Below are 56,527 nucleotides of genomic sequence, written 5' to 3'. Positions count from 1 at the left end.
GATCACCGGCCGGTTAGGCTCACTGGGCAACGGAGTCCGATCGAAAGGGTGGGGGAGCCAGTCGGATGCGTGCACTGCGAATACTGCTGATCGTCGCCGTGGTCCTGGGGGGCCTGTTCGTGGCGGCCGACCGACTCGCGGTCGGCATGGCCGAGTCCGAGGCGGCGGACAAGATCAAGAGCAGCGAGGGCCTCGCGGAGACCCCGGACGTCTCCATCAAGGGCTTCCCGTTCCTCACCCAGGCGCTGAGCAGGGAGCTCGACGAGGTCGACGTGACCATGAACGGCGTCACGGCCAGCTCGGCGGGCCGGTCGCTGCGGATCAGCCGCCTCACCGCCGAGCTGCGCGACGTGAAGCTGAACGACTCCTTCTCCTCCGCGGTGGCCGACTCGGCGACCGGGTCCGCACACCTCGGCTACGACGACCTGTCCCAGGCCTCCAGCGAGGGAGTCGCCGTCAGCTACGGCGGCCGGGACCAGGTGGGGAAGAGCCAGGTCAAGGTCACCGCCGGGGTCTCGATCCTGGGCCGGACCGTCAAGCGCAGCGTCCTCAGCACGGTCAGCGTCACCGGCGACGACACGATCCGGCTGCATGCCGACGACATCCCCGGCGCCGGCATCCCCGGATTGGAGAATCTGGTCCGCGGGAAGATCGACTTCGACCGGAAGATCGACGGCCTGCCCGAGGGCATGAAACTGGACAAGGTCGTCACGACCCAGGACGGTGTCGATGTATCCGTGGTCGGCCGTCAGGTCGAACTGGCGGGCTGACCGGCGTCAGCCGCATCCGCCGGAGCCCCTGACCGACGAGCCCACCACCGGCGGGCCCACCGACGGTGGGCGAACCGACGGTGGGCGAACCGACGGTGGGCGAACCAACGGGCTCCGGCCCCCAGCCGTCTCACCGGTACCGAACAGCCCCGCACCCCGCCGCGGCCGACGCGCCACCGGGGCCCCCGGACGGCCGCCCCGGCCCCGAGGTGTCCACAGAGCGAGACAGCTCCGTCCGCACCTCAGATGGCGGACGGACGGCCGTGACCCCGCTCACCCCCGACTGCCTGGCAGGACGGCATCTGCCGATGTTGCGTCCCACATGGCGGGCATTTGCGTCTCAGCATCCGACACGCCGGTGACATGCGTGCCCGCGGCTCCTTACGATCGGACGCATGAAGCGACAGGCGGATCTCACGAAGCGGCGGGCAGTCGACCTGTGCCGTGTCGCCGCCATGCTCTGTCGCTCGTTCTGAGCGGAGCCCCGACTCCCGTTTCTCCCAGGCCCTTTGGGGCCTCCCCGCTCCACAGAAGCGGCCGCGCACCGACGCGCACCCCTGCACCACCGCGCGCCGCGCGCAGCCGCAGCCCGCGCATCCGAAACTGCCCCGGAGGAGAAAAACATGAGCCGCAGCGACGTCCTGGTCGACGCCGACTGGGTCGAGGCCCACATCGACGACCCCAAGGTGGTCATCGTCGAGGTCGACGAGGACACCTCGGCCTACGACAAGAACCACATCCGGAACGCCGTACGCATCGACTGGAAGAAGGACCTCCAGGACCCGGTGCGCCGTGACTTCGTCGACCAGGCGGGCTTCGAGAAGCTGCTGTCCGGGAAGGGCATCGCCAACGACGACACGGTCGTCCTCTACGGCGGCAACAACAACTGGTTCGCCTCCTACGCCTACTGGTACTTCAAGCTGTACGGCCACGACAGCGTGAAGCTCCTCGACGGCGGCCGCAAGAAGTGGGAGCTCGACTCCCGCGACCTGGTGGCCGAGGTGCCCGAGCGCCCCGCGACCGACTACAAGGCCAAGGAGCAGGACACCTCGATCCGCGCCTTCCGCGACGACGTCGCGCAGGCCATCGGCAAGCTGAACCTGGTCGACGTCCGGTCCCCCGACGAGTTCAGCGGCAAGCTGCTCGCCCCGGCGCACCTTCCGCAGGAGCAGTCGCAGCGCCCCGGCCACGTGCCGAGCGCCCGCAACATCCCGTGGTCGAAGAACGCCAACGACGACGGCACCTTCAAGTCCGACGACGAGCTCAAGAAGCTCTACGAGACGGAGCAGGTCGACCTGTCGAAGGACACGATCGCCTACTGCCGCATCGGTGAGCGCTCCGCGCTCACCTGGTTCGTCCTGCACGAGCTGCTCGACCAGGCGAACGTCAAGAACTACGACGGTTCCTGGACCGAGTACGGCTCCCTCGTCGGCGTGCCGATCGAGCTCGGCGCCAACAGCTGATCCCCGACCCCCGACCCGAAGGACACCCTCATGTGTGGAGCAACAGCCGGCGGCCCGGACCTGGCAGGAGTTGACGTGGCCAAGGAGACGATCATCCAGGGTTCGGTGACCCGCGACGGCGAGCCCGTATCGGGCTACGTCCGCCTCCTCGACGGCGGCGGCGAGTTCACCGCCGAGGTCCCGACCTCGGCGACCGGGCAGTTCCGCTTCTTCGCGGCCCCGGGCACCTGGACGCTGCGCGCCCTGGTTCCGGGCGCCACCGCGGACCGTACGGTCGTCGCCCAGCAGGGCGCGGCGGCCGACGTCGCCATCGCCGTCTGACGACGGCGCACAGCGGCCGGAGGGCCGTACCCCGGGGTTGGACTCTCAGGGGTGCGGCCCTCCGTGCTGTCCGGGCGCACCGCCTGTTCCAGGTCCGGTCGCCCCGCGGTGGCCCGCCGGAGCCCTGCTCCTCGACGCCCCGCCGCCGTACGCTGGAGGCATGTACGCACGGCGACGCCGCCGGTACTTCGTCCTCATGGGGCTGTGCCTGGGGCTCTTCGTTCTGGCCTGGGGAGTCGTCCGCCTGTGGTCGGTCCCGGCCGCCGTCGGCATGTGCTGCGTCGCCATGGCGATCCCGCCGGTCGCCGCGATCGTCGCCAACCGCCGGGAGCCGGACGATCACTGGTGGGACGTGCCGGACGACAGCTGGCTGGACGACGAGCCGCTGGACGACAGCTGGCGCCGCTTCGAGCACTACGGGCGGCAGACCGGCGACGAGGGCCGGAGCGACGACGACCGCCCCTAGGGCGGACCGCCCGGCCCCGGCGGGACTCAGTGCCCCGGCCGGGACTCAGTACACGAGCGCCTGGGTGTCGTCGGCCAGGGACTCGCTGACGAAGACCTGCGCGCCGGCGATCCGCACCCCCTCCAGGGTGTCCTTCTCGGTGATCTCCCGGCGGGCCGCGCACTGCGTGCACACGGTGATCCGGCCGCCGGCGAGGACGGAGTCCAGCAGGTCGGGCAGCGGGGCGGCGTGCGGCAGCTCGAACTCGGCCGCCTTCCCCGGCAGCGCGAACCACGCGGACTCACCGGTCAGCCAGAGCGAGACCTCCACCCCGCTGGCGACGGCGACCGCCGCCACCGTGAACGCCTGCGAGCACCGTTCCGGTGCGTCGGCCCCGGCCGTCACCTTGATCACGAGCTTCTTCGCCATGTGCTCACTCTAGAGCGGCCGCCGCCGGGACCGGCCGGACCCGCAACGGCCGGGAGCGCGGCCCGCCGGGACAGCGGCGCACCTCACAGCACCGGGGCGGCCCTCACAGCACCGGCCCCGACGCCGCGGACTAGACTCGACCGCGGTCCGTACCACCACACTCCCCCGAGGAGCGCGCTCGTGCTTGAGGCATTCTTCATCACCCTGCTGGTCCTGGTCTGCGTGGGCGTCGTCGCGTTCGCCGGCCTCACCATGAAGAAGCTGTACCAGGGCCAGCGCTGACCAGCGCCTCCTCCCGCTCCCTAGAGATCGCCTGAGCTCATGATCGAGATTCCGTCCGACCTCCACCCGGACCTCGTCCCCCTCGCCTTCCTCCTCGGCAACTGGGAAGGCGCGGGTGTCTTCGACTTCCCCGGTGACGAGAAGTGCAACTTCGGCCAGGAGGTGACCTTCACCCACGACGGCCGTGACTTCCTCGAGTACACCTCGCACACCTGGGTGCTCGACAGCGAGGGCAAGAAGGTCCGTCCGCTGGAGTCCGAGTCCGGCTTCTGGCGCATCGACAAGGACCGCAAGGTCGAGATCGTGATGATCCGCGACCAGGGTGTGGCCGAGGTCTGGTACGGCGAGCTGGCCGACCAGAAGCCGCAGATCGACCTGGCCACCGACGCCGTCGCCCGCACCGCCGGTTCCGGACCGTACACCGGCGGCAAGCGGCTCTACGGCTACGTCAAGAGCGACCTGATGTGGGTCGGCGAGAAGGCCACCCCCGAGGTCGAGCTGCGCCCGTACATGTCGGCGCACCTGAAGAAGGTCGTCGACCCGAGCGAGTGGGCCAAGGACCTCAAGGACCTGCCGGACGACGGCATCGCCTTCTTCAAGTAGACGCGCGGCACACAGACGCACAGACGTAGACACGCAGCACGCGGACACGCAGCAGCGCGTTCCCGCGGACTCCGTTTCCCCGGGGCCCCGGGGCGCGCCGCTCCGCCGCCGCACACGGCTCCACCGGCCGCGGGACGTCCGTCCCCGGGGGTGGAGCCGTTGTCGTGGGCGCGCGGCACCCGGCCCGCCGCCTCCTACACTGGCCCTGTGGTGACCACCGACTGGCAGAGCGACCTCCGGAAGCGCGGGTACCGGCTGACCCCGCAGCGTCAGCTCGTGCTGGAGGCCGTGGACCGGCTGGAGCACGCGACGCCCGACGACATCCTCACCGAGGTGCGGCGCACCGCGGGCGGGGTGAACATCTCCACCGTCTACCGCACCCTGGAGCTGCTGGAGGAGCTGGGGCTGGTCAGCCACGCCCACCTCGGGCACGGGGCGCCGACCTACCACCTGGCGGACCGGCACCACCATCTCCATCTGGTGTGCCGGGACTGCGGTGACGTCATCGAGGCCGATGTGTCGGTGGCCTCCGGGTTCACCGCCCAACTGCGCGACACCTTCGGCTTCGACACGGACCTGAAGCACTTCGCGATCTTCGGGCGGTGCGCCGGCTGCTCCTCCGCCGCCACCCCGGACGCATCCGGCGGCGCCGCCACGGAAGCCGGTCCCACGGATGCCGACCGCGCAGCCGGAGCGTCGAACGACGGACCGTAGGCTGGTACACATGCAGGCACACTCTCCCGCCAGCCCCCTGCTCTCCCTGCCCGGCGCCGTTGCCGCCGAGGCACCGGACGACGGTGTCGCCGCGCACTACGGCGACCTGTTCCGGGAGCAGCGCGCGCTCGCCGACGGCACCGGCTTCGTGGACCTCTCGCACCGCGGCGTGATCACCGTGACCGGCGAGGAACGCCTGAGCTGGCTGCATCTGCTGCTCACCCAGCACGTCAGCGAGCTCCCCCCGGGCCGGGCCACCGAGGCACTGATCCTCTCCCCGCACGGCCACATCGAGCACGCGCTGTACCTGGTGGACGACGGCGCGACGACCTGGGCGCACGTCGAGCCGGGCACCCAGGGCGAGTTGATCGCCTACCTGGAGAGCATGAAGTTCTTCTACCGGGTCGAGGTGCAGGACGCGACGGACGACTACGCGGTCGTCCACCTCCCCGCGGGCTCCATCACGGAGTCGCCGGAGGGCGTCGCCGTCCGGGAGACCCCGCACGGCCGGGACCTCTTCCTGCCCCGTGCGGACCTGGAGTCCTTCGCCGCCGCGAACGGTCCGGCGGCCGGGGTGCTGGCGCTGGAGGCGCTGCGCGTCGAGGCGCACCGGCCCCGCTTCGGCCTGGAGACCGACCACCGGACGATCCCGCACGAGCTCGGCTGGCTGGGCTCCGCCGTCCACCTGGAGAAGGGCTGCTACCGCGGGCAGGAGACCGTGGCGCGGGTCCACAACCTGGGGAAGCCGCCGCGCCGGCTGGTCTTCCTGCACCTGGACGGCAGTGAGGTGAAGCTGCCGGGGCACGGCGCTCCGGTCCGGCTGGCGGCCGACGGCGAGGAGGGGCGGCAGCTGGGCTTCGTCACCACCTCGGCACGCCACCACGAGCTGGGGCCGATCGCGCTGGCCCTGGTGAAGCGGAACGTTCCGGTCGACGCCGAGCTGATCGTGGACGCGACGGCGGCGGCCCAGGAGGTCGTCGTCGAGCCCTGACGGCCCCGCGGGGGACGGCCCCGGCCCTCCCCCGTCTCAGACCGCGTCGCTCTGGGTGTCCACCAGTCGGCGCCGCACCACCCGCACCGCGGGCAGCACCGACACCGCGACCGCCCCGGCCACCGCGGCCAGCCCGACCAGGAGCAGCAGCGCCGGCGGGGGCGGTACCGCGATGCCCGCGCCGATGCCGCTGGCCCGCCCCTGGAGGTCGATCAGCCAGTCCGCGGCGAGGACTCCGGCGGGCGTGCCGATCACCGCGGCGGCCAGGGCGGTGAACCCGGTACCGGAGACGATCACCGCCATGATCTGACGCGGCGTCAGCCCGATGGCCCGGAGGGCGAGCAGATCCCGCCGCCGGTCCCGCACCCCCGCGCCGATGGTGGTCGACAGCTCGGCCAGACCGATCAGGGCCAGCACCGCGACCAGCCCGACGATCACGCCCCGGACGGCGGAGAGCCCGTCCGCGGGGTTGGTGATCCGCCGGACGTCCAGCCGGCCGTGCGCGGAGTCCGCGAGCGCGGTGCTCACCGCGGCCGGGTCGGCGCCGGGGGTCAGCTCCAGATGGAAGAAGTCCGGCCGCAGCGCGGCGTCCCGCTCCCGCAGGGTGTCCATCGACGTGGAGATCACCCGGCCGCCGTCCTCGGGCTCGATACTGCGCCCCACGATGTGCAGGACCTGCGGCTTGCCCTCGACCGTCATCCGCACCCAGTCGCCGACCCGGGCGTTCAGCAGATCCAGCAGCCCCTGCCCGGCCACCGCCTCGTCGGGCCCGTGGGCGGCGCGCCCCTCGGCGACGGTGAACGGGTACGGGACCCGGGCCGTGCCCAGGCCGCGCAGCGTGATCGTCCCGGTCTGGCCGGGCACCAGGGCCTCCACCTCGGCGCCGGGGTGGGCGGCGGTCACCTCCGGGCGGGCGGTGAGCAGCCGGCGGACCGCGGCGTCCCCGAGGCCGTCGCCCCGCGCGGTGAGCTCGGCGGCGAGCCCGACCTTCTCCGGGTGGCTCTCGAACCGGTCCAGCGTGGTCCACGCCCCCAGCGCCACGGTGATCAGCAGCAGCGGTACGGCCAGCCGGCCGACGGCCGCCGCGGAGCGGGCCGGGCGGTGGAAGGCGCCGCGCCAGCCGAGCACCAGCGCGGGCGGGATCCGCAGGCCCAGTGCCCGGATCGCGGTCCCCGGCAGCCGGCGGCCGGCCGGCTGCGCGGCCCGCGCCATGGGCACCGGCGGGACCCGCCCGGCCCGCCAGGCGGCCAGTGCGGTGGTCGCGGCGATGAGCAGCACCGCCCCCGCCGAGATCGCGAACGGTGCCCAGGTGTGCTCCGGCAGGTCCTGCCAGAGCGCCATCGCCTCGCCGGTCCGGCCCGGCAGCCGGGCGCCCAGGGTCTCGGTGAGCACGGCGCCGCAGCCCACCCCCAGCAGCGCCAGCGCCAGATGCTCGACCAGGAACATCCTCACGACCTGGGCGGGGGTGAAGCCGACCGCCTTGAGCACCGCGATGTCCCGCAGCTGACCGCGGATCCGGGTGCCGATCGCCCCGGCCACGGCGAGCGCGGCGGCGAGCAGTGCGCCGAGCCCGAACAGGGCCAGCAGCAGGCCGAGCACCCGGTCCCCGCCCTCGGCATCGGCGCGCGCCTGCTGCCAGGTCGAGATCCGGGCGATCCGGTCGCTGCCCAGTGTGGTGACGGCCCGCTGGACGGCGTAGTCGGTGTCCTCCGGATCCGCCAGGCGCAGCCCGATGGTCCGGCCGTGCCGGTGCGCGTCGGGCTCGACCCGGTTCAGGGCGGCGGGAAGCACCCAGCCGATGCCGGAGGTCTCCCCGGGCCGGAACGCCGGTTCGGCGCTGTCGGCGACGCCCACCACCCGCAGCCGTACCGTGCCGCCGGGGCCGCGTACGCCGAGCGCGTCGCCCGGTTCGGCCCACAGCGCGCGGGCCAGCGAGCTCTCCAGCACGATGCCGTTCTCGGAGCGCTGACCGAGCCAGTGGCCGTCGGTGAGCAGCGGGCGCGCCACCGCGGGCGGCTCCTGGCCGGTGGCCCGCAGTTGCAGGCTCGCCCGGGTACCACCGAGCTCGGCGGTGGCCTGCGCGGTGGAGTACGGGCCGGCCGCCCGCTCGACGCCGTCGAGCCCGGCCAGCCGTCCGGCGTCGGGTCCGGCCTTGGCGTGGATCCAGACGTGGGCGCCCTCGGACCGGGTGAAGACCCGCTGCCAGGGGTTGGCCGCGTACGCCAGGAACGCGCCCGCCAGCAGCAGGGAGACGATGATGCCCGCGGTGGCGAGCACCAGGAAGAGGGCCTCGCCACGGTGCTGCCGGAGGTCGGCGCGCACCCAGCGCACCGTGGCCCGCATCCCGGTCAGCCCTTGAGTTCGAGCACATCGGCGACGCCGCCGCCGCGCCGGGCCCCGGCGCCCAGCGGTGCGTCGTCGGCGATCCGGCCGTCGAAGAAGCTGATCACCCGGTCCGCGGTGCTCGCCACCCGGGCGTCATGGGTGACCAGCAGGATCGTCTGACCGCGCTGGTGGTAGCGGGTGAGCAGGCGCAGCACCTCGCGGGTGCCCTTGCTGTCCAGGCTGCCGGTGGGCTCGTCCGCGAGCAGCAGGCTCGGCCGGTTGACCAGCGCGCGGGCCAGGGCGACGCGCTGCTGCTCGCCGCCGGACAGCTCGCCGGGGGTGCTGCGCTCCTTGCCCTCCAGACCCAGCTCGGCGAGGAGTTCCGCCCGGCTCTCCCTGGCCTGCCGGGGTGAGCTCCCGGCCAGCAGCGCGGGCAGCTCGACGTTGTCGGCCACGGTCAGGTCGGAGACCAGGTTGAAGAACTGGAAGACGACGCCGATGCTGCGGCGGCGCAGGACGGCCCAGCGGGCCTCGCTGTAGGAGTCGACGCGCTCGCCGTCCAGCCACAGCCTGCCGCTGTCCGGCCGGTCGAGCCCGCCGAGCAGATGGAGGAGGGTGGACTTCCCGGCGCCGGACGGGCCGGTCACGGCGACGAACTCGCCGCGCTCCACCACCAGGTCGGCGCCGCGTACGGCCAGGGCCGGGGCGCCGTCCGTACGGTGCGTCTTGTGCAGGCCCTCGGCCCGCAGGAGGGGCGCTGTGCCGGCGGGGGAGGCGGCCTCCGGGGCCGTGCCCGCCTCCGGGGCCGTGCCCGAATCCGGGTCCATAGCCGTCCCCGTGGCCGCAGCCGTCCCCGTGGTCGCAGCCGTGTCCGCGGCCGTAGCCGTACCGGGCTCCGCCGCCCCGGTGGCGGCCTCGGCCCGCCCCACGGCGGGGCGCCGGCGGTCGCGGCTCATTCCAGCTCCTCCTGACAGCGCTCCAACCAGTCGAGATCCGCCTGCAGATGCAGCATCGCGCCCTCGATCAGCAGCTGCGCGACCCGGTTGTCCCGGTCCTCGGCCGCGGCCAGCTTCGACAGGTCGCGCATGGTGTTGAGGTAGTGCCGGCGCTGCTTGTTGATCAGGGCGATCTGGTCGGCCGCCCCCGAGTGCGGGGCGAGGGCGAGCTTCATGAAGAACTCGTCCCGGACCCGCGGCTCGTCGGCCGGCTCGTCGAACCAGGCCTCCACCGCCTCCCGCCCCGCGGCGGTGAGCTGGTAGATCCGCTTGTTCGGTCTGCTGGACTGGGCGACGTCCTCGCCCTCGATGAGACCGGCCTTCTCCAGCCTGCCGAGGGTGACGTAGATCTGCCCGACGTTCGGCTGAGGGTACGCCGCGCCCAGAAGCTTCTCAAGAGCCTGCTTGAGCTCGTATCCGTGCGCGGGGCCCTTCGCCAGAAGTGCCAGGAGGGGCAGACGCACGCTCGCCCTCCTCCCTCCCCGCCGTACCTACTCGTCAGTGACCCGTTCGATGGCCGCCGCAGGCCGCCCCGCCTGTGAGCCGGATCGCTCCCCGGACCTTGCTGCGACGTCTAGTATCGCGCATGCCTAACGGGTATACAGGTGCCCGACGCCGGGCACGCCTGACCGGTGCCGGCGCACAAGGAGGAACCCATGCGGTGGGCGCGAGCCGCGGGCAGGGGGCTCCTGGCGGCGGCACTGATTGCCGCCGGCTACGCCGGTACCGGCGGGCCGGCCACCGCGTCCGCGGGCGGCACCGGCGGACGCGGGCCGATGACCCTCGTGACGGGCGGCGACCTCACCGGTTATCTGCGCGGGGTGCTGGCGGACTGGAACCGCGGCCACCCGGCGGAGAAGGTGACCCTGGTCGAGCTCCCGGAGGCCGCGGACGAGGTCCGCGCCCAGATGTCCACCAGCCTGCGGTCCGGCAGCGACCGGTTCGACGTCCTCAACATCGATGTCGCCTGGACCTCCGAGTTCGCCGCCGCGGGCTGGATCGCCCCGCTCGACGGCCGCCGCTTCCCGCTGAAGCGCTTCCTGCCGCCCGTGGTGGACACCGCGACCTTCGGCGGCCGGCTGCACGCCGTCCCCTACGTGACCAACGCGGGCCTGCTCTACTACCGCAAGGACGTGCTCGACAAGGCGGGCGAGAAGCCGCCCCGCACCTGGCCCGAACTGCGGCGGCTGGCCCGGACGGTCGCTCCCCGGTACGGGCTGGACGGCTACGCCGGGCAGTTCCTCCCCTACGAGGGCCTCACCGTGAACGCGGCCGAGGCCCTGCAGTCCGCCGGCGGCTCGATCCTCGCCGACGAGGGCAGCCGGGTCACGGTCGACTCCCCCGCCGCCCGCACCGGGCTGGAGTTCCTCACCGGCGGTGTGCGGGAGGGCTGGATCCCCCGGAAGGCGCTCGGCTACAAGGAGGAGGAGTCCCGGCGGGCGTTCCAGAACGGCCGGCTGCTCTTCCTGCGCAACTGGCCGTACGCCTACCCGCTGGCGGGCGCCGAGGGCTCCAAGGTCGCGGGGAAGTTCGGGGTGGTGCCGCTGCCGGGGCCGGACGGGCCCGGGGCCGGCATCCTCGGCGGCTCCGACCTCGCGGTCAACACCAACTCCCGGCACCCGGAGTCGGCGGCCGCGCTCATCCGCTACCTGACGAGCGAACGCGTCCAGCGCCGCGTCCTCACCGAGGGCTCGCTGCCGCCCGCCCGGGCGGATCTGTACCGGGACCCGGCCCTGGTGCGCAGGTTCCCGTACCTGCCCACCCTGTACAAGAGCCTGCTCACCGCGAAGCCGCGGCCCAAGAGCCCCCGGTACGAGCAGGTGAACCTGGCCGTCCAGGCGGTCGTCCACGACGCGATGGCCCAGCGGCAGAGCCCGGCCGGCGCCCTGCGGCGGCTGAGGGCCGAGCTCGACGCGATCGCCCGCCGCGGCTGACGCTTCGTCCCCTCTCACCGAAGCTTCTACTTACTCGTTAAGTAGAAGCCTCTCCCTTTTCCTTGATCCACAACCCCGCACCCTCCCCATTTACGGGACATATCGGGCCAGTTATGCATCCGTTGCCTGCAGACTCGTTGACACCCGTTCGACACGCCTACTTAACATGCATGCACAACGGCGGCCGACTGGATCGAGGCCGCAAATCGAGTCAGACAGCCGCATTTCGAGTCAGACAGGGCAACGGGACATGCTCATAGCCACGGCCGCCGCAACACAGCACTGGTGGCGGGATGCGGTGATCTACCAGGTCTACGTCCGCAGCTTCCTCGACAGCACCGGCGACGGCATCGGCGATCTCGCCGGGGTCCGGGTGGGCCTGCCGTACCTCAAGAAGCTCGGGGTGGACGGCATCTGGCTCAGCCCGTTCTACCCCTCGCCGCAGCACGACCACGGCTACGACGTCGCGGACTACACCGGCGTGGACCCGGTCTACGGGGACCTCGCCGAGTTCGACCTGCTGGTCGCCGACGCGCACCGGCTCGGGCTGAAGGTCCTCATCGACATCGTCCCCAACCACTGCTCCAGCGCCCACCCCTGGTTCCGCGAGGCCCTGGCGGGTGGCCCGGACAGCCCGGCCCGCTCCCGCTTCCACTTCGCCCCCGGGCGGGGCCCGGACGGCGCACTCCCGCCGAACAACTGGCGGGCCATGTTCGGCGGCCCCGCCTGGTCCCGGATCACCGAGCCGGACGGCGAGCCCGGCCCCTGGTACCTGCACCTGTTCACCCCCGAGCAGCCCGACCTCAACTGGCGCGACCCGGCCGTGGGCGAGCACTTCGACGACGTGCTGCGGTTCTGGCTGGACCGCGGGGTGGACGGCTTCCGCATCGACGTCGCCGCCGGCCTCCACAAGCACCCGGAGCTGCCCGACTCCCCCGACCCGGAGGCGGACGAGCGGTCCCGGGACTCGGTCAACCCGCTCGCCTGGAACCAGCCCGAGGTGCACCAGGTGTGGCGGGACTGGCGCGCGGTCTGCGAGGAGTACACCGCCCGCGACGGCCTGGACCGGCTGCTCGTCGGCGAGGTCTCGGTGCCCACCGCCCGCGAACACGCCGAGTACGTCCGCCCCGACGAGCTCCACCAGGCGTTCTTCTTCCACCTGCTCAGCGCCCGGTGGGACGTCGACGCGTTCCGCACGACCATCTCCGAGGCGATGCGGGACATCGCGGGCACCGGCTCCACCGTCACCTGGGTGCTCAACAACCACGACCAGGTCCGGACCGTCACCCGCTACGCCGGCGAGCCCAGCGGGGAGGCGAGCGGCCTGGGCCCGGCCCGCGCCCGCGCCGCCGCGTTGCTGATGCTGGCCCTGCCCGGCGCCGCCTACGTCTACCAGGGCGAGGAACTCGGGCTGCCCGAGGTCGTCGACCTGCCCGACGAGGTCCTCACCGACCCGATCTTCCACCGGACCGGCAGCCGCCGGTTCGTCCGCGACGGCTGCCGGGTGCCGCTGCCCTGGACCGGGCACGCCTCCCCGTTCGGCTTCACCTCCGGCGCCGGAGCCGCCCGGCCGTGGCTGCCGCAGCCGGAGTGGTTCGCCGAGCACGCCACCGACCGCGCCCTGGCCGACACCCGCTCGTTCTGGCACCTCTACCGCGACGGGCTGCAACTGCGGCGCAGCCTGCCCCAGCTGGGCGAAGGCACCCTGCGCTGGCTGGAGACACCGCCGCAGGTCCTCGCGTTCGTCCGCGGCGACGGGCTGGTGTGCGCCGTCAACTTCGGCACGGAGGCCGCCCCGGCCCCCGTCACCGGCACCCCCCTGCTGGCCAGCGGCGACTGCCCGCCCGGGACCCTCCCCGGCTCCACCGCCGCCTGGTGGATCAGCGACCCGACCACCACCGCACCGCTCTTCCCACCCGCCTCATCCCCGAAGGGACCCACACCATGAGCCGTACCTCGAGACGACGCACCGCCGCGGCCTCCGGCGCGCTGGCCCTCGGCCTCGCGCTGACCGCCACCGCCTGCGGCGGCACCACCGGCCCGGCGAGCTCCGGCAAGCAGGAGCTCAAGGGGCAGAAGATCACCGTCGCCGGTGTCTGGACCGGTGTGGAGCAGAAGAACTTCAAGAAGGTGCTGGACGCCTTCGGCGAGAAGACCGGCGCCACCGTCAACTTCGTCTCCACCGGCGACAACGTCTCCACCGTCGTCGGCAGCAAGATCGAGGGCGGCAACGCCCCCGACGTGGTGATGGTGCCGCAGGTCGGCGTGCTCAAGCAGTTCGCCGAGAAGGGCTGGCTGCAGCCGCTCTCCGCGAACGTCCACGACAAGGCCGGGATCAACTTCGCGCCGGTGTGGCGGGATTACGGCAGCGTGGGCGGCAAGTTCTACGGCCTCTACTTCAAGGCGTCGCACAAGTCCACGGTCTGGTACAGCCCGGAGGCCTTCGACACGGCCGGGGTGACGCCCCCGAAGAGCTGGCCGGCACTGCTGAAGACCGGGCGCACCGTCGCCGACTCGGGCCTGCCCGCGTTCTCCGTCGCCGGCGAGGCCGGCTGGCCGCTCACCGACTGGTTCGAGAACGTCTACCTCTCCCAGGCCGGCCCGGAGAACTACGACAAGCTGGCCGCCCACAAGATCCCGTGGACCCACCCCACGGTGAAGAAGGCCCTCGCGACCCTGGGCGAGCTCTTCCGGGACAAGAACCTGGTCTCCGGCGGCGGTTCGGGCGCCCTGCGCACCGATTTCCCCGAGTCCGTCGAGGAGGTCTTCGGCAACAGCCCCAAGGCGGGCATGGTCTACGAGGGCGACTTCGTCGGCGGCCTGATCTCCGGCCAGTTCAAGAAGAAGGTCGGCCAGGACGCCAAGTTCTTCCCGTTCCCGGCCGTCGACCAGGGCAAGGCCCCGGTGGTCGGCGGCGGTGACGCGGCGGCCGTGCTCAAGGACGGCAAGAACCCGAAGGCCGCGATGAAGCTCGTCGAGTACCTGGCGACGCCCGAGGCCGCGGAGATCTGGGCGAAGGCGGGCGGCTTCATCTCCCCCAACGAGAAGCTGGACCCCAGCAGTTACGCCGACGCCACCAGCCGCCGCACCGCGCAGTCGCTGGTGAAGGCGGGCGACTCGGTCCGCTTCGACATGTCCGACCAGGCCCCGGCCGCCTTCGGCGGAACCCAGGGCGCCGGCGAGTGGAAGGCCCTCCAGGACTTCCTGCGCGACCCCTCCGACCCCGCGGCCACCGCGAAGAAGCTCGAGGCCGCCGCGGCCAAGGCCTACAAGGACTGAGACCTCCCGATGCCAGCCACCGCTCCGCCCGACACCGCCGTGCCCGGCACGGCGGCCCCGGTGCCGCCCCCGAAGACGGGCGGCACCGGGGCCGACCCCCGCCGGCGGGCCACCCGGCGACGCCGGCTCATCGCCGGACTGTTCCTGCTGCCCGCGCTGCTGCTGCTCGGCGCGCTGGTCGCCTACCCGATCCTGTTCACCGTCGGCCGCAGCTTCTTCGACGCCGGCGGCACCCGGTTCGTCGGCGGCGAGAACTACGCCGAGATGTTCCGCGACCCGGCCACCCTCACCGCCATCCGCAACAGCACCATCTGGGTCGTCGTCGCCCCGGTGCTGCTCACCGGCCTCGGCCTGGTCCTCGCCGTCCTCACCGAGAAGATCCGCTGGGCCACCGCGTTCAAGCTGCTGATGTTCATGCCGATGGCGATCTCCTTCCTCGCCGCGGGCATCATCTTCCGCGTCGTCTACGAGCAGGACCCCGAGCGGGGCGTGCTCAACGCCGCGGCCGTCGGCGTGCACGACTCCTTCGACCAGGGGGCGTCGTTCCCCACTGCCCGGCCCCGCCCCGGCCAGGGTCTGACGAAGCAGCAGGACGGCTCGTACCGGACGGCTCCGGACCTCGGCCCGGGCAGCACGGCCGCCCTCGGCCTGGTCGGCGTCCCGCCGAAGGACCTCCCCCGGCAGGCGAAGCCGGCGCAGGCCGCCGCGTCCGCGAAAGCGTCCGGCGGCGAACTCCGGGGCGTCGTCTACGTCGACTTCACCCCCGGCGGCGGCGGAAAGCCGGGCCGGGTCGACCCGGCCGAGCGCGGACTGCCGGGGATGACGGTCGAAGCGGTGCGCGGCGGCACCGTGGCCGCCAAGGCCACCACGGCCGCGGACGGCTCGTACCGGCTCACCGGACTGAAGCCGGGCAGCTACGCCCTCCGGCTGCCGGCGGCGGACTTCGCCGAGCCCTACCAGGGCGTCGCCTGGCTCGGCCCCGCCCTCGTCACCCCCGCGATCATCGGCGCCTACCTGTGGATCTGGACCGGATTCGCCATGGTCCTCATCGGCGCCGGCCTGGCCGCCCTGCCCCGCGAGGTGCTGGAGGCCGCCCGGATGGACGGCGCGAGCGAGGGCCAGATCTTCCGGCGGATCACCGTCCCGCTGCTCGCCCCGGTACTGACCGTGGTCTTCGTGACCATGGTGATCAATGTGATGAAGGTCTTCGACCTCGTCTACATCATCGCCCCCGGCCCGGTGCAGCAGGAGGCCAACGTCCTGGCCATGCAGATGTGGCTGGTGTCCTTCGGCGGCGGCAACAACCAGGGACTCGGCAGCGCCCTCGGCGTCCTGCTGCTGCTCCTGGTGGTCCCGGCCATGGTCTTCAACATCCGACGTTTCCGCAGGAGCCAGTCATGACCACCCTCCACGCCCCTGACCGGAAGCGGCCGGCGGCCCGGCTGGCGCAGTGGGCCGGCGGCGGGCTGGTGCAGGCCGTCCTGGCGATCATCGGACTGCTGTGGCTGACCCCCGCGCTCGGGCTCTTCCTCGCCTCGCTGCGCTCCGAGGAGGACAACGCCACCACCGGCTGGTGGCACGCCTTCACCGACCCCGGCGGGCTCTCCTTCGACAGCTACACCGCACTGCTGAAGGACGCGGGCATCGTCCAGGCGTTCTGGAACACCGTGCTGATCTCGGTGCCCACGACCGTCGTCGTGGTCGTCGTCGCGGCCCTGGCCGGCTACGCCTTCGCCTGGCTGGAGTTCCCCGGCCGGGACTGGATCTTCCTGATCGTGGTGGGCCTCCTCGTCGTGCCCGTCCAGGTCGGGCTGCTGCCGGTCGCCAAGCTGCTCGGCGGGCTCGGGCTCTTCGGCTCCATCCCGGGCGTCGTCCTCTTCCACGTCGCCTACGGGCTGCCGTTCGCGATCTTCCTGCTCCGCAACTACTTCGCGGAACTCCCCCAGGAGATGCTGGAGGCCGCCCGGATGGACGGCGGCGGCGAATGGCGGATCTTCGTCCAACTGGTCCTGCCGCTGGGCCGGCCGGCCATCGCCAGCCTGGCCATCTTCCAGTTCCTCTGGGTGTGGAACGACATGCTCGTCGCACTGATCTTCGCTGACAGCGACTCCCAGCCGCTGACGGTGGCCCTGCAGTCGCAGATGCGGCAGTTCGGCAGCAACATCGGCGTGCTGGCGCCCGGGGCGTTCCTGTCCCTGATCGTGCCGGTGGCCGTGTTCTTCGCCTTCCAGCGGCACTTCGTCCAGGGGGTCATGGCCGGCTCGGTCAAGTGACCTTCCCGCCGCCGCGCCGGCCCGGTCACGCGACCGGGCCCCCGCGCCTCACACCTCCAGCAGCACCGTGAACGGGCCGTCGTTCGTGAGCGAGACCTTCATGTCCGCTCCGAACCGGCCCGTTTCCACCTGCGCGCCCAGCGCCCGCAGCTGCGCGACGACCTCGTCGACGAGCGGCTCGGCGACCTCACCGGGCGCGGCCGCGTTCCAGGTCGGCCGGCGGCCCTTGCGGGCATCACCGTAGAGAGTGAACTGCGAAATCACCAGGAGGGGTGCATCGAGGTCCGAACACGACTTCTCCCCCTCCAGGATCCGCACGGACCAGAGCTTGCGCGCCAGTTGGGCTGCGGTGGCCGCGGTGTCCTCATGGGTGACCCCGACCAGCACACACAGGCCCGGACCCACGATCTCGCCGACCGTCTCGCCGTCCACGACGACCGCGGCCCCGTTCACTCTCTGCACCACTGCACGCATACGGACCATCATGCCCTGCACCCGTCCGGGTCCCATCAGGTGCGGTGCCGATGCACGTGCAGCGCGCACAGTGGCACGATGCTCACAGGCGGTGCGCACGTCGGTGACCTGGCGCCGCACCGGACGAGGGGACGGATACGCATGAGCACACCTGGAGCCGGGAAGACACCCGGTCCCGTACCTACAGCCCGTACGACCACCACCACGCGACCGCCGACGCAGAGGACCACCTCCTTGTCCGACACACCGCGGCACGAGCTCCGGGAGCTGCGGCTCCCGGAACTCCGGGCGCTCCGCCGCGAGTCGCAGCAGGAGGAGGCCGATCTCAGCTACGTGCGGCGGCTGCTGCAGGGGCGGATCGACATCCTCGGCGCCGAGCAGGGCCGGCGGGCCGCCCCGGAGTCGCCGGTCGTCGACCGGCTGCCGGAGATCCTGGCCGACGGCCCCGCCCGCAACCGCTCGGCCCGGCACGTCTCGCTGCGCACCCCGCACGGCGAGGAGGCCCAGCGGCTGGCCGAGGACATGCTCGCCGAGGTCGAACTGTCGGACCTGGAGTCCCGGACGGACGAGGAGCTCCACGGCGCGATGGGCCGGCTCGCCCGCTGCGAACAGCAGCTGTCACGACGACGGCAGCAGCTCCAGCGCACGGCGGACGACTGCAGCGCGGAGATCGCCCGCCGGTACCGGGCGGGCGAGGCCCAGGTCGACGACCTGCTCGCCTGATCACGGGCTCGCCTGATCGGGGACGTGCCTGATCGGGGACGTGCCTGATCGGGGTCCGGGAGCCGGGCGGCCGACGCCCGGACCGGTCACCGTTACCGGCATCGGCCATCGGTTGCCGGCCGCCGGCCGCCTGCCCCGGCAGAAGCGTCCGGCCCGGCACCGTACGACGGACCGTACGCACCGCCCGACGGCCCGCCGCAGGCTCCACGCCGACCGGGCCGGACGGGTCGCGTACACCCGGAATGCGGTGCCGGGCGGCTCCCAGAAAATCATGTGCTCGGGCGTGACGGGCTCGCCTAGCGTGGAGACATGAGCCTCGACATCCGGACCATCGCCGATTCCGAGCTGACCGACTGGATACGCGCCATGTTCACCGGGTTCCTCCGGCCGCAGCAGGGTGTGGAGGAGGAGGCCGAGGTCCGGCGGGCGGGCATCGACCCGGACCGCACCCAGGGCGCCTTCGACGCGGGCCGGTGCGTCGGCACGTTCCGCAGCTTCTCCCAGGAGCTCACCGTGGTGGGCGGCGCGGCCGTGCCGGCCAACGCGGTCACCAATGTGACCGTCTCCCCCACCCACCGCCGGCGCGGGCTGCTCAGCCGGATGATGGCCGACGACCAGGCCCGCGCCAAGGAGCGCGGCGATGTGGTCTCGACCCTGATCGCCGCCGAGTACCCGATCTACGGCCGGTACGGCTTCGGCCCGGCCACCTGGGCCTCCCGGTGGCGGATCGACGTCGGGCGGACGGGGCTGGACCCGCGCTGGTCGGGCCCGGACGACGGCGGCCGGGTGGACCTGGTGGACGGCACGGACGTCCGCAAGCTCGGCCCGGATCTGCACGAACGGCTGCGCGCCGGCCAGCACGGCGCGGTCGACCGCGACGAACGCTGGTGGCGGATCAACACCGGCGACATCCGCCTCCCCTCCGCGTCGTGGAAGGAGCCGTTCCATGTGCTGTACCGCTCGGCGGACGGCCGGGTCGACGGGCTCCTCACCTACACCGCCGACGACCACTGGACGGACAAGCAGCCGCACTGCCGCGCCACGGTGCGCGACCTCGTCGCGACCACCCCGGCCGCGGAACGGGCGCTGTGGCACTTCCTGCTGTCGATCGACTGGATCACCGAGGTCAACACGAACTTCCGCGCCCCGGACGACCTCCTCCCGCTGCTGCTGCCGGACCCCCGCGCCGTCCGGACCGTCGAAGCCGCGGACTGGCTCTGGATCCGGCTGCTGGACGTGCCGCGCGCCCTGGAGGCCCGTACCTACCCGGCCACCGGCTCGCTGGTGCTGGACGTCCACGACCCGACGGGCCTGGCCGCCGGACGCTTCCGGCTGGGCGCCTCCCCGGAGGGCGCGACCTGCACCCCGACCACCGCCTCGGCCGATCTGACGCTGGGCATGACCGAGCTGGGCAGCCTCTACCTCGGCGACGAGTCGGCGGTCCGGCTGACAGCACTGGGACGCGTCACGGAGGAGCGCCCGGGAGCCGCCGCCCTGGCGGACACCCTGCTGCGCACCTCCCGCCGCCCCTGGTGCCCCGACGTGTTCTGACGTGTTCTGACGCCGTTCCGGCCCTGCGCCGGCCTCGTTCCGGCCCCGCTCCGACTTCGTTCGCACGTCGCTCCGGCCCCGCTCCCACTTCGTTCCGGGCGGAGGCCGGGCAGGCCGGCAGGGGTCCTGCCCGGCCTCCGCCGCGCGCAAGCGTCAGCCCGGCAGCGCGGGGACCGCGGAGTCCAGCACCACGTCCAGGGCCCGCTCGGGGTCCGAGGCGTAGAGGTGGCTGAACCACGCCATGTTCGCCTCCACCACCGCCCACTGGGCCTCGAGCCCCTGGCGGCCCAGGACCCGGCCGACATCCAGCACACAGGCGCGCGGCAGCGTCCACCCGTAGGCGGCCAGCAGCTCCTGGGCGAAGCCCTCCACCTCCGCGTGCTCCGGGCAGGAGGCGAGCGGAGCCGGATCGAGACGCCCGTACGTGGCGTAGCGGCTGCCGGTGCGGATCGCGCCGTCGAGGAGGAAGAGCCTGAACTCGGCGGCGAACGTGACGATCTCGCTCACCTGGACCGGGGTGCCGGCCGGCAGATGGTCCGGCAGGGCCTGCCCGCCGGGGTAGACGTCGGCCGCGAAGGTCTTGTCCACCGGCGGCTTGGCGAAGAACGCGTGCGGCAGCTCCCGGGCCGCCGAGAGCGGCAGTTCGCGGATCGTCCGGCCGGTGAAGCGGCGCGGCAGGGAGAGCAGCCAGTCGGCGGCCGGTTCGAGAAGCGTCACCCCGAGCTGCGGGGCCACGGCGGCGGCGAACAGCGGACCGCCGTAGAGGTGGGCCGGCCGCAGCTCGCGGAGGCGGTCCGGAACCGTACGGGACGGCGGCAGTTGCTCGACCGCCAGCCCGCGGCCCGCGGCGGCCTGGGCGAGGAGCGCTCCCGTGGAGGTGTACTGCGGGGTGAGGACGAGCAGTCCCGGTTCCGTGCTCACTGCGCTCATTCCGCGCCCGGCCACGTCCGGCGGCCCGGGCCCGGGCCGGCGGCCGGCCGCCCCGGACGATGCCGGCTGCCGGCGGCGTCCGGGTGGACCGCAACGGCCGACATCTCGTGGCCGGGCGGGCGGCCCGGGGCGGGAAACGGCGTCCGATCGCTCATGAGCGGATCCTATGCAGGCCCCCCGGCCCGCCCCCAGGGGGTTTGTGCCCTGGGGGCCCCTGCCGCCGACGCGGGGCGGGTCTCCGGACGGGCCCCACCCGCCCGCGTCGAGCGCACAGGCAGCCCCGGGAGACGGCCACGAGCCACGTCACCCTGACCGTCCGGCATCCGGCCACCGGATACCCGCACAACCTCCACACCCCGACCGCCACCACGGAAAAGCCGCATCGCAGTCACCAGCAGTCCCCTACTGGCCACCTGCGACCCCCACAATCAAGCCAACTACCATGATCGCGCTCATACTTGACCGAAGAGAGGGCGCACACCCACATGAAGAAGATCATCCGCGGGGCGGCGGTGCTGGCCGCCGCGACGGGACTGGTGCTGGGGACGCAGACCGGCGCGCAGGCCGCGGACCGAACGGGGAGCATCGCCGGCGGATCGTTCGCCTACATCGACAAGGGCAACATCCTGACGGTGACCGACACCAAGGCCGACGGCGCCTGGGCGGAGGTCGTCGTGTTCAACAAGCGGTGGCCGGGCGGGGCCCTGGAATGCAAGGCCGAAGGCGCCGGGAAGTCCAAGCGGTGCAGCCTCGCCGGCTCCGACACCCGGGAGAACGAGAAGATCGAGCTGTGGCTGCGGGTGCTCAACACCCATGGCAAGTACAGCGACAAGAGCTACCACACGACGGCCTGACCTGCCCCGGGACCACGGTCCGCTCCGGTCGGCCGGCCTCCCACGGCCGGCCGGCCGAAGGGCGGCGCGCGGGCAGGCGGTCGGGGCCGCAGGCCCGGTAGCCGGCGAGAAACCGGCGGGATTCCGTCCGATTGCCATGAACTTCACTGACAGAAGGTGTCAGCGAGCCTCCGGACACTGGCGCAATGAACCTCAGCTCCCCTCCGCGCCGGGCCGAACGGCTGCTCGTGCCCGCTGCCTTCGCCACCGCCCTCGGCAACAACGTCCAGCTCATCGTCGGCGCACTGCTCGTGATCAGGGAGCAGCGGACCATGATGGCCGTCGGCTGGCTCTTCATCGCCGTCGCCGGTCCGCAGGCGCTGCTGTGGCTGGTGTGCGGCGGCGCCGGGACCTTCGCGGTCTCGGCGCTCTGTGTCGCCGCGGTGGGGCGCCGCCCGGACCGGGCGCCGACAACCACCGTCGCCGCGGGGCCGGCAACGGTCCCGGCAGCTGCGCGGGGGCAGCTGCGGGTGCGCCGCTTCGGTACCGGTCGAGCACGGCCGCCGCCGTCTCCGCCATCTCGCGGCGCAGTTCCGCAGGGGCGAGCACTTCGATGCCGGCGCCCAGCGACGGCAGCATGGGCACCGCCGGGCCGACCGACTCCAGTGGCACCGTCGCCGTCACCCAGCCGTCGGCGTCCGGCGGCCCGGCCGAGGTCTCGACGGCGCGGACCAGTGCCCCGTCCAGGCGGTCCGGCAGCGCGGCCAGCAGCACCGGGGCGATCCGGACGGAGGCTTGAAGCCGCAGCCTGCGGGCGTCGTGGGCGTCGAGGTAGTCGCGCCAGTGGGCAGCCAGATCGAAGCCGTCCTCCCCGATGTCCAGGCGGAGGATCGACGACACCCGGTACGTCCTCACCGCGCCTTCCGTCGCCGCGACGAGATGCCAGACGCCCGCCTTGAGGACCAGACCGTAGGGATCGAGCTCCCGCTCGACCTCCTGCGGCTCGGCCCAGGGCGATATCGCACCCGGATCCGCCGCTGGTTCCACACGGCCTCGGCGAGCGACGCGAGAGCGGGGTGACGCTGCTGGGCGACGCCGCCCATCTGATGCCCCCACTGGGGGCGGGCGCGAACCTCGCGATGCTGGAAGGCGCCGAACTCGCCGAGTCCATCGCCGCCGCCCCCGGCCATGGAGATCCGGACGAGGCCGTCCGCGCCTTCGAGGAGCAGATGTGGGCGCGGGCCGGCAGGTGGGCGAAGATCACGACGGCCGGTCTGGAACGCCTGGTGAGCCCGGACCCCGCCGAAGCCCTCGCCCTCTTCGACCAAGTCCAGCCATCCTGACTGCCGAGCGCGAGAGCACCAGCAGCTCGCCACGGCTTCACGGGACAGTACGGCACCACCGCGTCCCTCAACCCGCTACCGCCGCATCCGGCCCGACCCTCCTCCCGGCCCGGCAGGGCAGCTCGATACTCAGGTCGTTCACTTCACACCGGCGGGAAACCACAGATGGACAGGGAACGGACACAGGACCCTCCAGCCACCCGTCCGGAAACACAGCCGTCACACCACTTTTGCAAGCGCCTGCTTGCAAAAGTTAGCAAGAGTGAGGCAGCATCGAGGCATGGCTTCACTCAACGTCGGCAACCTCGGTGAGTTTCTGCGGGACCAGCGGCGCAACGCGCAGCTGTCGCTCCGCCAGCTCGCCGATGCCGCGGGGGTGTCGAATCCGTATCTGAGCCAGATCGAGCGCGGCCTGCGCAAGCCGAGCGCCGAGATCCTGCAGCAGCTGGCCAAGGCGCTGCGGATCTCCGCCGAGACCCTCTACGTGCAGGCCGGGATCCTGGACGAGAAGGACCGGGACGGGCTCGAGGTGCAGAGCGCGATACTCACCGACCCGACGATCAACGAGCGGCAGAAGCAGGTACTGCTGCAGATCTACGAGTCCTTCCGCAAGGAGAACGGGCTCGCGACGGACGACGAAGCCACCCGACCCTCGACCTGATAGCAGGAGGACCATCTCCATGGCCATCACCGACGACCTGCGCAAGACGCTCACCGACCCGACCCCCCTCTACGCCGCCGCCGGCACCGCGGACCTCGCGGCCGAGAAGCTCAAGGAGGTGCCGGCGCTGCTCGAGAAGTTCCGCGCCGAGGCCCCGGAGCGCATCGCGGCCGTCCGGTCCACCGACCCCAAGGCCGTGCAGGAGCGGGTGACCAAGCAGGCCAAGGAGGCGCAGGTCACCATCCAGAGCAAGGTCAACGAGGTGCTGGGCTCGCTCGACTCCGACCTGAAGAAGTTCGGCCAGAACGCGCAGGACTTCGCCCTCCAGGGCGTCGGCCGCGCCGCCGAGTACGCCGTCAAGGCCCGTGAGACCTACGACGAGCTCGCCGAGCGGGGCCAGCGCGCCGTGAAGACCTGGCGCGGGGACGCCGCCGAGGAGATCACCGAGATCGCCGTGGCCGTCGAGCCGGAGCCGGCGCGCAAGCCCGAGCCCACGGTCGGCGCGGTGGTGGCCTCCGAGAAGGCCAAGCCCGGCCCGGCCAAGAAGCCCGCGGCCCGCAAGACCGCCGCGGCGAAGAAGCCCCAGTAACCCCCTGGGACAACGGACGAGCCGGGCACGCACTGCGTGCCCGGCTCGTTGTCCGGGTACGGTGACGGCGAGGGTCACGACTCGAGGTGGAGGACAGCGTGCTGGTACAGGGCTTTCATGACCTACTGAGCTGGCTCTACCTGGCGATCCTGCTCTTCACCGTGTTCACCTTCGGCGACGCGGCCTTCCGCCGCGAGGACGCCTTCCGCGCCGCGGACAAGCAGACCAAGCCGTTCTGGCTGATCATTCTCGGCCTCGCCGTCGTGGTGAACCTGATCCCGGCGCGCCTGTTCTTCCTTGTGATCATCGGCCTGATCGCGGCCATCGTCTACATGGTCGACGTCCGCCCGGCACTCCGCCACGTCACCGGCCCCCGCAAGGGCCGCCGCGGCAGCAGCTCGGACGGCCCGTACGGCCCCTACAACGGCGGCCGCTGACCCCACCGCACTGATAACGCCGACTGGCCGAGCACTCACATGCTCGGCCAGTCGGCGTTTCGGAGGCCGGACAAGGATGTCCGCGACGGAACCGGGTGGCTGCCACACGGGCGAGGTGATCACCGACGCACAGGTCCGCAGGCAACTGCGCGAACGCACCGGCGCGGTGCCGCCGGGCAGGTCTGGGGACACGGCAGCGGGCTACGACGGGGGCCGGTCCGGACGCAAGGGGGTGGGGGCGCAGGGGTGGGGGGTTCCGGAAGCTTCCGTGTATTTGTGGGCCCCCAGGGCCCGTAAATATACGTTCCGGAACCCCCCCCCCCCCCGCCCCGCCCCCCCCCCCCCCCCACAAAACCCCCCCCCCCCCCCCCCCCCCCCCCCCCCCCCCCCGCCCCCGAAACCCACGACCGCCGCACCCGACAAAAGACCGGGGCCCCGCACCGTCCCGGACACACCGGTCACCCCGGAAACGGGTCACCCCGGTCACCCCGGTCACCCCCGGAAAACGGCTCACCCGGGAACCACCCGTTCACCCGGCCGGGACACCGGTCACCCGGGACACCGGTTCACCCCGGAACACCGCTCACCCGGGAAACACCCACCGCGGCAGCGGCCTCAGCACAGCCCCCGGTCCAGCAACAGCACCGCAACGTCATCCGTCAGCTCGCCCCCATTGAGCGACCGAGCCTCCGTCACCGCCGCATCCAGCAGATCCTCGCCGCGCAGCCCCTCCGCGAGCTGCCGCCCGACCATCTCGGCCATGCCGTCCTGGCCCAGCCGCTGCGTGCCCTGGCCGATCCGGCCCTCGATCAGGCCGTCGGTGTACATCATGAGGCTCCACGCCCCGCCCAGCTCCACCTGGCGGCGCGGCCAGCGCGCCCGCGGCAGCAGCCCCAGCGCGGGGCCCCCGTCCTCGAACGGCATCAGCCGCGGCGCCCGCCCGGCGCGGGCGAGCAGCGGCGCGGGGTGACCGGCCAGGCACAGCCCGGCGCGGCGGCCGTCCGGCGCGATGTCCACGGTGCACAGCGTCGCGAAGATCTCCTCGTCCGCGCGCTCGTTCTCCAGGACCTTCTGCAGCGTGCCGAGCAGCTCGTCGCCGCAGAGCCCGGCGAAGGTCAGCGCACGCCAGGCGATGCGGAGCTCCACGCCGAGCGCGGCCTCGTCCGGGCCGTGGCCGCAGACGTCGCCGATCATGGCGTGCACGGTGCCGTCGGGGGTGCGGACGGTGTCGTAGAAGTCGCCGCCCAGCAGCGCCCGGCTCCGGCCGGGCCGGTACAGGGAGGCGAACCGCAGGTCGGAGCCGTCCAGCAGCGGCTTGGGCAGCAGTCCGCGCTCCAGCCGGGAGTTCTCCTGGCCCCGCAGCCGCGACTCGGTGAGCTGCCGCTGCGCGACATCGGCGCGCTTGCGCTCGACGGCATAGCGGATGGCCCGGTTCAGCAGCCGCCCGTCCAGTTCGTCGCGGAAGAGGTAGTCCTGGGCGCCGACCCGTACCGCCTCGGCGCCGCGCTCGGCGTCGGCCATGCCGGTCAGCGCGAGCACGGCGGTGGTGGGGGCGAGCCGCAGGACGTGGCGCAGGGTGTCCAGCTCGTCACCCGTCTCCTTGCCGGGGACGGCGAGGGCGAGGTCGAGCAGGATGCAGTTGACGTCGTCGGTGAGCAGCCGCTCCGCCTCGGTGAGGTTCCGCGCGGTGCGGATGCGGACGCGTTTGCCCTCGGTGTCCAGCATCTCGGGGATGGTGAGCGGGACGGCCGGGTGGTCCTCGATGACGAGCAGCGTCAGACCGGCGCCGTTCGCCCCTTCGGGGGACGGCGCGGACGGGACGGGGGGCGCCTGCTCCAGGGACGCGATGCCGCCTGCGAGTACGGCCCCGTCCACGGGGCCGGGCTGGTGCGGCACGGGCACGGCCGGCCGCCCGGCCTCGGAGCGGGCCGAGAGGTCAGCCGGAGCACCGGCCGCAACGAGGGCATCCCTCTGCTGCGGTACGGGTACGGGCATTGCTCTGCTTCCTTCCCTCCCCCCGAGGGTGCGGCGGCCGCCGATCGGTCACGCTGCCGGCCCGGTGCGCGCCGTGTCTGGTCCGTGGGCTTCCTCGGGCGGCGCCGGGCACTGACAGGCGACCATAGCGCCAGCCGACGGCGGAGCGGAATGCCGTATCGCAAACGTCCAGTGTCATATGCCCCTCCGGAATGGGCTTTTGACCGGAAGCGAGACAATAGGGGAATGACGAACATCACGCTGATCATGGGCGACATCACCGAGCAGACGGTGGACGCCGTGGTGAACGCCGCGAATACGTCGCTCCTCGGCGGCGGCGGTGTGGACGGCGCGATCCACCGCCGCGGCGGGCCCGGGATCCTGGAGGAGTGCCGGGCGTTGCGCGCGTCACAGTACGGCCGGGGGCTCCCCGCGGGGGAGGCCGTGGCGACCACGGCGGGACGGCTGCCGGCCCGCTGGGTGGTGCACACGGTGGGGCCCGTCTGGTCGGGCACCGAGGACCGTTCGGAGACGCTCGCCTCCTGTTACCGCGAGTCGCTTCGGGTCGCCGACGGACTCGGGGCCCGGACGGTCGCCTTCCCCGCCGTCTCGACGGGCGTCTACCGCTGGCCGCTCGCGGACGCCGCGCGCATCGCCCTCTCCACGGTCCGCGACACCCCCACCGATTCGGTGACCGAAGCCCGCTTCGTACTCTTCGGCCAGGACGCCTACGACGTTTTCGCCGAGGCCCTGCGCACCCTGGAATCCGGTGGCTGATCGATCGTCATGCACACCTGACGGACCGCCATCACCCGCCCAGGGGCGCCGCTTTCAGGAAAGCGGGCGGCAGCCGCGGACGGAACCACGGCCGCGGCCGCCCGCGGCCTCACTTGTCGGGCCGGACCACGCCCAGGATCTCCATGGACCCGGCCCCGGCGAGCGTCACCTGCCGCCCCGGGCGCGGCGCGTGGACGATCGTGCCGTCACCGACGTACATCCCCACATGGGAGGCGTCCCGGTGGTAGATGATCAAGTCGCCCGGGCGCATGTCCTCGATGTCCACCCGCGGCAGCTGCCGCCACTGCTCCTGCGAGGTCCGCGGTATGCCCCGGCCCGCGGCGAGCCAGGCCTGTGAGGTGAGCCCCGAGCAGTCGTAGGTCCGCGGGCCCTCCGCTCCCCACTCGTAGTCCTTGCCGATCTGCCGGGTCGCGTACGCGATCGCCTTCCGGCCCTGCTTCGAGGCCTCGCCGCCCGCATCGTCCAGAACGCCGGAGCCGAGCCACTTCGCCTGCGCCTTGCGGGCGGCCTCCCGCTCCAGCTCGCGCAGCCGTTCCAGCTCCTCGTCCCGGAGCTGGGACTCCAGCTCCTTGGCCTCCGCGAGCCGCGCCTTGACCTTCTTCTTCGCGTCCGCCTTGCGCTTCCGGTTCTCCTCGAGCTTCTTCCACTGCTCGTTCGCGGACTTGGCGTACCGGTCGAGGTCCCGCTGCGTGGCCGACAGGGAGGCGATCAGCCCCTTGGTCGCCTGGTGGCCCTTGCGGACGGTGCCGGCGTCCCGGAAGAACTCCTCGGGGTCGCTCCGCAGGAGCAGCTGCGCCTCGGCGGGCAGGCTGCCGCCCCGGTACTGGGCCCGCGCCAGCGCCCCGGCCTGGGCTTTGAGCCGGTCCATCCGCTTCTGCGCGTCGACGACCGCCCGGGCGATCCGCACGATCTCCCGGGACTGCTTCCGGGACGCGCCGCGGGCCTGGTTGTACGCCTCGGTGGCGGCCTCCGCCTTGCGGTAGAGGCGGTTCACCTCCTTGGCGACCTCCTCCAGGCGCTTGTCGCTGCGGGGAGCCGGGTCGGCCGGGTCCGCGTGGGCGACGCCCGGCACCACGAGCGACACGATCCCGCACACCACCGCGGTCGCGGTGACGACCGCCCCGCGAGCCCCCGCACGCGCTCCCATCGAACCGTCCCCCTGCCGCGTCACCCGCCACCGTCCTCTCGCCGCCCAGCAGTTGCTGCTTTCGACAACCCGTTTCCCCCGCGCGGATGGTGCCACGCCTCTCCGCAAACCGACAGAGGTGCGGAAGGCCCGAAAGGTTCCGGCCAAAGGTTCAATCTTTGATGTCCGTCGGCGCGCCGCCCCGGCCCGGCCCCCCGGGGCGGCGCCGGGGGACGGCCGCCGGATGTTCACCCGGACACGGCCCGTGCGCAACCCGGGAACCGTCCGGGCCGGACGCCGCCCCGGGCGCTCCGGCCCCCCGCGGACCGCTCCAGGCCCGTCAGCACGGGGCTGCGCGGCCCACGGCGCGCGCCCGGGGCGGATCCGGATGAGACTGAAGCTGTACGTCGACCGGGCTACCGCTCGTCACCCCGCGTCACCCGTCCGGCCCCGACCCCCGGTCGCCGCACCGACGGATGAGGTTCACCTCGCGTTCACTCCGCCCCGTCGGCCGATTCATCTGCTCTCCCTAATTTCAGCCGTACCGGTGAGCACTGTGCCGCCGGGTGGATGCAGAACCCCAACCTCTGCTTCGCCGTCCACCGGCGGGCCTCAGGAAGGAACACTCCAAGGTGAAGCTTCAGCGTAAGAACGGCCGCGGACTGCGGGCCCTGACCGTCGGCGCGGTCGCGGTCTCGGGAGCACTCGTCCTCACCTCCTGCGGATCGGACGACAACTCCCAGAACGGCGGCGTCGACAAGCAGGCCGCGAGCAACATCAAGTGCGGCGGCAAGGGCCAGCTCCTCTCCTCCGGCTCCACGGCACAGAAGAACGCCATGGACGCCTGGGTGCAGACCTACGCCACGGCCTGCAAGGACCTGCAGATCAACTACAAGGACATCGGCTCCGGCGGTGGCATCACCGAGTTCCTCCAGGGCTCGACCGCCTTCGCCGGCTCCGACTCCGCGCTCAAGCCGGAGGAGGTCGCCCAGTCCAAGAAGGTCTGCAAGAAGGGCCAGGGCATCAACCTGCCGATGGTCGGCGGCCCGATCGCCATCGGCGCCAACGTCCCGGGCGTGGACGACCTCGTCCTCGACGGCCCCACCATCGCCAAGATCTTCGACTCGAAGATCAAGAAGTGGAACGACCCGGCGATCAAGAAGCTGAACCCGGACGCCAAGCTTCCGTCGCTGGAGATCCAGGCCTTCCACCGCTCGGACGAGTCCGGTACCACCCAGAACCTGGGCAAGTACCTGGCCAAGGCCGCGCCGAAGGACTGGAAGTACGAGCCGGAGAAGTCCTGGCCCGCCCAGGGCGGCCAGTCCGCCAGCGGCTCCTCCGGTGTCGCCTCCCAGGTCAAGCAGACCGAGGGCGCCATCGGCTACTTCGAGCAGTCCTACGCCACCTCGCAGAACATCAAGACGGTGAAGGTGGACACCGGCGCCGCCAAGCCCGTCGAGGCCACCCCGGAGAACGCCTCCAAGGCCATCGCCGCGGCCAAGGTCGTCGGCAAGGGCAAGGACCTCGCCCTGGACCTCGACTACACGACCAAGGCGGAGGGCGCGTACCCGATCATCCTGGTCACCTACGAGATCGCCTGCGACAAGGGCAACAAGGCCGAGACCCTCGACGCGGTGAAGTCCTTCCTCAACTACACCGCCAGCGAGGACGGCCAGAAGATCCTCCCGGAGAAGGGCTACGCCCCGCTCCCGGCCGAGATCGCGACCAAGGTCCGGGAGACCGTGCCGACCCTCTCCTGACCCAGCGGCCGGCTCCGCCCACCACCACCGGGCGGGGCCGGCCGGACCGGGTCACCCCACATCCGGTGCACCGCCGCCAGGGGTCATCCCCCAACCAGACCGGAGCCATCCATGGACATATCACCCAACGCGACCGCCCCACCGCCACAGCCCGCTTCCCTGCCCAGGGGCAGGACCACCCGCCCCGGTGACCGGATCTTCCTCGGTCTCTCGCGCGGCTCCGGGATCCTGCTGCTGGTCATCATGGCGGCGATCGCGGGCTTCCTGACGTACCGCGCCTGCCTGGCGATCGCGAAGGACGAGGCCAACTTCCTCACCGCCTTCGAGTGGAACCCGGCGGGGAGCCCGCCGGAGTTCGGCATCGCGATCCTGGCCTACGGCACGGTCGTGAGCTCGATCATCGCCATGGTGATCGCCGTCCCCGTCGCCGTCGGCATCGCGCTGTTCGTCTCGCACTACGCCCCGCGCAAGCTCGCGGCACCGCTGGCGTACGTCATCGACCTGCTCGCCGCGGTGCCCAGCATCATCTACGGCCTCTGGGGCGCCCTGGTGCTGGTGCCCTACCTCGGCGGCCTCAACAGCTGGCTCAACGACTACCTGGGCTGGACGTACATCTTCGACAAGGACGGCACCGGGCCCGCCCGCTCGCTCTTCACCGTGGGCATCCTGCTGGCCGTCATGATCCTCCCGGTGATCACCAACGTCACCCGTGAGGTCTTCCTCCAGGTACCGCGCATGCACGAGGAGGCCGCCCTGGCCCTCGGCGCCACGCGCTGGGAGGTCATCCGCATGTCGGTGCTGCCGTTCGGGCGCTCCGGCATCATCAGCGCCTCGATGCTCGGCCTCGGCCGCGCGCTCGGCGAGACGATGGCCGTGGCCACCGTGCTCTCCCCGAGCTTCCTGTTCTCCGGCCACCTGCTGGACCCCGGAGGCGGCACGTTCGCCCAGAACATCGCCGCGAAGTTCAACGAGGCGGACGACTTCGGCCGCGACGCGCTGATCGCCTCCGGCCTGGTGCTCTTCGCCATCACGCTGCTGGTCAACGGCGCAGCCCGGATGATCATCGCCCGCCGCAAGGAGTACTCGGGGGCCAACGCATGAGCAACGCGACCACGACCTCCCGCCCCGTCACGGACGCCCCCGCGCCGGACACGCTGTCCACGGCCCGGCTGCCCCGGTGGGCCCCGGCCGGTATCGCCGCCGTCTCGGTGGCCCTCGGCTGCGGCATCGGTCTCGCGGCCGGCTGGCAGAGCAAGGTCCAGTGGGGCCTGATCTCCGCGCTCCTCTTCGTCCTCGCCAGCTACACGGTCACCGCGAAGGTGGAGGGCCGCCGCCAGGCCAAGGACCGGGTGGCCACCAGCCTGATCTGGGTCTCCTTCGTCCTGGCGATCGTGCCCCTGGTGTCGCTGGCCTGGACCACCGTGGTCCGCGGCATGGAGGTGCTGGACGGCGCCTTCCTGAGCCACTCCATGGCGGGCCTGGCCAACACCGACGCGGGCGGCGGTATCTACCACGCCCTGATCGGCACCCTGGAGCAGGTGGGCATCGCGACCCTGATCGCCGCCCCCATCGGCCTGCTCACCGCCATCTACCTGGTCGAGTACGGGAAGGGCCGGCTCGCCCGGGCCGTCACCTTCTTCGTGGACGTCATGACCGGTATCCCGTCGATCGTCGCGGGCCTGTTCATCCTGTCCACCTGGGTCCTCACCTTCGACATGGGCTTCTCCGGCTTCGCCGGCGCGCTGGCCCTGTCGATCCTGATGATGCCGGTCGTGGTGCGCTCCACCGAGGAGATGCTCAAGCTCGTCCCGAACGAGCTGCGCGAGGCGTCCCTCGCCCTCGGCGTACCGAAGTGGCGCACCATCCTCAAGGTGGTGCTCCCGACCGCGATCGGCGGCATCACCACCGGTGTGATGCTCGCCATCGCCCGGATCGCCGGTGAGACCGCGCCCGTCCTGCTGCTGGTGTTCGGCAACGCGTTCATCAACAACGACCCGTTCACCGGAGCGCAGTCCTCGCTCCCGCTGTTCGTCTACGAGCAGTACAAGATCGGCACGGACGCCTCCTTCGACCGCGCCTGGGCGGCAGCGCTCGTCCTCATCGCGTTCGTCATGATCCTCAATCTGGTCGCCCGCGGCGTCGCCCGCTGGAAGGCCCCGAAGACCGGCCGCTGAGGCCACGGCAAGGAAGTGATTCACATGGCCAAGCGCATCGACGTCAGCGGCCTCACCGCCTTCTACGGCAGCCACAAGGCCATCGAGGACATCTCGATGACCGTGGAGCCCCGCTCCGTGACGGCCTTCATCGGCCCGTCCGGCTGCGGCAAGTCCACCTTCCTCCGCACCCTCAACCGCATGCACGAGGTCACCCCCGGCGGCCGCGTCGAGGGCAAGGTGATGCTGGACGACGAGAACCTCTACGGCGCCGGTGTCGACCCGGTCGCGGTGCGCCGCACCGTGGGCATGGTCTTCCAGCGCCCGAACCCGTTCCCGACCATGTCGATCTACGACAACGTCGCCGCGGGCCTGCGCCTCAACGGCTCGTACAAGAAGCGCGAGCTCGACGAGGTCGTGGAGCGCTCGCTCAAGGGCGCCAACCTCTGGAACGAGGTCAAGGACCGGCTGAACAAGCCCGGCTCCGGCCTCTCCGGCGGCCAGCAGCAGCGGCTCTGCATCGCCCGCGCCATCGCGGTCGAGCCGCAGGTCCTGCTGATGGACGAGCCCTGCTCCGCCCTGGACCCGATATCGACCCTCGCCATCGAGGACCTGATCGGGGAGCTCAAGGAGCAGTTCACGATCGTCATCGTGACGCACAACATGCAGCAGGCGGCGCGGGTCTCGGACCGTACGGCCTTCTTCAACCTGGCCGCCGTCGGGCAGCCGGGCAAGCTGGTCGAGATCGACGAGACCGAGCGGATCTTCTCCAACCCGTCCGTGCAGGCCACGGAGGACTACATCTCCGGCCGCTTCGGCTGACGGCTCGGAGAACCGAGCGTCCTGCGGTGCTGCATGGCGGTGCCACCGCACGGCGAAGGGCCCGCCCCTGGCTCCCGGGGGCGGGCCCGTTCTCCGTTCCCGGGTGGTCCCGCTTCTCTGTTCGGCCGGGCGGCCCGCGACGTGCGGCCCGCGCGGTGTTCCCGGCCGGGCGCCGGAGTGACCGGGGGCCGGGACGGAGTGGCCGGGGCCGGGGCGCGGAGGCGGCGTGGCCGGGGCCGGAGTGACCGGGACCGGAGCGGCCGGGGCCCGGACCGAGTGGGCGAGGCCGGGGCGGAGCGGCCGGGGCCGGACCGAGTGGGCCGGGGCCGAGTGACCGAAGCCCGGACCGAGTGACCGGCCGAAGGCGAGTGCCCCGGGACCGAGCAGAAAAAGACCGAGGCCGAAGCCCCGGCCCGAAGGCAGGGGGCTTCGGCCTCGGTCCGAGGGCCGGAGTGCCTAGCCGAAGGCCAGGTTCACGATCCAGTAGCTCAGCGCGGCCACCAGCGCCGCGGCGGGCATCGTGATGAACCAGCCGGCCACGATGTTCTTGGCGACGCCCCAGCGGACCGCGTTCACCCGCTTCGTCGCGCCCACACCCATGATCGCGGACGTGATGACGTGGGTGGTCGAGATCGGCGCGTGGAACATGAACGACGCGGTGTACATCACCGAGGCCGCGGTCGTCTCGGCGGCGAAGCCCTGCGGCGGGTCGAGCTCGATGATCCGCCGGCCCAGGGTCCGCATGATGCGCCAGCCGCCCGCGTAGGTGCCCAGCGACAGCATCGCGGCACAGGCGATCTTGACCCAGACCGGGATCGGGTCGCCCTGCCCCTGGACGTCCGCGATGGTCAGCGCCATCACGACGATGCCCATCGTCTTCTGCGCGTCCTGGAGGCCGTGGCCGAGCGCCATGCCCGCAGCGGAGACGGTCTGGGCTATGCGGAAGCCCCGCTTGGCCCGGTGCGGGTTGGCCTTCCGGAACATCCAGAGGATGACGACCATCACCAGGTAGCCGAGGATCAGCCCGACCACCGGGGACAGGAACATCGGGAGGACGATCTTCTCCACGACACCGGTCCAGATGACCTCGGTGCCTCCGGCGAGCGCCGCACCGACCATGCCACCGAACAGCGCGTGGCTGGACGACGACGGCAGCCCGAAGTACCAGGTGATCAGGTTCCAGGCGATCGCCCCGACCAGCGCGGCGAACAGGATCCCCATCCCCGACCTGCCGGTCGGCGTGGCGATCAGCCCCTCACTGACCGTCTTGGCGACCCCGCTGCCCAGGAAGGCACCGGCGAGGTTCATCACCGCCGCCATGGCGAGCGCGGCCCGCGGGGTCAGCGCCCGCGTCGAGACGGACGTCGCGATGGCGTTCGCGGAGTCGTGGAAGCCATTGGTGTACGTGAAGAACAGCGCGACCCCGATGGTCACGACGAGAGCGAAGGTGTCCACCTCGGGTCAGGACTCCTTGACCGCGATGGTCTCGACGGTGTTGGCCACGTGCTCGAAGGCGTCGGCCGCCTCCTCCAGCACATCCACGATCTGCTTGAGCTTGAGCACCTCGATGGCCTCGTACTTGCCGTTGAAGAGCTGTGCGAGCAGCTTGCGGTGGATCTGGTCGGCCTGGTTCTCGAGGCGGTTGACCTCGATCCAGTACTCGGTGAGGTTCTCCATCGTCCGCAGGTGCGGCATGGCCTCGGCGGTGAGCTCCGCCGCGCGGGCCAGCACCTCGATCTGCTGCTCGACGCCCTTCGGCAGCTCCTCGACCTGGTACAGCACGACCAGGTCGACGGCCTCCTCCATGAAGTCCATGATGTCGTCGAGCGACGAGGCCAGCTTGTAGATGTCCTCGCGGTCGAACGGTGTGATGAAGGAGGAGTTCAGCTGGTGGAAGATCGCGTGAGTCGCGTCATCACCCGCGTGCTCCGCCGCCCGCATCCGGTCGGCGATCTCGGCCCGGGCGGCGGGATCGGCCCCGAGCAGTTCCATCAGGAGCTTCGAGCCCGTGACGATGTTGTCCGCGGAAGCGGCGAACATGTCGTAGAAGCTCGTCTCCCTGGGGGTCAGACGAAAGCGCACGTGGGGTCCTCGGGGTGCATCGGATTCGGTCAGGGTGATGCTAGGCGCATCATCCGGCCACGGCTAACCGGCGTTCCCTCAGTGTGGCCCATCGCTCGCGGCGCCCGTCAGGGGCCCCCGGGCGCTATCGCCCCATTCGGTAACATATACCCACCAGGGGTATACGCCACGGCCCATGACATCGCAGCGGACAACGGGAGGACCCCATGACGACCGCCGAGCCCGCCGCCTGCCACGCCCCGGAGGCCGAGCCCGCCGGGGGCACCGGCCCGCACGGCTACAGCCCGCGGAAGGACCAGCACCTCAAGCGGCTGCGGCGGATCGAGGGCCAGGTCCGCGGGCTGCAGCGGATGGTCGAGCAGGACGTCTACTGCATCGACATACTCACCCAGGTGTCGGCGGGCACCAAGGCCCTCCAGTCCTTCGCCCTCCAGCTGCTGGAGGAGCACCTGCGGCACTGCGTGGCCAGCGCCGCGGTGGAGAGCGCCGCCCGCGGCGAGGGCGAGGAGGGCGGCGAGGAGATCGACGCCAAGGTGACGGAAGCCACAGCGGCGATCGCCCGGCTGCTGCGGACCTGATGGCTCCGCGTACCGGCCGCATGGCTGTGCGTACCGGGCCGGACGGCTGTGCGTACCGGCCCCGACGACTCCGCGCACCCGGGCCGGACGGCTGTGCGTGCACACCGGCGGCTGCCGAGGAACGGCGATTTCCGGCCAGGCCGTCTCAGGCGCCGGGCCGACACCCTCCGCCGACGGCCGCCGCCCCCTCGGGGCACTCCACCGCCCCACGGAGCACCTCGTCGATGCGGTCCGGGCTGAGCCGCTCCTCGTCGGCGGCGGACGCCGCGATCATCAACTCGCCACAGAGCTCGATCTCGGCGAGGGCCACGTAATCCTGCACCGTCGAACCACGGGACACGGGCACGTGCGTCACCTCCTCCTTGCGAGCTTCGCGCGCGCCGTCCGTCCGTGGACAGCACGCACCGCCCAGCGTAGGGATCCCGGCACAGCACGCGCATGGCACGGACGGACCATTTCCATGGGCCCGATCGGCCCCCTGCCCCTGTGCCGCCCCACGACACCCGCCCTTCCCCCGTGCGCCTGTTCGCCGGCGCCGCCTCGTCCCTGACAGGGTGCCCCGCTACGCCTCCGGCACCGCGATCTTCCCAGCGTAGATGTCACGCTCGGCCGGGAGTTCGATCGCCACCCCGGAGCCGAACCCGTAGAGCACGGTCGTCGAGACGACCTCCGTACCAGCGCTTCCGCCGCCTCCGGAGAAGGTGAAGCGGTGGCGCACCTTCCGCAGGCGCCCCTGCTCGTCCAGGAAGACGTCGAACGGCACCCGCCGCTCGGAGAAGCCCCGCGCGGCGGCCCGCAGCGCGCCCCGCGCGGACGGGGACGCTGCCGCGGCGGCCCGCGCGATGTCGGCCGTCCCCCGGTAGTGCAGGACCGGCACGCCGCCCTCCCCGGCCTTCTCCTCGCCGACGAAGGTCACCTCCCGCGCCCCGCGCAGCAGCTCGGCGGCGGACAGCGGATCGGTCGCCCCGCCGGTGACCAGATTCCCGTCGGCGAGGCCGGTGGTGTCGACCCGCACCCACTTGTCCGGCGGGACCCCGGCCCCCCGGTCCTTCATGTACAGCGCCCCCGGTGCCAGCAGTTCGGTGACCGGCCGGTGCTCCGCGCCGCCCGCGGCGTCCTGCGGCAGCACGACCCGGAGCCGCCCGAGCCGGCGGCCGTAGTCGAACGCCCCGTACCCGCGGATGGTGACCCGGGTGCCGCCGGTGGCCGTCTCCATGGAGGTGCGCACCCGGGAACTGCCGGACCGGGCGAGGACATCGGCGGCCCGCCGCACCGCGGCGGCATCGGCCGCCCGGCCGGCCCCCCGGTCGTCGGCGGCCGCGCCCATCCCCGAACAGCCCGTCGACACCAGCCCCAGCCCCACCAGCAAGCCGCTCGCGGCGGCGACGGCACCGCCCCGCCCTCTGTGCCGCTGCACCACCATCGCCGCGTACCCCCGGAAAGACGCCGAGCCGGAAATGAGCCGGTCCAAAGCTCGTTCCGGTTAACGACAGTGCCGGGCCCCCCGTCACGGCCGGTACGGTGTGTCGGTGCACCGGACAGCCCGCAACGACGACGCCGCGCGCGACGGGCGGCACGACACCCGCACCGTCGAGCGTGGCTCCTTCAGCATCGCCCGCTGCTCCTGCGGCTGGTCGGGACCGGCGCGCCGCGCCCGGGCCCTGGCCCGCGAGGACGCCGCGGGCCACACCGCTCCCTGAGACCGGCTGCCGACGGGACCGTCCACCAAGAAGCGGGACCTTTCACGACAAAGAGGATGCACCGGACGTCTTCTGAGGGCGCGCCGGAGCGTCGCTCCCCCGATGCCGCCTGCGCGGCCGTCCGGAACCCCCTTCCGCCTTCCGTTCGTCACCGCTGTCCGCCCTCCGGTTCCGTCGGCGCTCCCCTCGCCCGTCGGCGTTGCCGCCGGACAGCACAGCGCCCCGGTGCCGTCCGAGGATCGGACGGCACCGGGGCGCGGAGTGGACCACCGGGAGCTGCGCGACGGGCCCGCACGCCCGCCGCGCTCCGGCCCGGTCAGGTCCGGTCGAACCCGGTCAGGCCCGGGGGAAGCGGCCCTTGGTGATCGGCCACTCGCGGTGGAAGATCGGGATGGTGATGCGCCGCTCGAACAGCGGCGTGCCGAAGACGGCCAGCCGGGCGAACAGCGCGCCGTCGAGCCCCACACCCCCGTACAGCGCCCAGCTGCCGCGGGCCGAACGCGGCGTGACGGTGCCCTCCGCCTCGCCCCGCAGGTACGGCGTGAAGGTGGCGGAGATGCCGACCGAGTCGTAGAGGCCGATGGCGGCCTCCGCCGCGATGGCGGCGCGGACCTCGCCCTTGCCCGTGAGCTTCGCGGAGACCGGGGTCGGCGTGCCGTCGGCGCGGACGTCCGGCTTCCAGCCGTCGCCCTTGACGTACTGCGCCCCGATGGTCACCGCGCCCTTGACGTCCTGGCTCATCCGCAGGCTGACCTCACCGGAGGCGTTGACCTCGTAGTACAGGGTGAGGCCGACGTTCACGACGACGGGCACCGGGCCGACCATGATGACCGGGCTTGCGGCGAGCTTGGCGAACGGGACGCGGAGCGGGCCGGTCTTGGCGTTCAGCTCGCCCTTCAGCCGCCAGCCCGCCTTGTAGCCGCCCTTCAGCTCGACGGAGGCCTTGGCCGGAATGATGTCGGTGGCGCTGTTGCGGCTGTAGGAGAAGGCCACTTCGGGGCTCAGCTCGACGAAGCCGCCCAGCTCGACCTCGGGCTTCGGGGCGCCGGGCACCTCCGGGAGGGGCAGCGGGGTGTCCATGCCCAGGCGGAGGGTGCCGAACCGGTGGCGGTACTCCTTGCCGGCCGGTGCCTTCGCGGTGCCGCCGGGCTGCGGCGCGGCGCTGCTCTGCGCGGCGTCCGGACCGGGGGCGGCGGAGGGGCCGTTGCCGCCCGGCGTGCCGGCGGGGCTCGCCGGGGCCGACGGCGCGGCGCTGCCGCCCGTACCGCCGCCGGCCGCCACACCCGGGCGGCGCTTGACGTCCAGGCCCTTGACGAGCGGCTCGACCTTCCAGGCGGCCGGGTCGACGGGGACGGCACCCTGGGCCTGCGCGTTGCCGAACAGCTCGGTGAGGTTGGCCGGAGCGGTGGCCACCTCGGTCTTCTCGCCGTCGGTGGAGCGCACCTCGGTGACCTTGACCAGGGCACCCTTGGGCAGTTCGCGGGTGGCCGGGCTCGCGATCACGTCACCGGTGCGCACCTTCGGGGCGCGGCCCCGGGAGCCGCTCAGCACGGCGCGGCGCTTGCCGGCGTCGTACGAGGAGAGCTGGACGCCGCTGCCGGTGACGTTACGGGTGGTGCCGGTGGTCCGGGTGACCTTGGCCGAGTCGTCGTCGCCGGGGCCCGCAGGCGAGACGGGCAGGGTGGGCGAGGGGTCGGTGGACGCCTCGGCCTGGACGGCGGACCGGCCGGAGCCACCGGCCGCCGAGCCGGTTCCGCCTGACTGCGGCGGGGCACTGCTGCAGCCCGTGGCCAGCAGCGCGGAGACGCATATCGCGGACAACACCGCGGGGCGCGAAACCCTGTTCAATTCTGGAGTTCCCCTCGGGGGTGGGGTGGGCGAAAGCCCGAAGACTGGTCGAACGGATGTTACTGATCAGTCCGGGCACGGTGGGACTTTCCGTAACTGCCTGAATTTCGAACTACTTTGAAACCCCGTGATCACCTGCGGAAACACCGACGGACCGGTCCGCCCTGTGACGCAGATCGCTCGGCCGTCGAACGGAACCCCGGCCCCCGGAACACCGTCTGGCAGGGCATCAACGCCCCACGGGAAGGTTCGATTCGGGATGGACAGGCGCACGCTGCTGGCAGCAGGCACCGGAGCCGCGGCAACCGCCGCCTGGCTCGTGACCGCGGACACCGGCCAGGCGGCCGTGAGCACCACACGGGCGGCGGTGGGCCGGTCCCTGGCCGGCGTCGGACTGGGGTCGGCGGGGCGCCGCGGACCGGCCGACGCCGACTGGGCCGCCCTCGACCGGGGCCTCGGCGGCGGCCTGATACGCCCGGGCGAGGCCCATTGGTCGACCGCCCGCCAGCTCTACAACACCCGCTTCGACACCCTCCGTCCGGCCGCGGTCGCCTACATAGCGAACAACGCCGACGTGGCCGAGTGCCTGGCCTTCGCCCGCCGCCACAAGGTGCCGGTCTCCATACGCAACGGCGGCCACTCCTACGCCGGCTACTCCAGCGGCAACGGCCGGCTCGTCATCGACGTCTCGAAGCTCAACCGGGTCACCTCCGGCAGCACCGCCACCATCGGCGCCGGCGCCAAGCTCATCGACGTCTACAACCGCCTCGGCGCGCACGGCCGCACCGTGCCCGGCGGCTCCTGCCCCACGGTCGGCATCACCGGACTCACCCTCGGCGGCGGCCACGGCGTGGTCTCCCGCGCCTACGGCCTCACCTGCGACAGCCTCGTCGGCGCCACCCTCGTCACCGCCGACGGCCGCACCCTCGAGTGCGACAAGGACCACCACTCCGACCTCTTCTGGGCCCTGCGCGGCGCGGGCAACGGCAACTTCGGCGTCGTCACCGAACTCCGCTTCCGCACCCACAGCACCCCGGACGCCGCCAGCGCCTACCTCAGCTGGCCGTGGTCCAAGGCGGCCAAGGTCATCCGCGCCTGGCAGGAGTGGGGCCCGGGACAGCCGGACGAGATCTGGTCCGCGGCCCACCTCAGCGCCGCCGCGGGCGGCACGCCGCGCATCACCGTCTCGGCCTTCTCCATCGGTTCGTACAGCGGGCTCAAGAACGCCGTCGACCGGCTCATCGACCGAGTGGGCGCCCCGACCACCACGACGTCCGTGCGCCGCCGGGCGTACCGGGACGCGATGAACATGTACGCGGGCTGCGCGGACTACAGCAACGAGCAGTGCCATCTGCCGGGCGCCACCCCGGGCCGCCGCGCCGGCGGCAAGCTCGCCCGCGAGACCTACACCGCCCGCTCGGACTTCTACGACCGCTCGCTCAGCGCCGCGGGCATCCGGGTCCTGATCGACCGGACCGAACGCTTCAGCCGGTCCGGCGGCAGCGGCGCCGGCAGCATCCAGCTCACCGCCCTCGGCGGGGCGATCAACCGCGTCCCGACGGGCGCCACGTCGTTCGTGCACCGCGACTCCCGGGTCCTCGCCCAGTACCTGACCTCGTACCCGGCGAACAGCAGCGGCTCCACCCAGACCGCCTGGCTGGACGACCTGCACGGGGCGATGCGGCGGCACTCCTCGGGCGCGGCGTACCAGAACTACACCGACGCCAAGCTCGGGGACTGGCGCCGGGCCTACTACGGCACGGCCACGGACCGGCTGACGCGGCTGAAGAAGAAGTACGACCCGGAGCGCCTCTTCGACTTCCCGCAGGCGCTCTGACGCTCGGGGGCCCGCGGGGCTCCCCGGGCTCTGTCCGTGGACTCCCGGGCCCGGCCGACGGGGCCCTGCGGCCCCGTTCGCGAAGCCGCTCCGAGACCGTCCAGCACGTGCTCGCACCCCTGTTGACCAGGCGTTACACGATGACGATCAGTCGATGACAAGCGCTCCATAAGATCGTTCACATCAGTCGGCGATCAGCCGGCGCACGACTCAAGGGGGATCACCACTTGCGACGCACCGCTCTGGCACTGTCCACGGTCGCTCTGCTCGGACTGGGTGCGGCCGCGGCCGTCCCGGCCAACGCCGCGGAGCACGCCACCACCGCGCAGGCCGCTCCGGCCTCGGCCGCCTCGGCCGCCGCCTCGAACTACTGGGACGGGCGCAACTGGACGGTCGGTACGAACGGCGCCCGGCTCCGCACCAAGCCGAGCACGAGCGGTTCGGTCAAGGGCCAGCTGTACGAGAACGACGAGATCAAGATCCTGAAGCACGGCAAGAAGTGGGACCACATCAAGCTGACCGCGAAGAGCCGCGGCGGCCTGGCCAAGGGAACGAGCGGCTACATCGCCACCTCCTCCCTGAACATCCCGACCTGCTTCCCGGAGGACATGGGTCCCTGCAACGCCTGGTGACCAGCGCTCCGGCCCGTTAGGAACGTGAACGTCCTCCCGCGGCCCTGAGCGACGACGAAGGTCCCGCCTCCCGGCGTCCGGGAGGCGGGACCTTCGTCGTCGCAGCAGGTGCTGTCGGACCCGGGACGCTGTGCCCCGGAGAAGCGAAGTGGTACCGGGAGGAGCGTCGGTGCTCCCGGGCGCCTGGGCCGTCAGGGCCGTCCGGCGCCTCGGGACGCCTTCCGGGACCGTCGTCGCCCTGCGGGACCGTCGTCGCCTTGCGGGGCGGGACCGTTCCCGTACCCGCCGCGGCTCCCTGCCGGGGCGCGGCGGGGGAGGCCGCGCCGTCAGGCCGCGAGGCCCTTGTCGCCGCCTCCCGGCGCGTGGGGCGCGGACGCGGTGCCGTCCCCGTGCCCCGGTGCCCCGGCCCGTCCCGGGTCCGCCGGACCGGGTGACGCCTGGGAGCCCGTCTGCCCGGACGCCGGCCCCGGCGCCCGTACGAGCCATCCGGCCCGCGGGGTGTCCGCGACCGTCCGGGCCAGCGGCGTCAGCAGGGCCATCGCCGCCGGCGCCAGCAGCAGCACGACCGCGGTGCCGAGCGCGAACCCGCCGATGACGTCCGACGGGTAGTGGACGCCCATGTAGACCCGGCAGAAGCCCTCGAGGAACGCGAGGGCGATGCCCGCCAGCCCGAACGTGCGGTTGGCGACGAAGATGCCCACGCCGAGCGCCATCGCCATCGTGGAGTGATCACTGACGAACGAGAAGTCGGTCTTCCCGTCGACCAGCACCTCCAGGCCCCGGTGGTCCACGAAGGGCCGCGGGCGCTCCACGAACCCCCGGATCGGCACGTTGAGGAGCACCGCGATACCGGCGGCGAGCGGCGCCCAGACCAGCCCGGCCACGCCGGACGGCGCGTCCTCCCGCCGCCTGACGCCCCACCAGCACCAGACCATCAGCAGCGCCATCGCCGCCAGGATCCCGTACTCGCCGGTCCACTCCATGACCCGGTCGAACCAGTGCGGGGCGTCAGCCGCCAGCCCGTTGATGTCGTAGAGGAGGGATACATCGGGGTTCGACCCGGTCGATTCGACTCCAGCCATCAGGCGCGCCCCTTGTCTGTGCTCGATGTGAAACTGCTGAGAACCCGCGGTCTCCTGAAGCTGCGTCCCCCGGAGAAGGGAACGTCAGATCCCCGTGCAGGCGTTCCTCTCTCCACCGAATGATCACGAGGACGTTACCCAAGGGTGACCCATCATCGCAGCTCAGGGGGTGGGCTTCACCCGGAGTACAGCCGAAGGGCACACCGGGCCGCTCACCGGTCGGGCACGACGCAGGGGCACAGCCTTACGCAGAGTCGGCCGAGGGGAGCGCCTTTGCGCCATCCTCCGTGACCCGGGTCGCCCCGAAATAGTCCGGGGTATCGATCTTGTCGAAGCGGATCACGGCCCCGGTGTACGGCGCGTTGATCATGTAGCCGCCGCCGACGTAGAGCCCCACGTGCCGGATGGCGCGCGAGTCGGAGAGGTCGTCCGAGAAGAACACCAGGTCACCCGGGAGCAGCTCGTTCCGGCGCGGGTGCGACCCGGCGTTGTACTGGTCGTTCGCCACCCGCGGCAGCTCGATGCCGACCGACTTGTACGCCGCCTGGGTGAGTCCCGAGCAGTCGAACCGCCCGCCCTGCCCCGCCGTGCCGGTGCCGCCCCACAGATAGGGCGTGCCGAGCTTCTTCTGCGCGTAGTAGATCGCCCCGGCGGCCTGCCGCGACGCGGGGACCCGGGAGACCGGCGCCTCGAAGCTCTTGGAGAGGGTCGTGATGATCTTGACGTAGTTCTGGGTCTCCCGGATCTGCGGCACCCCGCCCGCCTTGAGTACCCGGTACGCCCCGGCGTTGTAGGAGGCCAGCATGTTGGCGGTCCGGTCCCCCGGCACGTTCTTGACGTACCGCGCCAGTTCGCAGTCGTAGGAGGCCGCCGACGGAATGGCGTCCTTGGGGTCCCAGACGTCGCGGTCGCCGTCCCGGTCGCCGTCGATGCCGTGCGTGGCCCACGTCCCGGGGATGAACTGCGCGATGCCCTGCGCCGCGGCATGGCTGCGCGCCTCCGGATTCCAGCCGCTCTCCTGGTACAGCTGCGCGGCGAGCAGCGCCGGGGAGAGGGCGGGGCAGAGGTTCCCCCACTTCTGCACCAGCCCCCGGTACGCCGCCGGTACCGCGCCCTTCGCCAGACCGCCCGCACTGCCGGCGCCGCCGGCGAGGTTCGCCGCCGCCGTGTACGTACCGACCACCAGGAGCCCGAGGAAGGAGAGGCACAGCCCGATCCCCAGTCCGCTCACGACCCAGATTTTCCGCACCCCTCAACCCTCCCCCATCCGGCGCGAGTTCACTGCATCATTGTCGGCCTACGGCCCGTCCGGAACTCGAACCCGCGTCCCCCGCACGGCCCGACGGTCCGGACCGGCGCACGGCAGCACCCACGACACGGCCCGGCCACCCCGGACGAGCGCCACACGTGTCCGAAAAGGCTCGCACAGCGCCTTGCATGGGACTGCCCGCGGCCCGCGGCGGACGCCGCCTCCGGTGGCGGATCAAGCCGTTGCGCCGTGGCGGAGCCGGTGGACGCCCGGCGCCTACGGCACCGTGAACCCGCTGCACGCGATGCTGGCGTACTTCTTCGGCTCCCGGACATGCTGGAACGTCACCGTCCAGTCCCCCGGGTCGTTCGCCAGGGGAATGGCGTCGCTGTAGGGCTTGCCGCGGACGAACTGCCGGAAGTCGTCCGGATAGGTCAGGTCCACGAACTCCGAGGCGTCCCCTGCGAACACGTCGACCGGCTTGCTGGTGTACCCCAGATCGAGATTCTGCTGCTCCAGCCCCTCGTACGGCTTGCCCGTGTCCCTGTCGATCTCGTGCGGAGGCTTGACCGCCACGGACACGTAGTACGGCTTCCCCAGGGACGGATCGGGGAACTTGAGACGGAACGAGATCTTTCCCTTGTCCGAGACGGTCTCGGCCTCCGGGTCGTCCGCGTCCGCGATCGACATCTGAAAGTGCTCGTTCCGTTCCTGCGCCGGCAGATTGCACGTGCCGGCCCCGGGCACCGGGCTGTCCGCCGCCGGTGTCCAGTAGTCGCGGGACGGCTCGATCGTCTCGATGTAGGCCGGGGCCTTCGCCGTCCCGGTCCCGCCTTCCTTGCCCGGTGACGCGCTGCCGGACGGTGCGGCCGGATCCTTCGCGTTCCCGTCCGCCGGAGCCGCGCCCGCCCTGCCGCCCCGCTCCCCGTCACTGCCCGAACCGTCCGGGAGCAGCCGGATCACCGCCGCGGCCGTCAGTCCGAGCGCGGCCAGCACCCCCACGGCGACCAGCCACCGGGTGCGCCGTGACCGTGCGGACGGCGGGCCGGACGGTGCGGTCTGCGCCATCGGCGCGAGCGTCGGAACGTACCCGTGCCCCGGCGGCACCAGCCCGGCGGCCATCGCCGTCTCCAGATCGTGCGGCGCGGCCGCGGCGCCGTCCGGCGGTGCCGCCACCGGCTGGTAGCAGGGGTCGTCGGCGAGCGACGACGTCACCGCGCACCGCTCGATGATCCCGGACGGATCCGGGCGGTCGGACGGATCTCGGGCCACACACGCCCTGATGAGCTCCGCCAGCCCCGGCTCCACCCCGTCGAGATCGATCTCGCCGTGCACCACCCGGTAGGTGACCGACTCCATCGACCCCTCGCCGTACGGCCGCCGCCCGGTGGCCGCCACGGCCATCGTGGCCCCCAGCGCGAACACATCGGCCGCGCCGCTCACCCGGTTGTGCGTGATCACCTCGGGGGCGGTGTAGCCGGGCGTGCCCGGGGCCTGTCCGACCTGGGTGAGCGCGGTCTGCTCGGCGCCGCGCGCGATACCGAAGTCGATCAACTGCGGTCCGACAGGCGACAGGATGATGTTGTGCGGCTTCAGATCCCGGTGCGTCACCCCGTGCGTGTGCACGTCCGCCAGCGCCTCGGCGAGCGCCGCGAACAGCCGGAAGCAGGTGTCGGCGGGGAACGGCCCACGACTGCCGACCGCCTGGACCAGCGTCGGCCCGGGCACGTACTCGGTCGCCAGCCAGTACGGGGCGGACTCCAGCGACGCGTCGACCAGGTTCGCGGTGTACGCGCTCCGCACGGCCCGCAGCGTCTCCACCTCCCGCCGGAACCGGAGCAACGCCTCGGGGGAGTCGGCGAAGTCGTCCCGGATGACCTTGATGGCCACCTGCCGCCCGCCGGGCGACCTGGCCAGAAACACCTGCCCCATGCCGCCGGCCCCCAGCCGGGCGAGGAGGGTGTGCGGGCCTATCCGTGAGGGGTCCTGAGAGCGCAGAGCTTCCACGGCACCAGACTCTGTCACAACCGGCGTCCCGCCCGGCCGCCCATGGATGACGTGTGATCACATACGGTGCCGCCGCGGACCGTTCCGTCCCTCGCACCGCCCGTCGGCGGCCCGGCGGGCGCCGGACCGGGCCCCGGAACGAAGCACACCGCCCTCGGGCAGAGGCAGGGCGGCGCTCGGAGGGGCGGCACGGGGCACGGAAGGGCGGTGCGGTGCGCGGGAGGCGCGGCGCGACCCGACGCGACGCCCACGACGGGAGGCCGGAGGACACCGTCCGCCCCGATGCGCCCCGCCCCCTCCCGGGCGTTCCGCTTCCCCTCCGCCCCTGCCCTGCTTCCCTCCACTCCCCCACCGTCAACCGGCGTTGCCCGGCGTCACACCGCGTGATACACACAGTGACAGCGGGTTCCGCAACAGCCGCGACGACGCCCGTCCCGGACCCGTGACCGGCAACACGCACGAGATCCGCCAAAATTGGCCGCCAAGTCGACATGCGAGAGCGGCATCTTCGGCGAAGATAGAGGCTGACCCGTGCCGCGCGGCAGGGCGGCATACAACTACCCAATAGGGGCGGTGAGTTTCACAATGTTCCTGGCAGCCGACAAGGGCGACATCACCACCATCATCGGCGGCATCGCCCCGGACTGGGGACCGTTCGGGAGCCTGGGCAACGAGGCGCGCGTCATGGTCGAGGTCGTGATGGCGGTGGCGATCCTGCTCTGCCTCGGCATCGCCATCTGGGGCGCGGCCAAGCAGCGGATCGGCGCCACGGCCCTGCGCGACACCTTCAGCGCCGAACAGGGCAAGGGCCTGATCGTCGCCGGGCTGACCGGCGTCTTCATCATCGGCTCCCTCGGCACGCTGTTCACCATCGTCTACGGCATGGCGGTCTAGCGGCCCGTCCCCATCCGCTCAGGCCACGGGTCGTCCACCCCTCCGCCCCCGCGAGGGCGGAGGCGGTCGGAACCCCCTCCCGCCCCGTCCCACCTGTCCGTCGTGCCCACCGGCTGAGGTTGCGTCCCCTTGATGTCGTGTCACCACTCCGCGCCCACCCACGAACCAGCGCGTCTACCGTCGTCCTGCGGCCGCTGCGACTATGCATACGGCAAGGCATCGACGGAGGCTGAGTTCGAGGGGGCACGCCCAGCATGAGTCTCGGTGACGACGGATACGGCACCGGCTACCCGGACGACGGCCCGGGCGCCGGCCGCCAGACCCGGACCCGCCTCCCGGAACGGGCGGGCGGCGACGGGTACGACGACGGCCGACGCTCCCGTACCGCCGCACGGCCCTCGAAGGGCATGATCACCGTCGTGGGCGTGGTCGTCCTGCTGATCGCCGCGATCGCCTTCGCCAACCGGGGCGGCGGCAAGGAGGAGTCGAGCGGGAGAGCCGGGGGCAGTGACGCCCAGCCGCAACCGACGTCCCCGACGGGCGAGAAGCCGGTGACGGGCTCGCAGGGCGGCATCGCCTCGGGCTTCCCGAAGACGAAGCAGGGGGCACAGAGCGCGGCGGCGAACTATGCGGTGGCGCTTGTCTCCTCCGACATCCTCAAACCCGACCGGCGGCCCGGCATCATCCGGCAGCTGTTCGTCAGCGACAAAGTCGACGAGTTGGACGCGAAGTTCGACAAGGCCTACTCCAAAGCGTTCCTTGACAAGCTCGGGCTGGATGCCGAGGGCAACCCCGAAGAGGGCATGACCTACGTCTCCCGGACCGCCCCTGTGGGCACCAGGACGAACGATTACGACAACACCCGCGCCGAAGTGGATGTCTGGTGCACCGGCGCCTTCGGTACAGCCGGAGTGAAGTCCACCAACCCGGTGGCGAATGACTGGTTCACCATGACCGTCGACCTGCGCTGGTCCGACGGGGACTGGAAGATCGAAAGCTTCTCTCAGCAGGAAGGCCCGGCCCCTGTGAACACCGACCGCCGCGCCTCCAACGCCGATGAGATCGCCAAGGCAGTCAAGGAGTACGGAGGCTTCACCTATGCCCGGTAAGCCCCAGCGCCGCGCGTTCACCCTCTCCGCGGCCATCGCCACCGTCCAGACAGCTGCCGTGTTGCTCGCAACCCGCGCAGTGGCGGCGCCCACTCCGAACCCGTCACCGTCGCCCAAGGACAACTGCGACCTCATCGTCGGCCCCGCCAAGGAATACTGCGAACGCGGCGACAGCGCCCCCAGCAAAGCCGGCCAAGGCCCCGGCGACCCCCTCAGCGACAGCCCCCTCGACCCCCTCTCCTCCCTCGCCAAGGGCTGCGCCGACGCCGCCGCCTGGATCGTGCGGAAGCTCTCCAAGGCTGTCAGCGAGACCACCGAAGTCGACTTCACCAACACCGCCTTCCTCCGCCAGTACGCCGTCGTCTTCGCCGCCTCCACCATCCTCACCCTCCTCCTCTGGCTGCTCGCCGTCGCCAAGCGCGCCATCCGCGGCGTCCCGTTCACCGAGGCGATCACCGAGGCCGTCGGCTTCCTCTGGCTCACCGTCCTCGCCTCGGCCTTCACCCCGCTGATCCTCTATACGGTCGTCTCCGCGACCGACAGCGTCACCGAGGTCATCGCCGCCGGCACGGGCTCGCAGACCGAGACCTACTTCGGCTCGTTCGCCGAGGCCCTGAAGAAGGGCGACGACATCGGCGGCGGTCCGATCATGCTGATCGTCGTCAGCCTCGTCTCGGTCCTGGCCGCCGGCGTCCTCTGGCTGGAACTGGTCATCCGGGCCGCGCTGCTCTACGCCGGCGCGCTCCTCGGAACGGCCGTCTACGCGGGCCTCGTCGACAAGAACATGTGGGGCCACGTCCGCCGCTGGGCCGGGATCATGATCGCGGTGATCCTCGTCAAGCCCGTGATCATCATCGTGCTCGGCCTCGCCGGGGCGCTCTCCGCCTCCGACGACGGCCCCGACGCCTTCTCCGCGGTCGTCTCCGGCCTCGCCATCATCCTGCTCGCCATCTTCGCCAGCGCCATGATCTACCGCTTCGTGCCCGGCTTCGGCGACGAGATCGCCGGCGCCCGCAGCAACCGCAAGGCCGCCACCGACGGCAGCCAGGCGGCGGCGGTCATCTCCTCCCCGGCCGCCCTGGTGAAGCAGGGCATCAAGACGCACAGCAGCCGCGGTGGCGGCGCCAACGACCGGCCGTCCACCGCGCCCGCCGCGGCCGGCGGCGTCTCCGGCGGCGTCGCGGCCCACAGCTCCCGCGGCGGCTCCGCCCCCGTCCGCACCTCCGGCGGCGGCAACGCCCCCGCCTCCTCCGCCCCCGCACCCCGTACGCACGACCGCGGCACCGGTGCCGGGGCGGGCAACAACAGCACATCCTCTGGAGGTGAGCGGCGTTGACGACCCAGTCCCAGCCGATCGCGCCCCGCCGTACGTATCTCATCGGCCGCGCCCGGCCCAACGCGATCGTCGGCAAGAACCGGGAGACCGGCGAGATCGCCCTGATCATCGCGGGCGCGTTCATCGGCATGATGTGCGGGCTGCTCGTCCCCGTCCTGCCGCTGCGCATCGCCACCCTCACCGGCTTCCCGGCGATCGCCCTCGCCGCCGTGTACGTGCCGTACAAGCACCGCACGTTCTACAAGTGGTTCGAGATCAACCGCTCCTACAAGCGCTCGCTGCGCAAGGGCGCCACCTACCGATCCACCGCGACCGAGGCCGGCACCCGGCTCGACGGCCGGGAGGTCGAGGTCGGCCCACCGCCGGGCATCGGCCGGATCAACTGGCTCTCCGCCCCCTTCGGCCCCGACGAGATCGCGGTCCTGCTCCACGCCGACCGGCGCACCGTCACCGCCGCCATCGAGATCGAGGGCCCCGGCGTCGGGCTGCGCGACAGCGAGGACCAGGAGGCCCTCGTCGACCGGTTCGGGACGCTGCTCAAGCACGTGGCCAACGGCGACGGGTTCGTCACCCGGCTGCAGATGCTGGCCCGCACCCTCCCGGCCGACCCGGACGCCCACGCCAAGGACGTGGAGCGCCGCGGGGACTCCCGGTCGCCGGGCTGGCTCCGGGACTCCTACGACCAGCTCCAGTCGATGGTGTCCACCTCCTCCGAGCAGCACCGCGCCTACCTGGTCGCCTGCATGCACTACACCCGCGAACTGGCCGCCGAGGCCCACGCCATGGCCCGCGCCACCCACCGCGGCCGCGGCCGCCTCGACAAGGACGCCGGCCTGGCCGTCGTCATGGCCCGCGAGCTGACCGACATCTGCGCCCGGCTCACCGAGGCCGACATCCGGGTCCGCCAGCCCCTCGGACAGGGCCGGCTCGCCTCCCTGGTCCACTCGATGTACGACCCGGACCACCCGATCGACCACATCCAGGCGATGACCAAGCGCAACGCCTGGCCGGCCGAGCTCGACGCCCGGGAGGCCACCTACCTCCAGGCCAAGACCCGGGAGTCCGGCACCCGCGCCCCCTGGTGCCACGCCACGGCCTGGGTGAAGGAGTGGCCGATGACCCCGGTCGGGGTCAACTTCCTGGCCCCGCTGCTCGTTCACACCCCGGACGTCATCCGGACCGTCGCGGTCTGCATGGACCTGGAGCCGACCGAGATCGCCATCGAACGGATGCTGACCGAGAAGACCAACGACGAGGCCGAGGCCTCCCGCGCCGCCAAGATGAACCGCACCGTCGACCCCCGGGACATCGCCGCCCACGGCCGCCTCGACCAGCGCGGCGAGGACCTGGCGAGCGGCGCGGCGGGCGTGAACCTCGTCGGCTACCTCACCGTCTCCTCCCGCAACCCCGAGGCCCTGGCCCGCGACAAGCGGACCATCCGCGCCTCGGCGGGCAAGTCCTATCTCAAGCTGGAGTGGTGCGACCGCGAACACCACCGGGCCTTTGTGAACACGCTGCCCTTCGCGACCGGTATCCGACGATAGGGGCTCCGCCGTGCTCGATCCGCTGACCGCCGTCACCGAGGCGTTCACCAGCTTCCTCTTCGGGAAGGTGGAGACGACCCGGCTGCCGGTCCGTACCTCCACGGGCCAGGCACAGGCCGTCTATCTGCCCACCGCCGCCCCCGGCCTCGGCGACTCCGGAGTGATCATCGGGCGCGAGGTGTACTCGGGCAAGGGCTACATCTACGACCCGTTCCAGCTCTACGGCCAGCAGCTCCCCGCCCCGCACTGGCTGGTGCTCGGCGAGTCCGGCAACGGCAAGTCGGCGCTGGAGAAGACCTACGTCCTGCGCCAGCTGCGGTTCCGCGACCGGCAGGTCGTGGTGCTGGACGCCCAGGGCGAGGACGGCGTCGGCGAGTGGAACCTCATCGCCGAGGAACTCGGCATCACCCCCATCCGGCTCGACCCGGTGGCGGCCCTGGACGGCGGGATCCGGCTCAACCCCCTCGACCCGTCGATCACCACCACCGGCCAGCTCGCCCTGCTCCGCACGATCATCGAAGTCGCCCTGGGCCACGGCCTCGACGAGCGGTCCGGCTTCGCGCTGAAGGTCGCGCACGCCTACGTCAACGAGACCATCACCGACCGGCAGCCCGTCCTCACCGACATCGTCGAACAGCTCCGCCACCCCGAACCGGATTCGGCGGAGGCGATGAACGTCGAGCTGGACGACGTACGGGCCTGGGGCCTGGACGTCGCCCTGGTGCTGGACCGGCTGGTCGACGGTGACCTCCGGGGCATGTTCGACGGCCCGACGACCGTCGGCATCGACCTCGACGCCCCGCTCATCGTCTTCGACCTGTCGCACATCGACCGCAACTCCATCGCCATGCCGATCCTGATGGCGATCGTGGGCGTCTGGCTGGAGCACACCTGGATCCGCCCCGACCGCAAGAAGCGGATCTTCCTGGTCGAAGAGGCCTGGCACATCATCAACTCGCCCTTCGTGGCGCAGCTGTTCCAGCGGCTGCTGAAGTTCGGCCGCCGGCTCGGCCTGTCGTTCGTCGCCGTCGTCCACCACCTCTCCGACGTGGTCGACGGAGCCGCGGCCCGGGAAGCCGCGGCCATCCTCAAAATGGCCTCGACCCGCACCATCTACGCCCAGAAGGCCGACGAGGCACGGGCCACCGGACGGGTGCTCGGCCTCCCCCGATGGGCCGTGGAGATCATTCCGACCCTCACCCCGGGCATCGCGGTCTGGGACGTCAACGGCAACGTCCAGGTCGTGAAACACCTGATCACCGAGGCGGAACGGCCGCTGGTCTACACCGACCGCGCGATGACCGAGTCCTCCATGAGCCAGGAGACCCTGGCCGTGGAACAAGCCGCCGAAGCGGAGGCGGAGGAGCGCGCGGCGAAGGCCATGGAGGAACGGCTCGCGGACGAGTCGACGGTGGCCTGACGTGACGACGTCCGCCACGGGAGGCAGTCAGGACGGGCGGCCGCAGCGCGGCATCCCCGACGGTCTGCTCGTCGGGGTCCTCGGCTTCCTGCTCGGCCTGACCCTGCTGGTGTGGACGGCCACCGGCCTGGCCGCGCTGTTCACCCACGGGGCTTGGCCGGACGGAGTCGCCTTCACCCGCACCCCGTTGGCGATGCGCCACCTGGTGGCCGAACCGCACGACCTGGCGGCGGCCTGGCCCGGCGCCCGGCCGGACCGCCTCTCGGGGTACGGGCTGTTCTGGGGCATCCTCATCAGCGAACTGATGGTGCTGTTCGTACTGGCGGTCTTCGTCATCGGCGTACTGACCCGCTGGAAGGCCGTACGCACCGCCGCCCGCCACGACCGGGACGCCGCGGAAGCCACTCGGGGTCCCGGCTCCCCGGCCCCCGCACCGACGACCGCGCCGGCTTCCACGCAGGGCGCCACCGGACCGTACGGGCCGAAGGCCGGCGGCCAGGGACCGACCGAGCACCGACCCGACGGAGCACCCGCCTCCTGGGCACCACCGGTCGACCCGGATCCGGCAGCCCCCTACCCGGGCGCCCGGCCGGCCGCTCCCGGTCCCGCACCCACCGCGCCTGCCGGTTCCACCGCACCCGGCACACCGGCCGGCCGCCCCGGACCGGCCCTCACCACCGCCCCCGGGCACGCCTTCCCGCCCGACACCCAGCACACCTTCGCCCCCGACACGGGAACACTCGGCACGGGAGCACTGGGCACCGGAGCATCGGGCACCCCGGTCCCCGGCACCGACGACGGCCCCCAGCGCCGCCCCACCGTCACCACGGGCACCGACGGCCACCACGGAACCCATCGCCCCACCGACGGCACCGCAGCAGCCGACGCCGTCCCAGGCATGCCCTCAGCCGACCTCCCCACGCCCCACAGGGAGGCCACGCCCGCCCCCGGGACTCCCGCGGCGGGCCACCCCGGCGCGGGCGCCCACGGCCGGTCCGCGGCCCCCGGGTACGCGACCACCGCACCTCCCCCGCAGCCCGCCACGGCTCCCCGCTCCCCGGCCGGCCTCCCGGACGCGGCCACCGAAGCCGTTGCCACGCCGCAGACAGCGGCAGCAGCCGCCTCCCCCGCCCGACAGCAGCTCACCGGGGTGCACTTCACCGGCCTCCGCCGCGGCCCGGACCCCGCCGTGCAGGCGGTCCTCGACGCCGACGGACCCGTGCTCGTCACCACCTCGGACCCCGCGGTGTGGTCCCGGACCAAGGACACCCGCGCCAAGCTCGGCCCGACCCACCTCTACGACCCGAGCCACCTCCTCGACACCCCGTCCCGGCTCCGCTGGTCCCCGACCGCGGGGTGCGAGTCCCGCGACGTCGCAGCCGCCCGCGCAACGGCGCTCCTCGCCCCCGTCCGGCCGCCGCACGCCCTCGACTCGGCCATGGCGGACGCCGCCGCGACGCTGCTCCGCTGCTGGCTGCACGCCGCGGCGGTGGACGGCAAACCGTTCCGCCAGGTGCACCGCTGGGCCTCCGGCGCCGCCGCGCACGAGCCCGTCCGCATCCTCCGCACGAACTCCCGGGCCGCCTCCGGCTCCGCCGGAGAACTGGAGGCCACCCTCACCGGCCACCCCGAACGCCGCGACATCGCCCAGCAGCTGACGGCCCGTGCCCTCTCCGCGCTCTCCTCGATCCACATCCGTGACGCCTGCAACCCCAAGCGCGCCGATTCCCTGGCGCTGGAGTCATTCGTCGCCGAAGGGGGAACGCTCTACGTGGTGGGCGAAGCCATCGAGGACCCACGGACCCACCCGGGTGCGATGCCCCTGCTGACCGCACTCGTCTCCAGCGTGGTCGAGCACGGCCGCCGCATGGCCGAACGGTCATCCGCCGGCCGGCTCGACCCACCACTCACCCTGGTCCTCGACGACGTCGCCGCCGTGGCCCCGCTCCCCCAGCTCCCGGAACTGCTCGCCGAGGGCCCGGCGCTGGGCCTCCGCACCCTGGCGCTGCTGCGCTCCGAGGAACAGGCCCGCGCCCGCTGGCCCCACCGCAGCCTGGCACGCTGACCGCCGGCCGGCCCCCCACCGGGCCCACCACGGTCTCCGGTGCACCCCGGGACCTCTCGCCCGGGGGCCGGCCTCCACGGGGGACCAGGCGTCCGCTCAGGGAACAGTCCTCAGGGCCGGAGCAGCACCATCTCGTGCTCCGTCTCCTCCGGAAGCGGCGGAAAGGCCATGGTCGCGCCCGTCCTGACGAACCCCAGCCGACGGTAGAAGGCCTGGGCCCGCGCATTGTCGCCGTGCACCCAGAGCCGCACCCGTTCGGCCTTGGTGTGCTCCCACGCCCACGTGGTGGCCCCGCGGAACAGCTGCTCGGCCACGCCCGTCCCCCGGTGTCCCGGGCGCACATAGACGCTCACCACATGGACCTGCGGCGGCGCACCCCCGTCGGCCGGCTCCTCGCCGTCCGCGGTCATCGACGGGCCCGTCTCGTCGAGGAGTACGAGCATCGCGACCCAGGTGCCGTCCGGACCGCTCGCGATCATGCTGGTGGCCTCACCGCCCTCGGCGATGGGGGTGGCCCGGCCCCGCCAGAAGGCGTCGGACCGCACGGCCTGGTGCTCGAAGGTGTCGACGAACGCGACGCGCGCCACCGGATCGCGCAGCGCCGCAAGCCGCAGCTCCTTCAGCTCGGCCCAGTCCTCGGCCCCTACGGTGCGGATCTCGTAGCCCATGCCCCGATGCTCGCACGAGCACCCGCCGCGGGTTCGGCGCTTGCGGCCGACGCCGCACCGGAGTTCGCCCCAGCGGGCCACAGCGGACGCGTCACTCCTGGCAAAGGCCCCCCTCTTCCCAGCACTCCGCAGGGAACGGACGAGGCGCCACCGTCACTCAACACAGCCCACTCCACCGGTCATTGACCGGCCGCCGAGCCGGTTCTAGCCTCCACGGCACAAGCGCAGACCGTTCCCGGGCTGCCGGAGAGGACTGGTGCACTCCGTGGCCGACCGCCGCCCCGTGGCAGTGATCTCGATGGGAGCCGATGCGGCTACCACGGCTCTCCCCTCCGACCTGCGTCACCGGCTCGCGGCCACGGTCGAGCTGGAACCCGACCTGATCGCACCGGATCCCCCCGCGCCCTACGCCCCGGACGCGCTGGCCCGGACCGAAATCCTGCTGACCGGCTGGGGGTCACCACCGCTGGACGCCACGGCCCTCGACCGGGCGCCCCGGCTGCGGGCCGTCGTCCACGCGGCCGGCTCGGTCAAGCAGCATCTCTCCCCCGAGGTGTGGGAGCGCGGCATCACGGTCTCCTCCGCGGCCGACGCCAACGCCGCCCCGGTGGCGGACTTCACCTGCGCCGCGATCACCCTCGCGGCGAAGCGTGCCCTGTCCTCGGCCGCCCGGTACGCGACGGGCCGGCCGGGTCTCCCGGACCGGCAGGGGGCGGACGGCCGCACCGTCGGCATCATCGGTGCCTCCCGCATCGGTCGTCGCGTCATCGCCCGACTGGCGGCGCACGACGCGGAGTTCCGCATCCTGCTCACCGACCCGTACCTCACCACAGCGGACGCACACGCACTGGGCACGGAGCTCGTTCCCCTCGACGAACTCTGCCGCCGCAGCAGCATCGTCAGTATCCACGCACCCCAACTCCCGGAAACGCACCGGCTGCTGAACGCCCACCGGCTCTCGCTGATCCCGGACGGCGGCACGGTCGTCAACACCGCCCGCGGTTCCCTGGTCGACACCGAGGCGTTGACCCTGGAGTGCGCCACGGGCCGGCTCGACGCCTGCCTCGACGTCACCGACCCCGAACCCCTCCCGGCCGGCCACCCGTTGCTCTCCCTGCGGAATGTGCTGGTCACTCCCCATATCGCGGGCGCTCAGGGCAGCGAGGTCCGTCGGCTGGGCGCATACGCGGTGGCCGAGGTCGAGCGCGTGGTCCACGGCCGCCCCCTGCTGGGCCGTGTGACGGCAGCGGACCTGCCCCGTATGGCGTGAACGAACATCGAAGACCAAGGACCCCATGTGCCTGGACACCGTGGCCGATTGCGGGTGTTGGGGCGGGATCCGGCCCCGGGACACCGGGGGCCGGTCCCGGGCGTGCGGGGAAATTGGTCCGGAAATGACTCAACCCCCGGGCACCTGCCCGGGGGTTGAGTCTCAATGATTGTTCGGCGGCGTCCTACTCTCCCACAGGGTCCCCCCT

The 56,527-nt window shown here is 72.3% G+C and carries 53 protein-coding genes and 1 pseudogene; 36 read left to right on the top strand and 18 right to left on the bottom strand.

The genetic code is table 11. The features are described 5' to 3' along the window. Positions 1 to 65: 65 nt before the first annotated feature. From ACFYYR_RS16100 to ACFYYR_RS16080, 5 genes are all read left to right on the top strand, one after another. Entirely contained in the window at positions 66 to 770 is a 705-nt protein-coding gene (locus ACFYYR_RS16100; RefSeq protein WP_388852706.1) for a DUF2993 domain-containing protein, read from the top strand. Between the two features lie 395 nt (positions 771 to 1,165). Continuing rightward, positions 1,166 to 1,246 (top strand): putative leader peptide, encoded by an 81-nt coding sequence (locus ACFYYR_RS16095; RefSeq protein ID WP_351515640.1) that lies wholly within the window; start codon positions 1,166 to 1,168, stop codon positions 1,244 to 1,246. Between the two features lie 147 nt (positions 1,247 to 1,393). Next, on the top strand, positions 1,394 to 2,233 hold the full coding sequence (locus ACFYYR_RS16090) for a sulfurtransferase (RefSeq protein ID WP_388852702.1): 840 nt from the start codon (positions 1,394 to 1,396) through the stop codon (positions 2,231 to 2,233). 30 nt (positions 2,234 to 2,263) lie between these two features. Next, positions 2,264 to 2,554 (top strand): DUF1416 domain-containing protein, encoded by a 291-nt coding sequence (locus tag ACFYYR_RS16085; protein WP_351515628.1) that lies wholly within the window; start codon positions 2,264 to 2,266, stop codon positions 2,552 to 2,554. Between the two features lie 124 nt (positions 2,555 to 2,678). After that, complete coding sequence (locus ACFYYR_RS16080) at positions 2,679 to 3,020, top strand: DUF3099 domain-containing protein (protein ID WP_388853518.1); 342 nt, start codon at positions 2,679 to 2,681, stop codon at positions 3,018 to 3,020. A 45-nt stretch (positions 3,021 to 3,065) separates the two neighbouring features. On the opposite strand, the gene ACFYYR_RS16075 is transcribed toward ACFYYR_RS16080, so the two are convergent. Beyond that, positions 3,066 to 3,428: a DsrE family protein gene (locus tag ACFYYR_RS16075; protein WP_388852698.1), complete on the bottom strand. Its 363-nt coding sequence runs from the start codon at positions 3,426 to 3,428 to the stop codon at positions 3,066 to 3,068. Between the two features lie 321 nt (positions 3,429 to 3,749). Between ACFYYR_RS16075 and ACFYYR_RS16070 the strand changes: the two genes are divergently transcribed. The 3 genes from ACFYYR_RS16070 (at position 3,750) to ACFYYR_RS16060 (ending at position 6,018) form a co-directional block, all read left to right on the top strand. Continuing rightward, a complete protein-coding gene (locus tag ACFYYR_RS16070) occupies positions 3,750 to 4,313 on the top strand; it encodes an FABP family protein (protein WP_388852695.1) in 564 nt (187 codons plus the stop codon). Positions 4,314 to 4,520: 207 nt separating this feature from the next. Further along, positions 4,521 to 5,027: a Fur family transcriptional regulator gene (locus ACFYYR_RS16065; RefSeq protein ID WP_388852692.1), complete on the top strand. Its 507-nt coding sequence runs from the start codon at positions 4,521 to 4,523 to the stop codon at positions 5,025 to 5,027. Positions 5,028 to 5,037: 10 nt separating this feature from the next. Next, positions 5,038 to 6,018, top strand: coding sequence for a YgfZ/GcvT domain-containing protein (locus ACFYYR_RS16060; RefSeq protein WP_388852689.1), 981 nt, complete (start codon positions 5,038 to 5,040; stop codon positions 6,016 to 6,018). 36 nt (positions 6,019 to 6,054) lie between these two features. On the opposite strand, the gene ACFYYR_RS16055 is transcribed toward ACFYYR_RS16060, so the two are convergent. From ACFYYR_RS16055 to ACFYYR_RS16045, 3 genes are all read right to left on the bottom strand, one after another. Further along, on the bottom strand, positions 6,055 to 8,361 hold the full coding sequence (locus ACFYYR_RS16055; protein WP_388852686.1) for an FtsX-like permease family protein: 2,307 nt from the start codon (positions 8,359 to 8,361) through the stop codon (positions 6,055 to 6,057). Positions 8,362 to 8,366: 5 nt separating this feature from the next. After that, positions 8,367 to 9,170, bottom strand: coding sequence for an ABC transporter ATP-binding protein (locus ACFYYR_RS16050; protein ID WP_388853515.1), 804 nt, complete (start codon positions 9,168 to 9,170; stop codon positions 8,367 to 8,369). Positions 9,171 to 9,295: 125 nt separating this feature from the next. Next, positions 9,296 to 9,802: a PadR family transcriptional regulator gene (locus ACFYYR_RS16045; protein WP_388852684.1), complete on the bottom strand. Its 507-nt coding sequence runs from the start codon at positions 9,800 to 9,802 to the stop codon at positions 9,296 to 9,298. A 192-nt stretch (positions 9,803 to 9,994) separates the two neighbouring features. On the opposite strand from ACFYYR_RS16045, the gene ACFYYR_RS16040 reads away from it, so the two are divergent. From ACFYYR_RS16040 to ACFYYR_RS16020, 5 genes are all read left to right on the top strand, one after another. After that, positions 9,995 to 11,272: an ABC transporter substrate-binding protein gene (locus ACFYYR_RS16040; RefSeq protein WP_388852681.1), complete on the top strand. Its 1,278-nt coding sequence runs from the start codon at positions 9,995 to 9,997 to the stop codon at positions 11,270 to 11,272. A 250-nt stretch (positions 11,273 to 11,522) separates the two neighbouring features. After that, a complete protein-coding gene (locus ACFYYR_RS16035) occupies positions 11,523 to 13,220 on the top strand; it encodes a glycoside hydrolase family 13 protein (RefSeq protein WP_388852678.1) in 1,698 nt (565 codons plus the stop codon). Next, positions 13,217 to 14,551: an ABC transporter substrate-binding protein gene (locus ACFYYR_RS16030; protein WP_388852675.1), complete on the top strand. Its 1,335-nt coding sequence runs from the start codon at positions 13,217 to 13,219 to the stop codon at positions 14,549 to 14,551. The genes ACFYYR_RS16035 and ACFYYR_RS16030 overlap by 4 nt, the downstream gene beginning before the upstream one ends. Positions 14,552 to 14,560: 9 nt before the next feature. Further along, entirely contained in the window at positions 14,561 to 15,952 is a 1,392-nt protein-coding gene (locus tag ACFYYR_RS16025) for a carbohydrate ABC transporter permease (protein ID WP_388852672.1), read from the top strand. Further along, positions 15,949 to 16,824: a carbohydrate ABC transporter permease gene (locus ACFYYR_RS16020; protein WP_388852669.1), complete on the top strand. Its 876-nt coding sequence runs from the start codon at positions 15,949 to 15,951 to the stop codon at positions 16,822 to 16,824. The genes ACFYYR_RS16025 and ACFYYR_RS16020 overlap by 4 nt, the downstream gene beginning before the upstream one ends. 48 nt (positions 16,825 to 16,872) lie before the next feature. On the opposite strand, the gene dtd is transcribed toward ACFYYR_RS16020, so the two are convergent. Next, complete coding sequence (gene dtd, locus ACFYYR_RS16015) at positions 16,873 to 17,298, bottom strand: D-aminoacyl-tRNA deacylase (RefSeq protein ID WP_351515054.1); 426 nt, start codon at positions 17,296 to 17,298, stop codon at positions 16,873 to 16,875. Positions 17,299 to 17,439: 141 nt separating this feature from the next. On the opposite strand from dtd, the gene ACFYYR_RS16010 reads away from it, so the two are divergent. Continuing rightward, positions 17,440 to 18,021 carry an ABC transporter substrate-binding protein gene (locus tag ACFYYR_RS16010; RefSeq protein WP_388852666.1) on the top strand — a complete coding sequence of 194 codons (582 nt, stop codon included), beginning with the start codon at positions 17,440 to 17,442 and terminating at the stop codon, positions 18,019 to 18,021. Between the two features lie 309 nt (positions 18,022 to 18,330). Continuing rightward, complete coding sequence (locus ACFYYR_RS16005) at positions 18,331 to 19,572, top strand: GNAT family N-acetyltransferase (protein ID WP_388852664.1); 1,242 nt, start codon at positions 18,331 to 18,333, stop codon at positions 19,570 to 19,572. A 153-nt stretch (positions 19,573 to 19,725) separates the two neighbouring features. On the opposite strand, the gene ACFYYR_RS16000 is transcribed toward ACFYYR_RS16005, so the two are convergent. After that, a complete protein-coding gene (locus tag ACFYYR_RS16000) occupies positions 19,726 to 20,493 on the bottom strand; it encodes an ATP-grasp domain-containing protein (RefSeq protein ID WP_388852661.1) in 768 nt (255 codons plus the stop codon). Between the two features lie 467 nt (positions 20,494 to 20,960). Here ACFYYR_RS16000 and ACFYYR_RS15995 point away from each other — a divergent pair, with 467 nt between their 5' ends. Beyond that, on the top strand, positions 20,961 to 21,356 hold the full coding sequence (locus ACFYYR_RS15995; protein WP_388852658.1) for a hypothetical protein: 396 nt from the start codon (positions 20,961 to 20,963) through the stop codon (positions 21,354 to 21,356). 333 nt (positions 21,357 to 21,689) lie between these two features. Here the strand turns inward: ACFYYR_RS15995 and ACFYYR_RS15990 are convergent, their stop codons facing one another. Further along, on the bottom strand, positions 21,690 to 22,382 hold the full coding sequence (locus ACFYYR_RS15990; protein ID WP_388852655.1) for a WYL domain-containing protein: 693 nt from the start codon (positions 22,380 to 22,382) through the stop codon (positions 21,690 to 21,692). Positions 22,383 to 22,408: 26 nt separating this feature from the next. Here ACFYYR_RS15990 and ACFYYR_RS15985 point away from each other — a divergent pair. The 4 genes and pseudogenes from ACFYYR_RS15985 to ACFYYR_RS15970 all read left to right on the top strand — a co-directional run. After that, positions 22,409 to 22,678: pseudogene (locus ACFYYR_RS15985) on the top strand (FAD-dependent oxidoreductase); the annotation flags it as partial. A 280-nt stretch (positions 22,679 to 22,958) separates the two neighbouring features. Next, on the top strand, positions 22,959 to 23,339 hold the full coding sequence (locus ACFYYR_RS15980) for a helix-turn-helix domain-containing protein (RefSeq protein ID WP_388852652.1): 381 nt from the start codon (positions 22,959 to 22,961) through the stop codon (positions 23,337 to 23,339). Positions 23,340 to 23,358: 19 nt separating this feature from the next. After that, positions 23,359 to 23,928, top strand: coding sequence for a hypothetical protein (locus tag ACFYYR_RS15975; RefSeq protein ID WP_388852649.1), 570 nt, complete (start codon positions 23,359 to 23,361; stop codon positions 23,926 to 23,928). Between the two features lie 98 nt (positions 23,929 to 24,026). Beyond that, positions 24,027 to 24,365 (top strand): DUF2516 family protein, encoded by a 339-nt coding sequence (locus ACFYYR_RS15970; RefSeq protein WP_388852646.1) that lies wholly within the window; start codon positions 24,027 to 24,029, stop codon positions 24,363 to 24,365. Positions 24,366 to 24,980: 615 nt separating this feature from the next. Here ACFYYR_RS15970 and ACFYYR_RS15965 read toward each other — a convergent pair. Beyond that, positions 24,981 to 26,360, bottom strand: coding sequence for a PP2C family protein-serine/threonine phosphatase (locus ACFYYR_RS15965; RefSeq protein ID WP_388852643.1), 1,380 nt, complete (start codon positions 26,358 to 26,360; stop codon positions 24,981 to 24,983). Positions 26,361 to 26,585: 225 nt separating this feature from the next. On the opposite strand from ACFYYR_RS15965, the gene ACFYYR_RS15960 reads away from it, so the two are divergent. Beyond that, positions 26,586 to 27,116 (top strand): O-acetyl-ADP-ribose deacetylase, encoded by a 531-nt coding sequence (locus tag ACFYYR_RS15960; RefSeq protein ID WP_388852640.1) that lies wholly within the window; start codon positions 26,586 to 26,588, stop codon positions 27,114 to 27,116. A gap of 109 nt (positions 27,117 to 27,225) precedes the next feature. Here the strand turns inward: ACFYYR_RS15960 and ACFYYR_RS15955 are convergent, their stop codons facing one another. Then, positions 27,226 to 28,284 (bottom strand): NlpC/P60 family protein, encoded by a 1,059-nt coding sequence (locus ACFYYR_RS15955; protein WP_388852637.1) that lies wholly within the window; start codon positions 28,282 to 28,284, stop codon positions 27,226 to 27,228. 611 nt (positions 28,285 to 28,895) lie between these two features. Here ACFYYR_RS15955 and pstS point away from each other — a divergent pair. From pstS to pstB, 4 genes are all read left to right on the top strand, one after another. Next, the gene (gene pstS / locus ACFYYR_RS15950; protein WP_388852634.1) at positions 28,896 to 30,023 is read left to right on the top strand and encodes a phosphate ABC transporter substrate-binding protein PstS; all 1,128 of its coding nucleotides are present in this window, start codon (positions 28,896 to 28,898) and stop codon (positions 30,021 to 30,023) included. A 111-nt stretch (positions 30,024 to 30,134) separates the two neighbouring features. After that, positions 30,135 to 31,124, top strand: a complete 990-nt coding sequence (gene pstC / locus ACFYYR_RS15945) for a phosphate ABC transporter permease subunit PstC (RefSeq protein WP_388852631.1) — start codon at positions 30,135 to 30,137, stop codon at positions 31,122 to 31,124. Further along, positions 31,121 to 32,197 (top strand): phosphate ABC transporter permease PstA, encoded by a 1,077-nt coding sequence (gene pstA, locus ACFYYR_RS15940; RefSeq protein ID WP_388852628.1) that lies wholly within the window; start codon positions 31,121 to 31,123, stop codon positions 32,195 to 32,197. Before pstC ends, pstA begins: the two co-directional genes overlap by 4 nt. 24 nt (positions 32,198 to 32,221) lie before the next feature. After that, positions 32,222 to 32,998, top strand: a complete 777-nt coding sequence (gene pstB, locus ACFYYR_RS15935) for a phosphate ABC transporter ATP-binding protein PstB (protein WP_351515035.1) — start codon at positions 32,222 to 32,224, stop codon at positions 32,996 to 32,998. Between the two features lie 456 nt (positions 32,999 to 33,454). On the opposite strand, the gene ACFYYR_RS15930 is transcribed toward pstB, so the two are convergent. Both ACFYYR_RS15930 and ACFYYR_RS15925 read right to left on the bottom strand, forming a co-directional pair. Next, positions 33,455 to 34,453 carry an anion permease gene (locus ACFYYR_RS15930; RefSeq protein ID WP_388852625.1) on the bottom strand — a complete coding sequence of 333 codons (999 nt, stop codon included), beginning with the start codon at positions 34,451 to 34,453 and terminating at the stop codon, positions 33,455 to 33,457. Between the two features lie 6 nt (positions 34,454 to 34,459). Further along, complete coding sequence (locus ACFYYR_RS15925; RefSeq protein WP_351515033.1) at positions 34,460 to 35,080, bottom strand: DUF47 family protein; 621 nt, start codon at positions 35,078 to 35,080, stop codon at positions 34,460 to 34,462. A gap of 206 nt (positions 35,081 to 35,286) precedes the next feature. Here ACFYYR_RS15925 and ACFYYR_RS15920 point away from each other — a divergent pair, with 206 nt between their 5' ends. After that, the gene (locus ACFYYR_RS15920) at positions 35,287 to 35,658 is read left to right on the top strand and encodes a metal-sensitive transcriptional regulator (RefSeq protein ID WP_388852622.1); all 372 of its coding nucleotides are present in this window, start codon (positions 35,287 to 35,289) and stop codon (positions 35,656 to 35,658) included. A 145-nt stretch (positions 35,659 to 35,803) separates the two neighbouring features. Here the strand turns inward: ACFYYR_RS15920 and ACFYYR_RS15915 are convergent, their stop codons facing one another. Continuing rightward, positions 35,804 to 36,013, bottom strand: a complete 210-nt coding sequence (locus ACFYYR_RS15915; RefSeq protein WP_388852619.1) for a hypothetical protein — start codon at positions 36,011 to 36,013, stop codon at positions 35,804 to 35,806. 207 nt (positions 36,014 to 36,220) lie between these two features. Continuing rightward, positions 36,221 to 37,081 carry a hypothetical protein gene (locus ACFYYR_RS15910; protein WP_388853512.1) on the bottom strand — a complete coding sequence of 287 codons (861 nt, stop codon included), beginning with the start codon at positions 37,079 to 37,081 and terminating at the stop codon, positions 36,221 to 36,223. A gap of 106 nt (positions 37,082 to 37,187) precedes the next feature. Between ACFYYR_RS15910 and ACFYYR_RS15905 the strand changes: the two genes are divergently transcribed. After that, positions 37,188 to 37,358, top strand: a complete 171-nt coding sequence (locus ACFYYR_RS15905; protein ID WP_388852616.1) for a hypothetical protein — start codon at positions 37,188 to 37,190, stop codon at positions 37,356 to 37,358. A 336-nt stretch (positions 37,359 to 37,694) separates the two neighbouring features. On the opposite strand, the gene ACFYYR_RS15900 is transcribed toward ACFYYR_RS15905, so the two are convergent. Further along, positions 37,695 to 39,206, bottom strand: coding sequence for a hypothetical protein (locus ACFYYR_RS15900; protein ID WP_388852612.1), 1,512 nt, complete (start codon positions 39,204 to 39,206; stop codon positions 37,695 to 37,697). 259 nt (positions 39,207 to 39,465) lie between these two features. Between ACFYYR_RS15900 and ACFYYR_RS15895 the strand changes: the two genes are divergently transcribed. Together ACFYYR_RS15895 and ACFYYR_RS15890 are read left to right on the top strand one after the other, a co-directional pair. Further along, entirely contained in the window at positions 39,466 to 41,043 is a 1,578-nt protein-coding gene (locus tag ACFYYR_RS15895; protein WP_388852609.1) for an FAD-binding oxidoreductase, read from the top strand. 227 nt (positions 41,044 to 41,270) lie between these two features. Next, on the top strand, positions 41,271 to 41,675 hold the full coding sequence (locus ACFYYR_RS15890) for an SH3 domain-containing protein (RefSeq protein WP_388852606.1): 405 nt from the start codon (positions 41,271 to 41,273) through the stop codon (positions 41,673 to 41,675). Between the two features lie 326 nt (positions 41,676 to 42,001). Here the strand turns inward: ACFYYR_RS15890 and ACFYYR_RS15885 are convergent, their stop codons facing one another. The 3 genes from ACFYYR_RS15885 to ACFYYR_RS15875 form a co-directional block, all read right to left on the bottom strand. After that, positions 42,002 to 42,757 carry a phosphatase PAP2 family protein gene (locus ACFYYR_RS15885; RefSeq protein WP_388852603.1) on the bottom strand — a complete coding sequence of 252 codons (756 nt, stop codon included), beginning with the start codon at positions 42,755 to 42,757 and terminating at the stop codon, positions 42,002 to 42,004. A 244-nt stretch (positions 42,758 to 43,001) separates the two neighbouring features. Beyond that, positions 43,002 to 44,006 (bottom strand): NlpC/P60 family protein, encoded by a 1,005-nt coding sequence (locus tag ACFYYR_RS15880; protein ID WP_388852600.1) that lies wholly within the window; start codon positions 44,004 to 44,006, stop codon positions 43,002 to 43,004. Between the two features lie 276 nt (positions 44,007 to 44,282). Beyond that, on the bottom strand, positions 44,283 to 46,013 hold the full coding sequence (locus tag ACFYYR_RS15875; RefSeq protein ID WP_388852596.1) for a serine/threonine-protein kinase: 1,731 nt from the start codon (positions 46,011 to 46,013) through the stop codon (positions 44,283 to 44,285). Positions 46,014 to 46,598: 585 nt separating this feature from the next. On the opposite strand from ACFYYR_RS15875, the gene ACFYYR_RS15870 reads away from it, so the two are divergent. The 6 genes from ACFYYR_RS15870 (at position 46,599) to ACFYYR_RS15845 (ending at position 54,381) form a co-directional block, all read left to right on the top strand. After that, on the top strand, positions 46,599 to 46,907 hold the full coding sequence (locus tag ACFYYR_RS15870; RefSeq protein WP_070019030.1) for a hypothetical protein: 309 nt from the start codon (positions 46,599 to 46,601) through the stop codon (positions 46,905 to 46,907). Positions 46,908 to 47,161: 254 nt separating this feature from the next. Further along, positions 47,162 to 48,016, top strand: a complete 855-nt coding sequence (locus ACFYYR_RS15865; protein WP_388852593.1) for a hypothetical protein — start codon at positions 47,162 to 47,164, stop codon at positions 48,014 to 48,016. Further along, complete coding sequence (locus tag ACFYYR_RS15860; RefSeq protein ID WP_388852590.1) at positions 48,006 to 49,352, top strand: hypothetical protein; 1,347 nt, start codon at positions 48,006 to 48,008, stop codon at positions 49,350 to 49,352. Before ACFYYR_RS15865 ends, ACFYYR_RS15860 begins: the two co-directional genes overlap by 11 nt. Continuing rightward, a complete protein-coding gene (locus ACFYYR_RS15855) occupies positions 49,349 to 50,896 on the top strand; it encodes an SCO6880 family protein (protein WP_388852587.1) in 1,548 nt (515 codons plus the stop codon). The genes ACFYYR_RS15860 and ACFYYR_RS15855 overlap by 4 nt, the downstream gene beginning before the upstream one ends. Before the next feature lie 10 nt (positions 50,897 to 50,906). Continuing rightward, positions 50,907 to 52,316, top strand: coding sequence for an ATP-binding protein (locus ACFYYR_RS15850; protein ID WP_388852584.1), 1,410 nt, complete (start codon positions 50,907 to 50,909; stop codon positions 52,314 to 52,316). A gap of 1 nt (position 52,317) precedes the next feature. Further along, complete coding sequence (locus tag ACFYYR_RS15845; protein ID WP_388852581.1) at positions 52,318 to 54,381, top strand: hypothetical protein; 2,064 nt, start codon at positions 52,318 to 52,320, stop codon at positions 54,379 to 54,381. Positions 54,382 to 54,491: 110 nt separating this feature from the next. Here ACFYYR_RS15845 and ACFYYR_RS15840 read toward each other — a convergent pair whose 3' ends face one another. Continuing rightward, entirely contained in the window at positions 54,492 to 55,049 is a 558-nt protein-coding gene (locus ACFYYR_RS15840; protein WP_388852578.1) for a GNAT family N-acetyltransferase, read from the bottom strand. Positions 55,050 to 55,347: 298 nt separating this feature from the next. Here ACFYYR_RS15840 and ACFYYR_RS15835 point away from each other — a divergent pair, with 298 nt between their 5' ends. Then, complete coding sequence (locus ACFYYR_RS15835; RefSeq protein WP_388853508.1) at positions 55,348 to 56,319, top strand: hydroxyacid dehydrogenase; 972 nt, start codon at positions 55,348 to 55,350, stop codon at positions 56,317 to 56,319. The last annotated feature ends 208 nt before the right edge of the window (positions 56,320 to 56,527 follow it).

It is taken from the genome of Streptomyces sp. NPDC001922 (genome assembly GCF_042891165.1).
Classification (GTDB): Bacteria; Actinomycetota; Actinomycetes; order Streptomycetales; family Streptomycetaceae; genus Streptomyces.
The sequence above is the reverse complement of the archived record's forward strand: the minus strand, read 5'-3'. Positions and strand labels throughout refer to the sequence as shown.

Bases quoted from the DNA above. Each gene is read 5' to 3' on its own strand.
- ACFYYR_RS16100 (WP_388852706.1), top strand. From the start codon at position 66: ATGCGTGCACTGCGAATACTGCTGATCGTCGCCGTGGTCCTGGGGGGC.
- ACFYYR_RS16095 (WP_351515640.1), top strand. From the start codon at position 1,166: ATGAAGCGACAGGCGGATCTCACGAAGCGGCGGGCAGTCGACCTGTGC.
- ACFYYR_RS16090 (WP_388852702.1), top strand. From the start codon at position 1,394: ATGAGCCGCAGCGACGTCCTGGTCGACGCCGACTGGGTCGAGGCCCAC.
- ACFYYR_RS16085 (WP_351515628.1), top strand. From the start codon at position 2,264: ATGTGTGGAGCAACAGCCGGCGGCCCGGACCTGGCAGGAGTTGACGTG.
- ACFYYR_RS16075 (WP_388852698.1), bottom strand. From the start codon at position 3,428: ATGGCGAAGAAGCTCGTGATCAAGGTGACGGCCGGGGCCGACGCACCG.
- ACFYYR_RS16070 (WP_388852695.1), top strand. From the start codon at position 3,750: ATGATCGAGATTCCGTCCGACCTCCACCCGGACCTCGTCCCCCTCGCC.
- ACFYYR_RS16060 (WP_388852689.1), top strand. From the start codon at position 5,038: ATGCAGGCACACTCTCCCGCCAGCCCCCTGCTCTCCCTGCCCGGCGCC.
- ACFYYR_RS16055 (WP_388852686.1), bottom strand. From the start codon at position 8,361: ATGCGGGCCACGGTGCGCTGGGTGCGCGCCGACCTCCGGCAGCACCGT.
- ACFYYR_RS16050 (WP_388853515.1), bottom strand. From the start codon at position 9,170: ATGGACCCGGATTCGGGCACGGCCCCGGAGGCGGGCACGGCCCCGGAG.
- ACFYYR_RS16040 (WP_388852681.1), top strand. From the start codon at position 9,995: ATGCGGTGGGCGCGAGCCGCGGGCAGGGGGCTCCTGGCGGCGGCACTG.
- ACFYYR_RS16035 (WP_388852678.1), top strand. From the start codon at position 11,523: ATGCTCATAGCCACGGCCGCCGCAACACAGCACTGGTGGCGGGATGCG.
- ACFYYR_RS16030 (WP_388852675.1), top strand. From the start codon at position 13,217: ATGAGCCGTACCTCGAGACGACGCACCGCCGCGGCCTCCGGCGCGCTG.
- ACFYYR_RS16025 (WP_388852672.1), top strand. From the start codon at position 14,561: ATGCCAGCCACCGCTCCGCCCGACACCGCCGTGCCCGGCACGGCGGCC.
- ACFYYR_RS16020 (WP_388852669.1), top strand. From the start codon at position 15,949: ATGACCACCCTCCACGCCCCTGACCGGAAGCGGCCGGCGGCCCGGCTG.
- dtd (WP_351515054.1), bottom strand. From the start codon at position 17,298: ATGCGTGCAGTGGTGCAGAGAGTGAACGGGGCCGCGGTCGTCGTGGAC.
- ACFYYR_RS16010 (WP_388852666.1), top strand. From the start codon at position 17,440: ATGAGCACACCTGGAGCCGGGAAGACACCCGGTCCCGTACCTACAGCC.
- ACFYYR_RS16005 (WP_388852664.1), top strand. From the start codon at position 18,331: ATGAGCCTCGACATCCGGACCATCGCCGATTCCGAGCTGACCGACTGG.
- ACFYYR_RS15980 (WP_388852652.1), top strand. From the start codon at position 22,959: ATGGCTTCACTCAACGTCGGCAACCTCGGTGAGTTTCTGCGGGACCAG.
- ACFYYR_RS15975 (WP_388852649.1), top strand. From the start codon at position 23,359: ATGGCCATCACCGACGACCTGCGCAAGACGCTCACCGACCCGACCCCC.
- ACFYYR_RS15965 (WP_388852643.1), bottom strand. From the start codon at position 26,360: ATGCCCGTACCCGTACCGCAGCAGAGGGATGCCCTCGTTGCGGCCGGT.
- ACFYYR_RS15960 (WP_388852640.1), top strand. From the start codon at position 26,586: ATGACGAACATCACGCTGATCATGGGCGACATCACCGAGCAGACGGTG.
- ACFYYR_RS15955 (WP_388852637.1), bottom strand. From the start codon at position 28,284: ATGGGAGCGCGTGCGGGGGCTCGCGGGGCGGTCGTCACCGCGACCGCG.
- pstC (WP_388852631.1), top strand. From the start codon at position 30,135: ATGGACATATCACCCAACGCGACCGCCCCACCGCCACAGCCCGCTTCC.
- pstA (WP_388852628.1), top strand. From the start codon at position 31,121: ATGAGCAACGCGACCACGACCTCCCGCCCCGTCACGGACGCCCCCGCG.
- pstB (WP_351515035.1), top strand. From the start codon at position 32,222: ATGGCCAAGCGCATCGACGTCAGCGGCCTCACCGCCTTCTACGGCAGC.
- ACFYYR_RS15920 (WP_388852622.1), top strand. From the start codon at position 35,287: ATGACGACCGCCGAGCCCGCCGCCTGCCACGCCCCGGAGGCCGAGCCC.
- ACFYYR_RS15910 (WP_388853512.1), bottom strand. From the start codon at position 37,081: ATGGTGGTGCAGCGGCACAGAGGGCGGGGCGGTGCCGTCGCCGCCGCG.
- ACFYYR_RS15895 (WP_388852609.1), top strand. From the start codon at position 39,466: ATGGACAGGCGCACGCTGCTGGCAGCAGGCACCGGAGCCGCGGCAACC.
- ACFYYR_RS15885 (WP_388852603.1), bottom strand. From the start codon at position 42,757: ATGGCTGGAGTCGAATCGACCGGGTCGAACCCCGATGTATCCCTCCTC.
- ACFYYR_RS15870 (WP_070019030.1), top strand. From the start codon at position 46,599: ATGTTCCTGGCAGCCGACAAGGGCGACATCACCACCATCATCGGCGGC.
- ACFYYR_RS15865 (WP_388852593.1), top strand. From the start codon at position 47,162: ATGAGTCTCGGTGACGACGGATACGGCACCGGCTACCCGGACGACGGC.
- ACFYYR_RS15860 (WP_388852590.1), top strand. From the start codon at position 48,006: ATGCCCGGTAAGCCCCAGCGCCGCGCGTTCACCCTCTCCGCGGCCATC.
- ACFYYR_RS15840 (WP_388852578.1), bottom strand. From the start codon at position 55,049: ATGGGCTACGAGATCCGCACCGTAGGGGCCGAGGACTGGGCCGAGCTG.
- ACFYYR_RS15835 (WP_388853508.1), top strand. From the start codon at position 55,348: ATGGGAGCCGATGCGGCTACCACGGCTCTCCCCTCCGACCTGCGTCAC.